Consider the following 57,671-nt stretch of genomic DNA (forward strand, 5'->3'; position numbering starts at 1 on the left):
CATACTTCTCACCCTTCCGAGCCCCTGTAGCCCAACTCATGGTTCCAACACCATCTCGCTTGCCATCCTTCCAATTACCGGTATAGGTGCTTCCATCCGCATAGGTGTAGGTGCCCTCCCCATCCATCTTGCCATCCTTCCATTGGCCTGCATACTTCTCACCCTTTCTAACCCCTGTAGCCCAACTCATGGTTCCAATGCCGTCACGCTTGCCGTCCTTCCAATTACCGGTATAGGTGCTTCCATCCGCATAGGTATAAGTTCCCTCTCCATCCATCCTACCATCCTTCCATTGGCCTGCATACTTCTCACCCTTCCTATCCCCTGTAGCCCAGGTCATGGTTCCAACGCCGTCACGCTTGCCATCCTTCCAATTACCGGTATAGGTGCTTCCATCCGCATAGGTGTAGGTACCCTCCCCATCCATCTTGCCATCTTTCCATTGGCCTACATATCTCTCACCCTTCCTATCCCCTGTAGCCCAAGTCAAGGTTCCAACACCATCACGCTTGCCACCCTTCCAATTACCGGTATAGGTGCTTCCATCCGCGTAGGTGTAGGTGCCCTCCCCTTCAATTATATCATCCGTCCATTCTCCCGTATATTTATCACCCTTCTTATCTCCACTAGCCCAGGTCATCACCCCCTGTCCATGTCTCTTGCCATCCTTCCATTGACCAGTATATTCGCTCTTATCTGGATAAATATATGTCCCATAACCATTATCACAATCCCCATTCACACATCCATACTTTTGTACTTCATCCTTTGCTTTTAGTCTTGTTTTACTAATATCGCCACTTTTTTTAGTAGCTGGCTGATCCCCTTTGGTATCAAATCCTTTACAGCTAATTTGTGGAATTGACAAAATAAGCAGGGATATTACAGATGCACCAAGCCATCCTTGGATTCTTTTCTTTCCAGAGCGAAAGGAATCAGGAAATAATTCGTATAAGGTTAATATTAAATAATTTCGAGGAGGAGATATAATTCTTTTAATAATATTTATTAACATTTTTTTCTCCATAAAATAAGAGATATTCAATTATGTACGATGAGGAGTGTAGAATGTCAATGTAAAATAGATGACTAAATAATAAAAGTAGAATTCAGTTAGAATGGAAAAATCATAATATCCAATTAAAATGAGATTATCAGTTTTGTGGCGTATTCAAGAAACTGATTGGATGAGTCTCCCAATCGAAATGGAAAATACTCGACATTGATTAAAAACTTTAGTATCATTTTGATCATAATAATAATCAAATGTACTGAATAAACCGATTTTACTCCATCCCTATAATTGTAAATATCGAGAATAAAATTACGAGAAATATAAGATTACTAAATAATAGGGATTTCAATAATTAGGGAGAATGATGTAAAAATTGAGAATAGTTTTTTATTTGACAAAAAGGCAACATTAAAATAAGAGTGAACAAACTAAAAAGATGTTAACATTTTCACTCACTGAAAATATGATGATTCTTATCCATATGTATCCATAATTTACTGAGGTGAATAGTTTATTTAGGTTCATTGAAGTATGCAATACATTGTTAGCAGTATGCACAGTATTTTTATTGAATTAGGAAAGTAAAATGAGTAATATACAAACAACATTTTCATTAAAAGCTAGTCAAATTGAAAAGAAGTGGTATCTTGTAAATGCTGAAGGAAAGGTCTTGGGTAGGCTTGCTACTGAAATAGCGAGAGTACTTAGGGGAAAGCATAAACCCTTATTTACACCCCACCTAGATACGGGTGACAATATTATAGTAATAAATGCTGAAAAGGTAATTTTAACAGGAAGCAAATCTGAAGATAAATCTTACTTCAGGCATTCTGGTTATCCTGGTGGAGAAAAATTTGTTAATATAAAAAAGATAATGAATGAACAACCAGAGTTTGCTATTGAGCACGCAGTAAAGGGCATGTTACCTAAAAATAGAATAGGGCGAAGCATATTCAAAAATCTTAAGGTTTACAAGGGATCGGATCATCCTCATGAAGCTCAAAAACCTGAAGAGATTAATTTATAATACTAATAATTGTCCAATATACAGGGCCTATGAAAAGAAGGGATAGACCCTAGAACTTTAATGATGGTAGAGCCGATAAGAAATTTATCCTTTACCTATAGACAAGACGATTTAAAAATCCTATTAGGAGTTAATGAAGTGACTGAGAAAATGTATTATGCAACTGGAAGAAGAAAATCAGCTGTTGCGAGAGTATGGCTAAAACCTGGATCAGGGGAAATTATTATCAATAAAAAGCCGGTATCAAAATATTTTAGACGACAAACCCTTGGATTAATAGTCAGGCAACCCCTTGAGACACTTGGGAAGGTTGAATCTTACGATATCATATCAAGTGTAGTTGGAGGTGGGTGGTCTGGTCAAGCAGGCGCTGTTAAGCTTGGAATAGCAAGATGTCTCGTTCAAGCAGAGGAGAAGAACAGAAAAATACTCCGAGATGCAGGTTTTCTTACACGAGACTCCAGAATGGTAGAGAGGAAAAAATACGGAAGGAAGAAAGCCAGGAAAAGCTTTCAATTCTCAAAACGTTGAGATTCTTTTCAAATATTTAGATTAAAAGAGAGGTTTTTCCATCTGTTGGATTATCCTCTTTTTTTATATAACCGAATCCCTAAACCTAAAACGAAATTCAAGCGGTTGAAGCCTTTATAAATATTTATAAGATTAAGAAAAAGCTCAACCATTGTAGAGATCATCAAAATTAATCTTTCGACAATCCATTGAAATCAAGAACACAGGGTGTGAAATCGGATATCTTGATATGTAAATTGTTGCGATAACCCTCTGGATCACCTCCTAATTGAAATGGGGCGCTCTGTTCTATTTCTATTATTATATCCCTTACTAAAAAGTCATAAAGCTTTCTATGTTCCCATTTCCCAAGCCATATAGACCTTAATTGTGAAAGCATTTTAAGCGCATTTACATTGGTTATTCGTAAGTTCATATAACCGGATTTAGCCCTGGCAAAAGGCATTACCTTCAACTTATATCCAAAATCACTGGTAGTTCCGAAAATAACTGTATCCACTGACCCCTGGTAAATAACGTCTCCTCTTTTCAAAGGGATTTCCCTTATCCCTTTGGAATAGCTCGCAGAATAAACAGGCGAATTTGAATCATTGATTATTCGAACATTGAGTTTAAATCCCTTAAACAAAATATGTGGAATTGATTTGAAAAGTGTTGCTGCGAAGTAACCAGCTAAAGTGTTGCTAATCTTCCATAAAATGCCTTTGGTAAAACGATTCTTTAGTTTAAGATAGTCATTGAGGATCAAAGCATCTATACCAAAACCACCGAAATGGAACATTCTTCCCTCTGCCTCTATCATGTTAAATGTTTCATAAGTTAGCTCCTCGAAAGCTAAGGGTTGTATCTTCCAGATTGGTTTAACACCCTTAGGCACACCCAATAAACCGGCCCATGCATTGCCTGTCCCGAGTTTTAAGATGCCAAACTTTGGCATCTCATAATCTCCCCCAGCTTTGTTACACGCTTCAACCTTTAAGTGTATCTGTTCAATTATACGCATTGCTGTTCCATCCCCTCCGCCGCACAGAATAAGGGAGTATCCCTTCTCTATAATCTCATCCAAGCACTGGTCTGACTGCTCAATTGTATGTGTTACATAAATATCATCCACATCCACATGCCTATGAAAGAGTTCCAGAACGCTGTCATTAACCTTGCGTGCATTCATATTTAATATAACCGCAAAAGTTTTAATATTTGACCTCCATGAAGCGATAAAAAATTATAAATAGGGATAATAATAGAATTGTTATGATTCTGTCAAACTGAAATATTAAATCTTTGAATTACTTATATTATTTTCTAATAATTATCATAATGCAAAAAGATATAAAAAATCACTCCTGTTATAGGTATAATGCTTTATAGATGAATAGATCAAGATAATAAGAAATACATTAATAGGTCATAGAATAGCTAAGGGCTATCCTGGGAATAAATTATAATATAGAATTCAATTGAAGAAAGATATTTCTTTAGCCTACAAAAAACTAATTGTAGGTTGACACAAAAACCTGTATCAGAAAACATGCTCATGATGATTAGAACTGTATAGTATAAAGAATAGACAAATACTGACGAATTTGCATCCTCTCCGGTCTGTTTAATTTAATCCTCATTTAATCATAAATTAGTTATAAGTGAAATACAGTATTATAATTACATGTCGACCAAGGAGTCTTATTAATTAACTATGAACAGAAAAAAATTATATTCAAAACATACAATGTTAAAAGATCTCCTTATCATAATGAAAAAGATCGCACTATCATCAATTAACATATTCCTCATAACAGCAATTGGGATTGCGGATGAAGGGTCTGGACGAACTTTTATCACTGCTGATGAGATAAAGAAGATGAATGTACGGAACTTTTATGATCTATTAAATCAGGTTCCAGGCATTGTTGCAGATGTATCCACTGTATCGATACGCGGCTCAAAGAAGGTGAAGGTACTTCTTGATGGTCGCTCCATAAATGATCCAGTCTCTGATGATGTTAAGTGGAGTCAAGTCTCTATAAACAACGTGGAAAGGGTTGAGATTTACAAAGGCGGGGGTAGTGTTGAGTATGGTGGAGACTCCAGCGGTGGGGTTATATTGATCACTACAAAAAAGACAAAAAAATGGAGTGGGAATATTGAATCCTATGGTGGAAATCTATGTACTCAGTGTTACAGTACGGATTTACAGACAAATATCAATAACTTTATCGCAGGCGTTTCAGTTGGATATCACCGTACAGATGGCTTTCGTACAAATGATGATAGAGAAAAAAAGAGAGCAGGGATTAAGCTATCCTATGAATTGCAAAAGGATATTAAATTTTCTCCTTCATTTGATTATTATAATGAGAAAAGAGGTCTGGCTGGGGTTGTTGGACAACCTACACCTGAATACCGTAAGTATTATGAAACCAATTCAGGCACTTTGATTTCAAAAATTAAAAAGATAAAGAGCAGAACATGTATTATTGATGTTGTGGAAAAGAACAAAAATCCCGATGTTCCAATTGAAGTAAGGTTGCATCCAATAACTTTTGATCAAGAAATTACTTCACAGTTCGCCATTAATGAACTTGGTAAACTGAGCATGGGTACTGGCATTCAGTATGCAGAGGTTGATGTAACGAAAGGTCTACCAGATGGAGAGGAAGAAGAGATGCATATAGATAGGAAATCCTGGATTTTTGCAACATATGATTATCAGTTCAAGGATTTTCCTCTATCTTTATATTCAGGGGTAAGGGGCATCTATTATTCCAGATTCCCAAATGCTATCAATCCTGAGATTCAACTTAGGTATGGAAGGGAGAAGAATGGTATCATTGTTGGATTCAACATGACAGATAATTCTCCAACCTTTAAACAGAGATATAATCAAACAACTGTAACCATGCCAAATCCGGATCTTAATAAGGAAAGGGCAATAAACAATAGTATAACCCTATTCTCCCATCAAATAGAATCCATAACTGTAAATATAGCTCCATTTTATAATATTGTATATAAAATTATTGTTTTAAACTCTTTTTATGATGGTGGGCAAAGATTTTTAAAATATGAAAACGTAGACAAGGCTATACTGAATGGAGTTGACACCTCCATAGACTGGAGACCTGCACAAACCTTTTGTCTTAATCTATGTTATATCTATCTTAGAGCAAAAGATGATAGTACCAATAATAACCTGCCTGGAAAATCGAGGCATGAAGTAAAAATAAAATCTATAATACAGCCCTTTAATATTGTATCAATTGCCATTACAAGCTCCTATATCTCAAAGCAATACAGCAATATTAGCAATAGTAAATCAGTTGCTGGTTATTATCTTACTACATGCAGGACTGACCTCAAACTAAATAACCTTAAGGCCTTTGCTGAGGTAAAAAACATTTTTGATGAAGAGTATATATTATACTATGGTTATCCAGAATCGCCTAGAACATGGATCGCTGGACTACAATATGAATTCTGAATCAACTTAATGTAATAATATTAAATAACAGAAACCTCATATTCTAAAGGTACTAATCCACATTATCCTATTGATATAACTCATTTGATTAAACTCATCACTGTATCACCGCTAAGGTTCGATATGCTGGAAATGGAGCTGTAATCTATTTCAGAAAGGGCAGTTTCAATATTCCTTCTAATAGCCTCAACCTCTGAATCAGCTAAATTTGAGGCAAGTATATTCTCCACCTCTATCTGCAACCTCTTTAGTTTGGAAATATCTAAATCTATTAGATCATCTATTTCATTTATCTTTAGATTTAGATCGCCTTCCAAATCGCTATCCTCTACAAATTTATACAAAACCTTTTCATCTTCAAACCTTACACCATTTAGAATACCATTCTGATTGTCGAATCCTTCAGCCCTGTCCTCCTTTAGCTGAAAGATGCCATCCTTTATGATCTGATTGCGCGTGAGTGATGATTGGATTGCCTTCAACTCATCCTGCATTAAAATAAGCCTGGAATTTATCTTTTTTCTAATCTCTATAGAGTCTGACTTTAACTCCTTACCCTTTTTCCCGACAGATTGTTCATCCGTCTGTATCTTACTATTCATCCTCTTGGCAGTGCTAATGATCCCATCTACAGATACCTTCATCTAGACACCATCCATTGCGTAAATTTTTAAAATAATGAAAAAAATTATCCCATCTCAATTTTAAGCTATCCATTTTAATGAACACCTGCACAAAGGAGACTCAAGCTCTTGTAAGAACAGAATATAAGAATCCCTTGTTAATATGCAAAATCACATTATCAAGCTATCTATAAATGCAATATAAAAATATTAACATGCAAAATATGGTAAAACTATAGATATCCCCAAATTAATAAATAAAATTGTCTACCGTCTCATTTACATGCTTAAGAAACACCAATTTTTTTTTAACATACAGAAATATACAGTTTTGTCAATCAATTATTTACAAGAGACATAATTTTATTCAACCCTCTCGATTATCAATCATACAGTCATTATTATACTGCGTCCTTTGCGATCTTATCCATTTTCATAGAGATAATTCTGGACACCCCGGGTTCTTCCATTGTTACGCCGTAGATTGACTCACCAATACTAATGGTCTTTTTATTATGAGTAATAATAATAAACTGCGTTCTCTTTGCAAATTTTTTAAGCAACTTAATAAACCTGCCAATATTCTCTTCATCCAATGGAGCATCAATCTCATCAAGAAAATAAAAGGGAGAAGGCCTCACCATATATGTTGCAAAGAGAAGAGCTATTGCCGTTAACGCCCTCTCGCCACCGGATAAAAGATTTATATTCTTAAGCCTCTTCCCTGGTGGGCGTGCCATTATGTCTATTCCACTCTCAAGTATGTTGCTTCTATCCGTCAATTCTATTGTGGCATCCCCACCCTCGAAAAGTTGTTTAAAAACAATAGTAAAATTCTTCCTGATCTCTTCAAAGGTTTGCTCTATCATCTGAACAGAAGTGTCAACTAAATCTCTTATAACGGATAGTATACCATCTCTGGCCTTTTCAATATCCTCTTTTTGACCTTGATAATAATTAAACCTCTCTTTCAGATTATTATATTCTTCAACAGCAAGATTATTTATTGGGCCCAGTTCCTGCACCCTCTTTTTAAGTTCCTGAATAGTAGCTTGAAAATGATCGTAATCCGTCTTCTCAATGTCACTTGGTTCAGGTAAATCTGAAGTCTTTTTTTCATACTCTGTCCATAAATATTCCTCAATAGATTTAATCCGAAAATCGATTTCAATAAGGTTTTTTTCCCTTTCGCTAATTTTTTCAACCACCTGCTTCTGATATTCAATATCCCTCCTATAGGCATCCGCCCTCTTTTGTGTTACTATGTTTATCTCCTCTCTCTTGGCAGTATTCTCGTGCATGTTCTTTTTGAGTGACTCACTCTTCTTATTGAATTCGAATAAAAGAGACTCCCATTCCTTAATCTCACCAGCCAACTTTTCTGCGATATTTTCAGATTGGGATATATCATCCATAAAATTCTCTATCTGTTTTTCAATATCAATTATCTGCATGTCAAGTGACTTAAGATGTTTCTCAATCCAATTCTTCTCATTTTCATTTATTGACAACTCCTTCTCCAATCTAGAAATTCCCCTATTCACATTCTCAAGTTCATTTTGTTCTCTTTGGATATACAATTCCAAGGCATCTATCTCAGAGCGTAAATTATCAATCAAAGACATCTTATCTCTGATGTTTCTATCTAAATCTTCTTTTTTTGCATGGATACCAGTTTTATCAAAGAGAATAGACCTAAAGCCATCCTCATATCTCTCAAACTTCAATATATCAACCTTTAGTGATTCTATATCAATATGACTCAAATCCTCAAGAGCCACCTCCACCCTGCCTGCCGGCAGGTTGATTAAAGCATCTTGAATTTTACTATCAATATTATTCAATCTATCATTTATTCGACCCCTTACCTCCTGTCTTTTCACTTCAGAAAGCATAAGCTCCGCCTTTCGTTTTTCAATAGCATCAATGAGCCTCTTTATCACCTCCTCAAGGTTATCCCTTAACCCTTTTAGCCCCAGCTCCTCGGACTCTATTCTACCCTTATTCTCTTCAATGTTATTCCTTGACTTCTGTATTGAATCCAACTTCAACTTTTGTATTCCCAAGAGTTCATCCAACTTACAGTTATCAGTTTTAAGCCTATTCGCTAACTCCCTGCCAGCATTCTCTGTTTCACCCCTCTCTTCTCTTAATCTATAAAGATTTTTAATCCGTTCGTCTGTCTTCTTTTTTATACTATCCCTTCGATTATGTTGCTCTTTTATTAGTCTATAATTCTTCTCTGTTTTGTTAATAATATCCTCTACCTTTATACGATATGTATGGAGTTCCTTATCCAACTCAAATAGTTGCAATTGAATATCATTTTTAAGCTTCTCATCCCTCTCATTCTCAGCAGAAATCAATGACACCTTCGCTGAAATACTCTCCCGCTCCTGTCGAAGCCTTTCAATCCCGCTTTGCAATTTTATCTTTTTTTTACTTAAAAGTATATATTTATGAATATGCAATTTGATGTCATTATCCTTTATGCCTTCTTTCAATGAAAGGTAAGTATTCAATTTTTCCGCTTGTTTAGCCTTTAAATCCCTCTCTCTTTCAATTTCCTTAATAATGTCATTAATCCTTTCGAGATTGCTCTCTGTATCATTTAATTTCTTTAGCGATTCCTTCTTCTGAAACTTAAACCGAGAAATTCCTGCAGCTTCTTCAAAAAGGAACCTGCGATCCTCTGGCTTATTGGATAGAATTAAATCAATCTTGCCCTGCTCCATTACAGAATAAGCGGATTTACCAATTCCTGTATCTAGGAAGAGTGTTTCTATCTCCTTTAATCTGACTTGCGATTTATTTATATAATACTCCGATTCTCCATCACGGAATACACGTCGACTAACTGTTACTGAATCGGAAGCAATATCCAGCAATCTACTTGAATTATCTAATGTGATAGAAATCTCAGCCAATGAAACAGGCTTTCTCTGTTCAGTACCGCTGAATATTACATCCTCCATCTTTTCTCCGCGTATACTCCTAGCCTGCTTCTCCCCAAGAACCCATCTTACACCATCCATGGTGTTAGATTTTCCGCATCCATTGGGGCCTACAATTACAGTAATCCCTGGCTCGAAAACAATTCGCACCTTATCGGCAAAGGATTTAAATCCGAACATCTCTAAAGATTTTAGAAACATGTAAACAACCTAGATAAATTATAATTTTACGTCAATGAATGCGCTGCGAATAAGCGACATAATATTATTGACTTGGCACTACAAATCTAACACCAATTGCCACATCGATGTAACTAAAAGAAAAGTTATTCAGTGATGAAACAACTTTACTTGGCAAAAATACTATATCTTTATCAATCATTTATTAAAACAATTACTCAAAATCAAATTCAAAGTGCAACAAAAACAGCGTTGAACGAAAAACTAACATATCAGCATCAACAAGTCAATAGAATATATTTATCAATATTACTTTACCTAGTGAATGAATAGAGACACCATCAGAATACTACCTAAAACTAAATCAGCTAAGCATAAGCTCTATAAAATAAGATAGTGAATATTGGTTTCAAGGAGTAATAAAATGTATGGAAGTAACAAATGTATGGAATAATCTATAATATTTTTTTTATTATTAGTCAACTACTACAAACTAAAGGTGGTAGTAGTTGACTAATCTATAAATGGAACAGCTTATTTCTTTAGTAAAGCTGCAGCAGTAACCCCAATCTCTGCGGCATTATCCACAACTGTTATTCCAGCATCTCGAAGAGCTTCCATCTTTTCTGCAGCAGTACCCTTGCCTCCTGATATTATGGCTCCGGCATGTCCCATCCTCTTCCCCTTTGGAGCTGTTTGACCTGCTATGAAGGCTACAACAGGCATTGATATATTCTTTTGTATAAAATCAGCTGCCTCGATTTCTAGAGTGCCGCCGATCTCGCCAATCATTACAACAGCTTCTGTTGCCGGATCCTCTTGAAAGAAAGAAAACAGTTCAATAAAACCTAACCCAATAATAGGGTCACCACCTATTCCGATAGCTGTTGTAATTCCAAGGCCTGATTTAACAACCTGGTTAACCGCCTCATAGGTAAGTGTGCCGGATTTGCTGATTAGCCCTACATTACCCTTCTTAAAAATAAAACCAGGAATAATGCCTACCTTAGCTTCGTCAGAGGTGAGTATTCCAGGACAATTTGGTCCGATTATTCTTGCGCCCCTTTTCGTTGCATAAGGTTTTGCCATTACCATATCTTTTACAGGAATTCCTTCAGTAATGCATACAATCAATTCAATCCCAGCATCAGCAGCTTCCATAATTGCCTCTGCGGCAAAGAATGGGGGAACAAAGATTAGAGAAACATTAGCGCCTGTTTGAAGCACAGCCTCTTCAACACTATCAAACACAGGCCGTTCAAGATGAGTCTGCCCTCCCTTTCCAGGAGTCACACCACCAACAACGTTTGTCCCATAGTCTATACATTGTTGTGCATGAAATGTCCCTTCCTTTCCAGTAAATCCCTGTACAATAACCTTACTATCTCTGTTTACTAATATTCCCATTACTTCACCTCCTTCACCGCATCAACAGCCTTTTTAGCCCCATCAGCTAAATCGCCAGCTGCAATAATATTTTCAATGTCACTATTCTCTAAAATCTCTTTGGCAACATCACAATTTGTGCCATCTAACCTGACAACAATAGGCACCTCAACCTTTGTCATTTTTGTTGCTTCTATAATTCCATTTGCTACCCTATCGCATCGAACAATTCCGCCGAATATGTTTACAAATATTGCCTTAACATTTTGGTCTGCTAATATAATCTCAAACCCCTTTGCCACTGTTTCCGGGCTAGCTGTGCCTCCGACATCAAGGAAATTAGCAGGTTCTCCGCCATAAAACTTTATTATATCCATAGTTGACATGGCTAAGCCCGCTCCATTAACCATACAACCTACATTGCCATCAAGTTTTACATAACTTAAATTGTGCTTGCCAGCTTCAGTTTCACTGGGTTCCTCTTCATCCAAATCCCTTAACTCTTCAATGTCCTTATTCCTGTCCAAGGCATTATCATCAAATCCCATCTTTGCATCTAAAGCGAGAAATTTTCCTTCATCAGTTTTTATTAGCGGATTGATCTCCACCATATTCGCATCTTTATTCATATAGGCCTTATACAAGGCCTTTGCAAATCTGATGAATTCCTTTGTCTCATCCTTCGAAAGCCCCAAACCCTTTGCTAATTTTCTTCCATGATAACCAAGAAATCCTGTGGACGGATCAATGGCAGCCTGTACAATTTTTTCAGGAGTTTTTGATGCAACCTCTTCAATCTCCACACCACCTTCAGAAGAAGCCATAATTACATGCATCTCCTTGGACCTATCCAGGACCATCCCAAGATAGTACTCAGCTTGAATATTTGCACCCTCTTCAATATAAATCTTCTTTACTTCTTTACCCTCCGGACCGGTCTGATGGGTTATAAGCGTCTTCCCTAATATTTCATTAGCGAACTCCTTAACCTCATTAATGCTCTTTGCAAGTTTCACACCACCGGCTTTACCTCTGCCACCAGCGTGAATCTGAGCTTTTACGACCCACACCTTACCACCAAGCTTTTTTGCATTCTCAACAGCCTCTTCAGGTGTAAACGCCACATGCCCTCTTGGAGTAGGGACATTATAGTCTCTTAAAATTTCCTTTGCTTGATATTCGTGAATATTCATATCCTCCTCTCTTCTTATCTCAATATTTATAACTAGACTGATCCTACAACTTCTATAATTTAATCTGGAATTTCAGCTTCACGCTCATCTTCCTGTCAACTTAGATCAATCTAAATCCACTAATTTAATAATAAAACATCCTTCACTTACTATTTTTATAATACACTAACCCCTTATCGGAAACTCAAATCAAAAATAATCCTATTTATAAATTTAGTATTAGAATTTACAGAAGCATTAAGCACAGGTCTCTTCAGTAAAATTTCCCCATTTCAAGTAACCTGTAAACCGCTTTTAAGATGCCTGACTATTGTTAAATTATTAACTCTATGGTTATATATAAAATTCGGAGCGAAGATAAATCGGAAATTCCAAATGTCAAGAGAAAATGATATAATTATTAGCAAAAAAGGGAACCCAACTTTATCCATTCCCAGAACGACATTTCATCAATCAATAGCAAATACAGAAATATTAATTTTTATTGACAGATTCAACATTAACAATTCATGTTGGTAAAATAATTCGTAATTCAAGTTATTATTTTTTTATAATTATAATAATATATCTACTCTTTCAAGGTATCGAATATTGAAATGTTTATTAGTGTCAATCATTTCAATAAAGATATTTTCTCATTCATTACACAAATAATATTATTTTGAGACAATGATTCAAGACTTATTTTGATTGTTGCTAGCTTAATCCAAAAGAGCATGATGAAGGGATTCAAATGAGAATTATGAGTTCAAAGGAGTAAGTTGACCGTACATATTTGATTATAGTAAGACCCTTGAATCTCAAACAACTTTCTCGACAGAGTCGCCTATCTCGCTAAGAATTTAAGGAGTTATACCATGAGTACTTCAAGTTTTATTCTACTACTATTAATTTTTATATCTGTAGGTTGGTTTGGATACAGGGTTACTCAACTCTTATGGGTGCTGCGCCTTGGTCAACCAGAGGATAGATTTGACAACATTGCCCAAAGGATAATGAATGTAGTAATATTTGTGCTTGGCCAAAGGCGTGTAGTTAAAGAGATATCCGGTTGGGGACATTTCTTTATATTTTGGGGTTTTGTTGTAATTCAAATCGGCGCGTTGGAACTTTTTGCTCAGGGTTTCTTTAGAGATTTCAAATACGACAAAATAGCAGAAGAACTAATCGGAACTCCTATTATTGGAGAGATACTTTATCTAATTATAGATATAATCTGTTTCATCGTTCTCATTGCCTTAATGATAGGGCTTGTACGAAGATATATGCTTAAACCTGTAAGACTGGAGGCAAAGGATCCACATGCGAAGGTTGATGCAACAGTAATAATCATATTAATATCACTAATTATTCTTACACTCTTCGGTATTAACGGAGCTGAGCTCTCTGAGAAACTTGCAGAAGATAATTTCAGCGCAATTGACAGATTTAATATGATACAGATTGCGGGACTAAGGCTCGATCTATTCATGCCTATATCCTCATTGTTTTCATATTTATTCTCTGGGGCTAGCCATACAACAGCCGAATCTATTAGAGACGTATTCTGGTGGATACATATCATTATAATATTAGGTTTTTTAGTTTATATTCCTTACTCAAAGCATCTACATCTTCTGGGCGCTATTCCTAATGTATTCTTTAAATCATCAAAACCAGTTGGAGAACTCGCTCAACTCGACATAGACGATGAAGAGGCTGAAACATTCGGAGCCTATAGAATTGAAGATTTTACATGGAAGCAGATGCTTGATCTTTATGCATGCACTGAATGCGGAAGATGCCAGGAGAACTGTCCCGCATATCTAACAGATAAACCCCTAAGCCCAAAAGAGCTTATTCATGATCTAAAGCTTAATCTATTAAAACGAGGATTGATGCTTATTGAAGATGAAAAAGAGAGGGAAACGGATGAGGCCAAAGAATATTTAGAAAAGCCATTAGTGGATGGCATATTGGAAGAAGAGGCCATCTGGGCATGCACAAATTGTATGAATTGTCAGGAACATTGCCCGGTTTTCATTGAGCATGTACAGAAAATTATTGATATAAGGAGATATCAGGTTCTGACAGAGGGGAAAATGGCCACAGAATTACAGACCACCTTTACAAATATGGAAAACAACTACAATCCCTACGGATTCGCCTTTGCTGCTAGGGCTGATTGGGTTACTGAAGACCTAGGACTAAAAACACTCTCCGAAGATTCAGAAGTTGATTATCTATACTTTGTGGGTTGCGCTGCTTCATACGATAAAAGGAATCAGGATATTGCAAGGCTACTTGTGAAAATACTGAAAAAGGCTGGATTGAAGGTGGGGATTTTAGGTTCTGAAGAAGCATGCTGCGGTGATTCAGCATTGAGAGCCGGGAATGAGTATCTCTTCCAGACTTTAGTTACACAGAATATAGAGACATTGAATTCATACAACGTTAAAAAAATTATAACAACATGCCCACACGGATTTAATGTTATCAAGAATGAATATCCCAAGTATGGGGGTAACTATGAGGTATATCATCATATAGATTTACTGGCCAATCTCATAGAGGAGGGCAAATTAACCTTAACCAATCCAGTAAACGAAAAGGTCGCTTATCATGATTCATGCTTCCTCGGTAGATATAACGAAATATATTTAGCGCCAAGAAAGATATTACAAGCTATACCCGGTATAGAATTAGTAGAGATGAGTAAAAATCATAATAAGAGCATATGTTGCGGGGCTGGCGGAAGCAGGATGTGGATAGAAGAAAAAATTGGGAAAAGGATTAATCAATACCGAACCGAAGATTTCAAAAATTCAGGGGCTAACGTAGTAGCAACGGCTTGCCCATTCTGTATGACAATGCTTTCAGATGGAATAGTGGAGATCGGACTCGATGAGAATACATACTCTGCTTACGATATACTAGAGCTTGTAGACAAAGCTCTTGCCTAGAATTGCTGGTTGTGAATACAAAGATAAGATTAAATAATATAAGCCAATATATAAATTTAACTTATAAAGGGGGAAGAATATCAATAAATGAACATTCCTGAATTCTATGATATTCCTCCTACTGACATATCCCGAGAATTTTTTTTCAACATTGGCGGCACAAATGGTTTTATGAGATGGGGTATATACTTATACCTCATCGTTGCTATTATCTATCTTTCTTTTACTCTCATTAAAAGGGTGAGAATATGGAGAAAAGGAAATGATGAGTTAAGGACTGATTTTCCCGAAAAGAGGATTGTCGCTATATTTAAATATGTTTTCCTTCAAGTTAAGACCTTCAGGGAGGCATATGCAGGCACAATGCATGGATGTATCTTTTTTGGTTTTTTGGGATTGTTCATTGTAATGTCACTTATTGGTCTTCAACATTATTTCACGGATCTGCTTTTCAATACAAAATTCATCTACGGTAACATATATTTAATATGGTCACTTATAGGAGATTTCTTCGGCTTGATTATCATTACTGGTATTGTAATGGCATTCAGGAGAAGATATATATTAAAACCCAATCGGCTAGACACAAAGCCAATTGATACATTTACCCTGATCCTCATTTTACTCATAGTTATTACGGGTTTCTTTAGTGAAGCCATGAGGATAGCAATTAGCGGCTTCCCTGAATTTGAAGTTTGGTCTCCCTGCGGTTATATACTTTCCCTTGCCTTTTCATTTTCAGACACACCGACAATTGAAGTAGCTCATTATATTAACTGGTGGATTCACACAATATCGGCTTTTGGATTCATCGGATTATTGGCATCTGGGAAATTGGGACACATACTAATTTCTTCCCTAAATGTATATTATCAAAATTTAAATACTGAAAATCCAGACACTAAATACACTTTCCATATTATCCACCCTGCAAAGGTTGAGGATGATGATACCATTGGCGTTTCCAGGGTAGAGGAGTTTACCTGGAAGCAGCTTATGGATTGTGACGCATGTATGAGATGCGGCAGATGTCAGGACAGGTGTCCTGCTTACATAACCGAGAAACCATTATCACCAAAAAATATGATAAATGATATTAAGAATAACATGGATATTAGAATACCAAAACTGATAACAGCAGAAGATCCGACAAAAGTTGAATCACAAGCTCTAATAGGTGGCTCTGTTTTAGAAGATGTGATTTGGTCCTGTACAAATTGTGCTGCATGTCAGGAGGTCTGTCCAGTTCAGATTGAACATATGAATAAGATAACAGACATGAGACGGCATCTGGTTCTCAAAGAGAGAAAGATTTCAAGAGAACTTCAGACAGCCTTTAATAATATAGAAGAAAATTCCAATCCCTTTGGAATTTCATTTGCATCAAGGGGTGACTGGATTACTGAAGAACTGGGTATTAAAGCCCTTTCCAAGGATCCGGATGTTGACTTTCTATATTTTGTTGGATGCTCAGCATCTTATGATAAGAGGAACCAGAAGGTAGCCTCTGCGTTGGTGAAAACATTGAAGATGGCTGGTTACAAAATTGGCATTCTTGGGTCTGAAGAAGCATGCTGTGGGGATTCTGCTATGAGAACAGGGAATGAATATCTATTCCATACACTTGCAGCGCAGAATCTTGAAACCTTTAATAACTATGGAGTAAAAAAGATCATTACCACATGTCCTCATGGATACAACATCCTAAAAAAAGAATATCCAGAATTTGCCAAGGTTGGCGTTGATTCATATAATAATCCCTTGGAGTGCAATTATGAGGTCTATCATCATACAGAGATTATTGCTGATCTATTACGTAAGGGACAGATCAAAATAACTAATGCCCTAATCGGAAAGATTACATATCACGATTCCTGCTTTCTCGGAAGATATAATAAGATATATAATTACCCAAGGGATATTATCAGGGCAATACCTGGCACCGAGTTCATTGAGATGAACTGGCATCATAAGACAAGTTTTTGCTGTGGTGCAGGAGGTGGACTCATGTGGCTTGATGAAAATTTGGGAAGCAGGATTAATCAATTCAGAACAAAAGATGCACATGATACAGGTGCTACGAAAATAGGGACAGCTTGTCCATTCTGCTTGACAAAGATAACTGATGGTATTACTGAGCTTGATATTCAGAATATGGAAACCTGTGATATAGTGGAACTTGTATATAACTTAATGGAAAAATAAAATAATAAGGAGTATTGATATATGGAAGTTAATTTATTCTACATTGCACCAATAGGTTCACTTGTTGCCCTCCTTTTTGCATGGTTCTTCTACAAGAACATGATGAAGGCGGATGAAGGCAACGAGACAATGATAGAGATTGCGGGTCATGTAAGAGAGGGGGCTTTGGCTTATCTTATAAGGCAGTATAAGGTTGTAACGATTGTATTTATCGTTCTTCTTATAATCCTATCGCTTTTGGCCTTTTTGGGTGTTCAAAATCCATTTGTGCCTGTTGCTTTTCTAACAGGCGGCTTTTTTTCTGGACTATGCGGCTATCTTGGGATGAGAACAGCTACAAATGCCTCATCCAGGACAGCCTATGGAGCTTCTCAATCGCTGAATAGAGGATTGAGGGTGGCTTTCAGATCTGGCGCTGTGATGGGCTTGGTTGTAGTTGGATTCGGTCTCATCGATATTTCTATCTGGTATCTGGTTCTCAATTATCTATATGACAATAATGTCTGGGGGCTCAGTCAATCTCTAATTGAAAAGGTTGGCATTGCAGGTGGAGTATATAATGAAGGTCTGATTGCTTCTCCTGATTTTAAGCATGCAAAGCTTGTTGAGATCACTACTACTATGATTACCTTTGGAATGGGTGCATCAACCCAGGCACTCTTTGCAAGGGTCGGAGGCGGCATATTTACAAAGGCTGCTGATGTAGGAGCTGACCTTGTTGGCAAGGTTGAGGCAGGAATTCCAGAGGATGATCCCAGAAATCCTGCTACTATAGCTGATAATGTTGGCGATAATGTTGGCGATGTTGCGGGTATGGGTGCTGACCTCTATGAATCATACTGTGGTTCAATTCTTGCAACCGCTGCTCTTGGTGCGGCATTACCAATTTCATCCGGTTATGGTGGATTAAAGGCTGTGATCGCACCCATGATCGTCGCAGGTCTCGGTATTATCTTTTCAATCCTCGGCATTTTCGCTGTCAAGACGAAAGAAGAGGCATCAATGAAGAATCTACTCAAGTCTTTGAATCTGGGTGTATGGGGCAGTTCAGTTCTTATACTTATAGCATTAGCTGTAATGGTGCAAATAGGACTAATAAACTGGGGAATATTTGGCGCTGTTATTGCCGGACTCATTGCTGGACTTATTATTGGTCAATCAACAGAGTACTATACCTCAGATGAATATAAACCAACACAGGGGATAGCAGATCAAGCCAGGATGGGATCCGCTACAACAATTATTGAAGGTATTGCAACTGGAATGTATTCAACCGGGATACCTGTTATTACAATAGTAATTGGTATTCTAGTTGCTTTTGGTTTATCCGGAGGATTCACAAATATTTCACAAGGTCTTTATGGTATTGGATTTGCTGCAGTGGGGATGCTCTCAACGTTAGGGATTACACTGGCAACGGATGCATATGGTCCCATCGCAGACAATGCCGGCGGCAATGCAGAGATGAGTGGATTGGATCCAAAAGTAAGAGAACGTACAGATGCCCTAGATATGCTTGGCAATACAACCGCTGCAACAGGAAAGGGATTCGCTATCGGTTCCGCAGCGTTAACAGCCATGGCACTGCTCTCAGCCTATCTTGAAGAGGTGAAACTCTGGCTTGGGAAACTGGCTGGAAGCGAGTTTTTCCAGGTGGGTACGATTAAGTTCTATAATATATTGCCTGATGGCGTCACCCTTGGGCCAAATGATGTAATCGCTCATAGCGCTAAAATGGCTGACTTTGTTAGGGCATATGATATTACACTCATGAATCCGAAGGTACTTTGTGGACTATTTCTTGGCGCCATGATGGCATTTGTATTCAGTGCTATGACCATGAAGGCTGTTGGTAGGGCCGCTGGATCAATGATCGAGGAAGTAAGAAGGCAATTCAGGGAAAAGCCCGGCATTCTTGATAAAACAGAGAAACCTGATTATGCCCAGTGCGTAGCCATCTCTACAGCCGGAGCTCAGAAAGAAATGATTGTACCATCCCTTTTGGCGATTATAGCACCTGTTCTTACAGGTTTATTTCTTGGTGTTTCCGGTGTTATGGGTCTTCTAGCTGGTGGTTTGACCGCTGGTTTCTCTCTGGCATGTATGCTAAATAATGCTGGAGGAGCCTGGGACAATGGCAAAAAATATATCGAAAAAGGACACTATGGCGGCAAAGGCTCAGAGGCTCATAAGGCAGGAGTTGTTGGGGATACAGTTGGCGATCCATTCAAAGACACTTCAGGTCCTTCACTAAATATCCTTATCAAACTAATGACCATGGTCTCAGTTGTATTTGCTGGTGTCGTGATCAAATTCTCACCTGAAATAGGTAAGATACTGGGCTTCTGAATATAGCTTGTACTATCTATATTTTAATTTACTCCTTTCCTTAGTCTTGATAGGGAAAGGAGTAAATTAGATACAATGTAATTTACTCGTCTAATCACTTCTTAGTTATCTTCACAATAACCCGATCAGCCCCTATATTGTATCTTTTAAGATATGTAAAGATATGACTTGTTATCCCATTGGGTATAGAAACAACTTCAAGAATTGAAATATCATTCTCCATGCAAAAATCCTTGAAATCATTCAATGAAAGAAAATGAATATTAGGAGTGTTATACCACTTATTTGTCATTTTTTGAGAAAGAGGCAGACATCCCTTGATCGATAAGACAACTCTCTGCTTCCAGTTGGCAAAATTGATAAATGAGACAATACCCATCCTTGCCACCCTGAGCATTTCTGTTAATACAAGATGCGGCTTATGTACCTCCTGAAGTGTACGGGATAGGATCGCGTAATCATAAAAATTATCAGGGATCATGCCAAGACCTTCATCAAGGTCAACCTGAAATACTGACACACCCTTTCTGTTGCATTCGATTATATTCTTAACATCTATATCAATGCCATGCACTGATACACTATCCCTTATTAGCATCTTTTGTAGAAATGATCCATCTCCACAACCTAAATCAAGAAGCTTGCTTGAAGGCTTTATCATTCGTGCAATGATCTCAAAATCCTTGATATGAGCTTCATCAAAAATTTGATCTTTCTTATTACTAGAATAAGGATCCTCAAAAAAGGAATATATTAAGCTATTTAGATCACTATTACTAATCAGAAATGAATCGTGCCCAAATTGAGATGCCAAATTACAATAGGTCACATCTTTACCAGATATAAGCAGGTTTTCAGCCAACTCCTTTGATTGCTCTGCTGGATAAAGCCAGTCTGAGGAGACAGAAATGATAAAAAATTTAGACTCCAATTTTCTGAATACCTCATCAAGCGACCCACCCCTTTCTGTAAGGGAGAAGGAGTCCATGGCCGCAGTAATATAGAGGAAGGAATTTGCATCAAAACGTTCTACAAAACTTCTACCCTGATAGTCTAGATAACTTTCAACCTGAAAATCCGTATTAAAGGGACTCCTTTCTCTATCTTCACGCCTCTCTCTACCGAACTTTACATCCATTGATTCCTTGGAAAGATAGGTTATATGACCAATCATACGTGCAAGTGATAATCCCTTATTTGGAATATCTCTACCATAATAATAACCATCATTCCATAAGGGATCAGCCATGATAATATTGCGAGCAACAATATCAAAAGAGAGAGCCTGGGCTGATAGGCTCTCAGTAGCGGCTATGCATACAGCCTTTTCAATAAAGTCTGGATAGCGCACACACCACTCGAGAACCTGAAGACCTCCTGCTGACCCCCCTATCACTCCATAGAGCCTCCTTATACTAAGTAAATCAAGCAACTTCTTTTGGAGTTCAACCATATCCCCAATCGTGATTTCAGGAAAGTTCGTAGCATAAATCTCTCCTGTCGCTGGATTTATGGATGATGGACCAGTTGTACCCTTGCATCCGCCCAAAATATTTGAACAGATAACATGAAACCTCTCAGTATCAATTCCTTTGCCAGGTCCGATCATATTATCCCACCAACCCACACTCTTTTCATCATTGGTATGATAACCAGCAGCATGAGCATCCCCTGATAGGGCATGACATACCAGAATGACATTATCACCCTTTTCAGATAATTTTCCATATCGCTCAAAGGCAACCTCCACCCTGGAGAGCGTACCTCCCCTCTCGAGTTTAAAATCCCCATCTGGAAGAGGAATACCCATAATCTCTGTGTGAACGATTCCAATAGATCTTTTGTTCATTATTTTATCTTCTCAAGCGCCTGCTTGAAATCATTTATAATGTCTCTAATAGACTCAATCCCTACAGATACCCTGATTAATTCAGGGGTCACACCAGCAGCCCACTGGGCTTCCACACTCATCTGTTGATGACTCGTTGAAGCGGGATGCAATACCAAGGTCTTAGCATCGCCCACATTTGCCAAATGGCTTGCAAGCTTAACTGAATCAATAAATTTTACCGCAGCCTCAATCCCACCCTTTATACCGAAGCCTAAAACCGATCCAAATCCTCCCTTTAGGTACTTCTTTGCCTTATTATACGCCGGATGCTCAGGTAAACCCGTATAGTTTACCCATTCTACTCTATCATTGGATTTTAAAAATTGGGCCAATTCCATCGCATTCTTACAGTGCTTTGTGATACGCAAGGGAAGCGTCTCCAATCCCTGTAGAAACAGGAAAGAATTAAATGGACTGGGACACATCCCGATATTACGCATCCCCTGCACTCGCGCCTTAATGATAAAAGCAATGTTGCCCATATCTGGATAATCTGAAAACCTATTCCAATATGAGAGTCCCTCATAGCTTTCATCAAGCTCAGTAAACTCAGGAAACCTTCCATTACCCCAGTCAAATTTACCTCCATCTATAATTATCCCTCCAATTGAGGTGCCATGTCCTCCTATCCATTTTGTGCATGAATGAATAACAATATCTGCTCCATGTTGAATAGGCTTGCAGAGTATAGGAGCAAATGTATTATCTATGATGACAGGAATCCCATAACTATGCGCTACCTCAGCTACACCCTCTATATCTGCCACATCACCGCTTGGATTTCCAATGGTTTCAAGAAACACAGCTTTGGTATTATCACATATTGCCTTCTCTACCTCCTCAGGAGTAGGCTCATTAAGAAATGTTGTTTCAATACCAATTCTTGGCAATGTATACCTAAAGCAGGTTTCAGTGCCACCATATAATGATGCTGAAGATACGATATGATCCCCGCATCTTGCAATGGTATGAATAGCAAGAAATATTGCAGCCATACCACTTGAGGTTCCAAGAGCGGCAGTTCCTCCTTCAATTACTGAAATTCTTGATTCCCATACTTCGGTTGTGGGATTCATCAATCGTGTATAGATATTCCCGAACTTTTGCATACTAAACAAATCAGCAGCATCCTGACTATCCTCAAAAACAAAGCTTGTTGTCTGGTATATCGGAACTGCCCGCGAACGTGTTGATGGATCAGGCTTTTGACCAGCATGAATAGCCTTTGTTTCAATTCCATAATCCTTTTGATGCATGATATTTTCCTTCTATATTTTTTTCCTTATCCCTGAGAGTCTGCCAATAGTTAACAATTATCCATTGAACAATGATATAAGTCTTGAAATGTAGATTCTCTTAGTTCACTGGGTTGAAGAAAATAGTACATTCATCTCTCTTTTAGAATGTTTATATTGGGATATGATGGTGATAATGAAAAGTACTAAATGAAATAACAACGTAATTATATCAAAATAATAATATTATTTGTATACCCCATCTCGAAATACCATCAATGTAATTAAAATAGTGGCAAATTATCCATATCACCAAAATATGTCAATGATAATATCAACCAGTAAGATTTTCCTCTACATCTAATCTTTCTACAATCGAGCAAATTTTATCAAGAAAGAGGATAATGAGTTGAATGCAATTAGCCATTTTTACATCTTTGTCTGATTATAGCTTGACATTAAAATATTTACCTCTTCAATAAGAGGTCAATTATAATAGAAAGGGGAGGTAAGAGATATGAAAAAGCAAATTATGGTTTTATTCATGATCATTGCTATTTGCTCCATAATGACAGGTTGTATCTATCATCACATTAAATCGCCCTTTGTTTTAAATAAAGGCACAAATTATCAACTAACCACTGATGACTTCAAAATCATCGGTAGTGTAGAAGAAAAAGGCACAATAAGAAATATTCTCTTTCTTTTTCAATGGGGTGGTGACGGTTTTAAAATACTTGAAGAGAAAGCAAAGGAGATGGGAGGGGATGATATTATTAATTATACTTTTGACGTTGAAAACTTCGGGATATGGATTATCTACAACTCCTTTACTTGGAATGCAAGGGGAACTGTTATTAAATACAGGGATAAAGCGGTAAAATAATCTCCTCTTCATCTGAATATTCATTAGGGCCTACTCACCAAGATAGAGATCCTCCCAGTAACTATTCAGGATATTTAATGTTGAGCCCTCCCACTCCAGAACTCCCCTCTTTTTTAAACGAAGAATAAGTCTGGAAAATGTTTCAGGGATGGTTCCTATTACAGAGGCTATATCCTTTTTGGACAGCTTAATATCATAGGAGTCCTTTTTTCCGTAACGATCGACAAGAAACATAAAAAAGCGTTCCTCAACATCATAAGAGGTTAGATAAAGGATTCTGTTAGTAAGATAGCGCATTCTCTTCATTAATATTGCAATAAACTCATTACGGAAGTCAGATTGGTCTAATAAGACGTAAAATGAAAAACGCTGGATGGCAAAGAGAGAAGCATCTGTAACAGCCACTGCGCTAACAGGATAGCAATTATTTTCAAAGAGTATCGTTTCAGCGAATACTTCATTAGGCTTCACGAGTCTAATGGTTATTTCCCTCCCATCTGGCGCGGCTTTATAAAGCTTCACACTCCCTTCAGCAAGAATATAAAAGGTAGAACCGACATCCTCTTCTAAGAAGAGTATCTCATTACGGGAGATTGAAATAATTGAGCCCTGTTTGGCTATTTCTCCTCTGGCAGAAAGGCTGATATCTCTGAAGAATTCGGTTTTTTTCAAAAGATCATCTATGTCCATAACATGACAGTGTTACTATTTTAGGTTAGAAATTGCAATAAGGATTTTTTAATGCTAATTGACATAGGTCAATGAGTCTTTGACGGATAGGTTGTATAAATTGCATAAGAAAAATTCAAATGATTAAGTTAATATTTAGGAGGTTAAAATGAGCATGTTTTGTTATCAATGCCAGGAAACAGCTAAGAATAGAGGCTGTTCAGTTAAAGGAGCCTGTGGGAAAACGGATGAAACTGCCAATCTGCAGGATTTGCTGATCTTTGTCTTAAAGGGAATATCAATCTTTGGAGAGGAAGCCAAGAAACAGGGTATAGAGGACCCAAAGTTAGGATTATTTATTTCTCAGGCCCTCTTTACTACTATTACGAATGTAAATTTTGATAGTGATAGAATAATTTCACTTATTCAAGAAGGTCTAAAAATAAAGGAAATATTGAAAAAAGAATATGAAAAAGCTCTACCAAGGGATTTGCATGAATCAGCGCTCTGGTTTTCAGACGATTTCGCTGAATTTCACAGGAAGGCAGCAGAGGTTGGTATTCATTCTACTGAGAATGAAGATGTACGCTCACTCAGGGAACTATTGATTTATGGATTAAAGGGAATCGCTGCTTATGCTCATCACGCTGAGGTTTTAGGTTATCGCAATCAGGATATCTATGATTTTCAGATAGATGGTCTAGCATCCACTACTAAAGATCTAACACAGGAAGAGATGGTGAATCTTGTGCTAAAAGCCGGTAAAATTGCTGTTGAGACAATGACATTGCTTGATGAAGCTAACACTCGGACTTATGGCAATCCTGAAATAACTGAGGTGGATATTGGCGTAAAAGATAATCCTGGGATACTAATCAGTGGTCATGATCTGAAGGACTTGGAAGAGCTTTTGGAACAGACCAAAGGGACGGGTGTGGATGTATATACTCATGGCGAGATGCTACCAGCGAATTATTATCCAGCCTTTAAAAGATATAAGAATCTCATCGGCAACTACGGGGGATCGTGGTGGAGGCAGAAGGAGGAGTTTGAATCCTTCAATGGGCCAATTCTATTTACAACTAACTGCCTAGTGCCGCCAAGGGACTCCTATAAGGATCGAGTGTTCACAACCGATGTGGTTGGCTACCCGGGGATAAAGCATATACCAGATAGAACAGATGAAGGGAGTAAGGATTTTTCGGAGATTATTGAGATGGCAAAAAAATGTCGTCCCCCTGTGGAAATCGAGTCTGGGAAGATAGTAGGGGGATTTGCTCACGATCAGATTATTACGCTTGCAGATAAAGTAATAGATGCCATTAAATCGGGCGCTATCAAGCGCTTTGTTGTTATGGCCGGTTGTGATGGGCGTCATAAAGAGAGAGATTATTTTACTGAAGTTGCACAAGGGCTTCCTGAGGATGCAGTAATACTAACAGCAGGCTGCGCTAAGTATAGATACAACAAACTCAATCTTGGCGAAATAGATGGCATCCCTAGGGTGCTGGATGCGGGTCAGTGCAATGATTCTTACTCCCTTGCTGTAGTAGCCCTGAAATTGAAGGAAATATTCCAACTGGAAGACATAAATGAGCTTCCAATATCATACGACATCGCATGGTATGAGCAGAAGGCTGTTGCTGTTCTCCTGGCGCTCCTTTACCTTGGCATTAAGGGGATTCGCCTGGGGCCTAGCCTTCCAGCATTTTTATCGACAAATGTTGTCAAGGTGCTTATAGAAAATTTTGATATCAAACCAATTGGCAGAGTAAAAGCAGATATAAACAGCATTATGGCAGGGAAGTGACATAGGTAAAGAAACAACCGTTTACTGGTTCTGAATTAGTGGAATGTATGAGCAAAGACAGACTAGCCCAAATTTCTAACCGGTGAACGGTTGAATAAAGATCCTTGAATTTCCGGTGTATATTATCCAAGCATAGATATCATTTGATGATCTATAACTCATCCAATTGTGTATACTCAAAATGATTGACAAGGGACATAAATATAATTATGAATTGAATTGATCATCATCGAAATGCACATCAAAATATTATTTATAGAATTAGGGGATCGGCTATGGAAATCACACAACCCGATGTCAAGCTCCTTGCAGTAACACAGGATGGAGAGAAGTTAATTGAGGAGGCAGGACGGACCTGTTATCTATCTATAGACAGGATTACAGAGAATAGCGAGAAACAATTTATTAGAAACTGTATTAAAAGCGGCCATCATTCTATTTTAGAACATGCAAGCGCAACATTCAGGATAAAGGGGGCTTCCAGAGCCTTTACTCATCAACTTGTCAGGCATAGGCTGGCAAGCTTTTCACAACAGTCTCAAAGATACGTAAATGAATCAGAATTCAATTATATCCTTCCGCCAAATATCCTTAAAAACAGCAAGGCCCATGGCATTTTCAAGGATTTTATTGAAAGCTCTAGAAGGGTATACAAGGAACTCCGTGAAATGGGAATAAAGAAGGAGGACGCCAGGTTTGTCCTTCCCAATGCTCTAGAAAGCCAGATTATTTTTACCGCAAATTTTCGGGAATTACGCCATATCTTTTCACTTAGGCTTAAAAAAAATGCCCAGTGGGAAATCAGGAGGGTTTGTGTTGAAATGCTGAAAATCATGCAAGGTGTGGCTCCATCTGTTTTTGAGGATTATATATTGGATGAAAGCAACTGTACAGCAAGATCAAAATTAGAGCAGACAAACGGTGTTGAGGGTAAGGAATAGAAATTACTCCTGATCATTTTTTATGTAGAGTGTCTGAGTTGGGAATGGAATGGCGATATTCGATTCATTCAATGCCTTATAGATCGCCTTTGTGGCCTCCATCTTCTTAAATAGCTTATTATTGTAATCGGGTATCCAGAACTTAGCCTGGAAATTTAGCGAAAAATCACCCATTTCTATAAACAAACACTGTGGAGCTGGATCATCAGATAAATCTTCAATTCCCTTCAATGCATTCAAAACAACCTCCTCTACTCTATCGACATCCGCTCCATAGGCCACACTAAAATTAACAACTATTCTAAAAGCGGGATCTGGCAGGACAAAATTTTTAAACTTCGTATTAGAGAGATCGCCATTGGGGATGATTATCATCTCATTATCAAAGGTTAATAGCTTTGTATTCCTTAATCCCACCTCTTGAATTATACCCGTATCATCATCAATTGTCACCATATCACCCGCTGCAATTGAATGATCAAGGGCAAGAAAAATTCCTCCAATAAAATCTGCAAGACTATCCCTCACTGCAAAACCGACGGCTATACCCATTATCCCAATGGATGCTATAAAGGGACCAACATCAATATCAAACTTTGACAAAATTATAATCGTACCTATTATAACAACTGAAATCTTAATTAAACTCACAAAAAGCGGCATCAAATCCCTATTAACCCGGGGATTTATTTTATCCGCAACATCCTTCCCCATAAAAAGCGCCAAACCCTCTATAACTAATATTATTTCATAAATAACTAATGCAATTATGAAAGCAACTATTATAGCGTTTAGTGTACTATATATATTGGGAGAGATATCCAATAAAATAAGTGATAACCTTATACCAATTAGTATAATAATCCACTTTAATGTTCTTCTAAACTTTCGAATTATACTCTCATCAATCGATCCATTTGCCAATTCAATTATCCTCGGGAAAAACCGCTTTATAAGTAAAGAAGTCAGCTTGGAGAGAAAATAAAAAAAGAAAATCATTAAAATAGCAAAAATCCATTTATTGCGTATAAATCTGCCAATCATAGACTCTTTAATTCTATCAAGATATTTCTTGGAACGGGTCTTCTCCCTCTTCTCTAAATTCAAGCTGTACTTAGATAAAACATTTTTCACCAACCAATCTGTGCTACTTTGCGAAAATTTATCCAGGGTGTTAAGCAAATACTCATTCATCTCCCCATCAAAGGCATAATCTCTATCAACATTCTCAACACCAAAAACTGCGACCTTATACTCGATCCTCATACTAGTCCCATGAATAATATACCTGCCATAAAGACCGATATCAGCATTGATATCCTCAAAAAATCTCAAGGCCACATGCTTATCATACAACATCTCCGGGGTCATTCCTCTACGCTTGATCTCCCTATCCAGCAATCTTGAATCTAAAACTTTAAATCCAATATAATCGGATATATGCCCAGAGATCAGCTCTGGAATATATGTTGAAATATACTTGAGATCTGAATCAGAATAATTATAAAATGGGAGTATAACAATGATCTTATCGTTATTACTATCCTGTTCTTGGGTAGTATTTATAGCGTTTGTGTCAACAGCGAATGTGAAGGATAAATTCCCCAGCAACAGGGAAATAAATATTATTATACGAAAATAGATCATATCCCTATCTCTTCCCCAATCCTTAAGTGAATATATCTTTCCTTAAATGCGTCTTTGAACCTATCGATGCTCCAATCAGAGCTGTCATGTGGAGAGAGGGAGACTAATCTCACATCCTCTCTTTTGATTACCTCTATTGCTCTAGCTACATCCTTCTCATTTACTCCCCTAAATGGAGTCCGATCTGAACCGACAATACCCTGTAGATTCAAGGGGCCAATCATAATCCTTCCGCCATTAACTGGCAGGTGAAGCCCTCCTATAATAGCATAAATCGGCTCTGTGAAGAGCATCCTGGTTCTTTCAATTATCCTTTCAATAGTCTGATGGCCACATCCAATAATGAGGACCACCCCCTTCCCTTTCACATTTATAGCCAAACTCTGCTCCTCAATATACCCCGCCATAAACAAAAATCTTTGAATAATCCCAATGCTTGCAATGCCCGGCATTATTATTCTCGGTTCTCTTATCTCCTCTACAAGTGGATCGGGATTCCACCTCGACGGATTAAGTCTACCTGGAGCATAGACAGGGATACTCCCAATATCAACACTACCCTGAGATAAGCTGAATGTCTTCTCCCTCTGTTCCCTCATCCCACCAACGTGATCTAGATGGATGTGGCTAATAAAGATCATGTCAATATCACTAATATTTTTGCCAAGCACCCTCATATTATGAAGAAGGGCTGAAGGATGCTCCCTACGAGCATTGTATCCCACATCCATCATTATTGATGTATCATCGGCCTTGATAAGATATGAAACACCTGCCTCTGTCTTAAGCTCCCTATTGGAGGAATAATAATCAATCACTGGTAGAATTGATAATGACTTAACAAAACCAGGAGATGGAAAGGATTCATAACGCTTCCCATCCAGCTCAATAGATACCCTCCTCCTTCCGATCATTAATTGGATAACCTTTAGAAATAAAAACAAAATAATACAGGCAAGTAAAACCAATAGGACAATTAATATAGTGTATAGTAAACTAACCATTCAAATGCCTCCCGGAAATCAATTGACTGGGATTATTAGGAAGTTGGTTGAGCATGTTGGAGAAATCATAAACAAGAATAATTGAGAGATTGATTAAGCAACACCGACAGAACCCTTATTATAATTATTCTTTATTTTATATTTAATCATGTTCTTGCCGTCCTGCTTTGCAGAATACATGAGGGTGTCTGCCTCTTTTATCATCTCATCAATACCCTTTGGTGGGCACTTAAAAGTTACCACACCAAAACTGAAGGTCACTGACCAACCACCTTCCTTTACAATCTCCATAAGATTTGCCTGAAGCTTGAGTGCTACTTCACGCGCTGATTTAGATCCAGTTTCAGGTAACAGTATAATAAATTCATCGCCCCCTAATCGCGCTACTACATCAATTGCTCGGGTATTACTACTTAAAGTGTTGGCCACTGAATAGAGGAGCGCATCGCCCTTGCTATGTCCTAATGTATCATTAACATTCTTAAAATCATCAATATCCATATATGCAACTGAGAAGGGCCGCTTAAGCCTGTTCGACCTAAGAATCTCCATGTTTGCGGATTTCAGAAAGGATCGCCTATTAGCTATCCCGGTTAATGAATCAGTCATGGCAAGCTCTCGCTGTCGATCTAATGAACTCTTCAATTTCGACAAGCCAAGGGTAATGATTAAAAAAACGATCAACCTGAATGTTTGATTCAAAGAAGGCACCAAGGCATTGGAAAAAGAACTTATCATTATAAAATCAGCTAAAAGCCAGGACATGGCGCTAATAATTGAAATAAAGATCCCTGCCGATTTCCCAATATACCATGTAGCAATATAAATTGGAAAAATGTAAAAGAGGGTCAATTCCCATTCTGGTCCAGTGAGTAAACGTACAATCCCTACCAATACGCTCAATACAAAGAGTACTGAAATCATGAGGTATTTGGAATATCTAGTTAAGTAATTGTTTAAATCTATCATAAATACTAATTCTTAATTATACCTATTAATATGTAACAGGATCAATATAGAATCAATAATGACTTTACTCTAAACCCCAACTAAAGGACATCGAAATACATCGTGTATATTTTTTTGTAAGTTTATTCTCTACCCTCTTATCCATTTATAAAAAATAGAAGAGAGACTATAATAAGCGGCTAATGGGAAAGATACTATTAAGGAAAAGAGGATTATATAGAAAAAACTGATAACATGCCTAACAATAGCAAGATAATTAAGTATCTCAAAACCATATTTCTTGAAAGCAGCAATTGGATCTGGTTCAGGAACCATCTTCTCAGCAAAATCAGTCAACAAAGAGGTTGTGCTAGCTATATCTAAAAATTTTGGATAAGCAGCATTTATCTTCCACTGAACAGCCTTTGTAACGCCAACAGAATACCTTGTAAAATAATAGACAATAATAAAGCCTAAAATGAGAAGAATAAAGGAGACAAAGAGGTACAGAGCCGTATAAAACCACTTCTCTTTAAAAAATTTAGTGAAATCCTTTCCTATTTCAATTAAGCTCTTGCCTTCGCCAATCATCAAGGGTGTTATAAGAATTACGCTGAGTGAAATTATTAAACAAATAAAATTTATAGAAAACAAGGGAATTGTCAACAATAATACTATCACAGAGCCAATATATGGGATATGACCGAATAAGGAAAATCCAACTTCAAGTAACACTATACCAAAAAGAAATAGAACGACAATCAGGGAAATAACTAATATATAATGTGATCTTCTTGAGATATCCTTGAATATCCCCATAATAGAAGAGCCCTCTAAATTTATATTTAATCTGTGTACACCAGCCAGACCCAAAAGAAGAGAGCTAAACAGCATAAATAATCCAATATTCTGCAGAATATATGAGTAGACACTATTCTTTGGTGTTTGACTCGCTATAATAAACAAAAGAAAAATAATAAAAAAACCAAACACCACTGACATCCATGTTATCATGAAACTCTTCTTAAAATTGTTAGGATTGAACATGCTGCTCATCTCTGCTTTTAATTCCATATAACTCTCCCCAAAAATATTTATTGTCCCTATCTTATATATATGTCGATTTTTTAAGAAAAAATATCAAGCAATAAAAACAACAAATCGACAAATCCTGAATTTCCTTGGTTTAGGATGGTATGAAAGGCTCACTCTCTGACAATAAGCACTCACAAGAGATAAAATTTATCATCATGAATGAGAGCATTAAAACACTATAAACAACATTAACCAAATTAATTCATCAATGAATATTTGTGGAGTAAAGAATTATAAAATTGTAAAATTTCTATACACTTTCGAAAAAAATACTGATCTCTCCCTCATTTACTCCAGCGTCTCATCTCGAATAAAAAAAGATGAAAGGTATACTGAGAATAGCCCTACTGTAATTCCTACAGCAATCCCCAACAGAATATCGGTTGGATAATGTTTAACCAGAATGATCCTTGAGAGACAAATGAGAAGGGAGTTAATTAAGAGTATACCAAAAAATCTCCTAACTAAGAAAAAGTAGACAATAAAAAATGCTGAGATATTCGATGCATGATTCGATGGCATTGAATAATCCTTAGCTCTCTTTGAGATTGATCTTTGAGTTATGTTTAATTCTACCTTAGGTCTATCCCTGCCAATCATAGGTTTCAATACCCTGTAACAAAAGATATCAGAGAAAGACACTGATAATGCAACAACAATAAAAAATCGTAAAGATCCCTTTTTAAGTTTATAAACCGCATATGAAATAAAGATACTTGAAGTTAACAATATATAAAACTTGCCAGATATAAACTCAAAGATATTAAATAAAAAAGTATCCCTTAAATTCCAGAAAAAAATTGCTATTTCCTGTTCCAATACCAAATTTTCCTACCCCATGCTTGAAAGTATATTCCCGACCTTCACTAAAAAACCCAATATACTATGCAAAGAAATATATAATTGCTTCGCAAGCCTAACAAATTCAGACTCCCAAGTCAATGTAAATAATATTAATTCTTAACACTACCAATTCTTCATTCAATTTAAAAACTAATCTGTATATAAAAATTTTTATTTAAAAATCATTCCCTTGTTGAATATTCCTAAAAGTCTCATTTTATTAGGCTGAAAATTTCAGAATAAATCTATGTAATTCTTTATATTCTAATTCATTAAAATTAGTGTTGACTAAATTTATTATGCAGACTTAATATATTAAGAAATAACGAATTATTCAATAATACTAAAGGATATCCCTGTCTCACCCCTCCTTTAGGATTTAGTAAGAAAGATGAGAACGCATATACATTTATAACAAAGAGAACTGTAGAGATATGAGGTTAAAATGACGAAAAACAACAAAAACAGCATATATTTTGAAAATACAGAACTCTCTTCCCATATGGAAGACTATTTAGAGATAATAGCAACCATCTCTAGAAAGAAAAAAGTTGTAAGAGTTAAGGATATTGCAAGAGGACTGAACATTAAGATGCCCAGCGTAACCTCAGCATTAAACAAGCTTATGCAAAAGGGCCTAGTCAACTATGAGAAGTATGGTTTCATAGAACTTACCGAAGAGGGTGAAAAACTAGCCGAAAGGGTTTATAGCCGCCACAGACTCCTGATCGATTTCTTCAATATTATGTTAAGAATAGATAGAGAGAAGGCTGATGAAGAGGCCTGCCGAATAGAACATCATCTATCTCCATTGGCATGCAAGCAAATATACAAGCTTTTAGAATTTTATAAGTCTGAAAAGGACTCAAATCAAAAATGGACAGTTGAGCTGAGAAAAAACCTCGATGAGAGACTCCTCAGTGATCTGAAAGAGGGAGACACTTCAACTATAGTTAACATTAAAGGCAGTGGAACAGTAAAAAAAAGACTCCACGAAATGGGATTCAGGAAGGGTGAGCAGTTAAAGATCATACAGTATGCACCCCTTAAGGATCCCATTAAGATAGCTATTAAAGACTTTTATATCTCACTAAGAATCGATGAAGCTAAACTATTGGTAGTTAAACCACTTTTTTTAAAGGATTAGATTAATGGGAAACAAGAATATTGTTGTAGGATTATTGGGGAATCCCAACAGCGGCAAAACTACTATTTTTAATGCTCTAACAGGTGCAAGACAAAAGGTTGCTAACTGGAGTGGAGTAACCGTTGAGAAGAGGGAGGGAGTTCTGCATCATAATGGATATACAATTAAAGTGGTTGATCTACCTGGCACATACAGTCTTACCTCCTACAGCATTGAGGAGATAATAACCAGGGATTTTATTATCAATGAGCATCATGATGCAATAATAAATATAGTTGATGCAGGTAATATAGAGCGAAATATGTATCTCACAACACAGCTTATTGAGATGGGCACAAGGGTAGTTGTTGCGCTGAATATGTATGATGAAGCCATATCAAAAGGACTAGATATTGATGCGGACAAGCTGGGAACACTCTTAGGAATGCCGATCATTAAGACTGTTGGAACACGATCAACCGGGATTGAAGAACTAAAAGATGCCGTAATACGAGTTGCTGAAAGGAAAAGCTTAAAGACTAGACACATTCATGTTAATTATGGATCGGATGTTGAAAAGGAGATACAAAACATACAACAGACGATATGGAGGGTAAAGAAGATAGGGGAGACATATTCCACCCGCTGGCTCGCAATAAGACTTTTGGAAAGGGACAATGATGTCCAAAGAAAGCTTGCAGATTATCCAAATTATGAAGATATATTAGACCAGGCTGAGAAGAGCAGCAAAGGGTTAGAGGATAAATTTAAAGACGAAATCGAAACTATATTCACAGAGCTGAGATATGGTTTCATCTCTGGCGCTATTAAGGAATCAGTACAGGAATCGCACGTTAAACGAACAGATATATCTGAGGCTATTGATAGGATAATAATAAACAAATACCTCGCCTTCCCCATCCTAATAATATTTATGTGTGCCCTTTTTCAGCTCACCTTCACACTGGGCGAATATCCTATGAGACTTATCGAAAAAGGGATAAACATTATCAGCGCGACAATTGGGGAATACCTTCCTAATGGCCAACTGAAAAGGATGATAATCGATGGTATCATTGGAGGAGTTGGTGGGGTTATTGTGTTCCTTCCCAACATCCTTATCCTCTTTATGGGAATCAGTTTTATGGAAGACACCGGGTATATGGCAAGAGCAGCCTTTAAAATGGATAAGATTATGCATAAACTGGGGCTACACGGCAAATCATTCATCTCACTTGTCATGGGATTCGGCTGCAATGTGCCGGCTATTCTGGCGACTCGATCATTGGAGAACAAGCAGGACAGAATTCTTACAATATTGATAAATCCCTTTATGAGTTGCTCAGCAAGGCTGCCAGTCTATATTCTATTTGCTGGCACATTTTTTAGAGAACACGCCGGGATTATCATTATTTCTCTGTATCTAATAGGAATTACCCTCTCTTTTTTATCAGCAAAGCTATTTAAATTCCTATTTTTTAAGGGTGAATCCACTCCCTTTGTAATGGAATTGCCACCCTACAGAATGCCAACACTCAAGACAACCCTCCTACATATGTGGGATAGGGGATCGATTTATCTCAGAAAAGTAGGCGGCATAATACTTATATTTTCCATTATCATCTGGATATTGAGTGAATATCCAAAATCACCTGATATTGAAAAAAAATACAATAACAAGCTATCCCATATAGACAGGATATTCTCTCTGGATATTCAAAAAGCTATGGATTCCCTCAGCCTAAATTCCAAAGAATTAGATTCAATAAAAGAAGAACATAGACTTGCCAGAAAAATCCTGATTCGAGAAAAAAAAATTGAGGAAATGAAATACACATTTATTGGCAGATTTGGTGATATAGTCTTCCCTTTTATCAAACCACTCGGGTTCAACTGGCAGATGGGAATTTCTCTCTCAACTGGATTTGTAGCAAAGGAGATAGTAGTTAGCACTATGGGAGTACTCTACCATGCCCCTGATACAGATGCTGATGAAAACAAATATATGTCTTTAGGTGACATACTCAAGAGGGAGGAATTTGGGATTACCCCATTGATTGCCTACACATTTTTATTATTTGTACTACTCTATATACCATGTCTTGGAACTGTTGTTGTTATAGATAGAGAGGCAGGTTGGCCTTGGGCCTTATTTTCATTATTTTACCAGATCATTTTGGCATGGGTTGTATGTTTTATATTTTATAATACAGGTCTTTTACTCGAATTTTGAAATAATGAATACAATTACTGAATTATGTTTTGCTTTTAGTCAAAAGATATTTCACCATTCCTTTTCTTATGACCTCGAAATAGAAATTGAAAGACATTGTTTCAGAAATACATCCATATAAATGAAAGGATGTTTATGCATCTAACAGTACAGCGTATTTAACATCTCTACAAAAGTGGGAAGGTCTATAAAGACTACACTAAAATGAGAAAAAAGAGATTTCTGCTACCAATGGAATGATATAAGATTGACATTGTTATTTCTAAAATCAAGATGAGCCGAATTACATTTAAAAACTTGCTTGAAAATCTAATTTAAAACATTATAGATGACATATTACACTACAATTACCAGAATATTGAAATGGCAAAGACATATAAACAAATTGAAGATCACATAGTGAATAGCATCATTGGTGAAGGATCTGAATTCAGGGGAGAATTCACTATAAATGGACTCTTAAGAATAGACGGAAAATTCAAGGGCACCATTGAAACCGATGGTAAGGTATTGATTGGGCAAACAGGTGAGGCGATAACAGATATAAAAGCACGGATTGTGATTGTAGGAGGCATTGTCAGGGGGAATATCTTTGCTACTGAAAGGGTTATTATGTTGTCATCAGGGCAAATAAAGGGAAACATAATAACGCCAAGTATCATTATGGAAGAGGGAGTCGTCTTTGATGGCAACTGCACAATAAATGAAAGGATTGATGACATATGATTAATATTACATCAACAAACCCCAAAAAGAATGAGAATACGAAGATAAAAACCAAAAAGCATTCCCAGCAGATAAAACATAAGGAAGCAACATTCAAATCGGCCTTACAGAGTACATTCTCATCTAATTTTCAGGGTACCATTGAAGATCTTCTAAATGATCTGAGAGAAGAAGAAAAGCGCTTTATAGATAATCAATCGCTAAACAACCTAGAGAGATATAAAGGAATAGTACAACAGATCCTGAAAAAAATCCTTGATAAGGGCTTTGATACTAAGACCCTGAGGAGTTGTAAAAGGGATAGAGCTGATTTCATTATAGTTCAGGAGATCAATTCACAATTAATCCAAATATCATCAGCTATAACTCATCGGACAAACAGCGCCTTCAACCTGTTAAAGAAAATTGAAGAGGTACGTGGACTTATATTTGATCTCTTATATTGATCTTTCATGATGCAGAGTATGAGAAATCGACAATCCATAATGTGACAATTATTGTGATAACTCAATAAAAACCGTCATAAGCAAAGGCACTGATATAACCAAATATAATGAATACCACTGGGATAATAGGGCATCAGAGTCAAATTAATAGGTTAGATTTAATTCTGAAAAGTCGAAATATCCCCAACACGATTTTATTCAGCGGACCTCCCAGCATTGGCAAAAGGACAATTGCACTTCGATTCCTAAATGCCCTCTTCTGCGAAAGCAACAATCCACCATGTTTAAATTGCTCAGCTTGCAATCAGATTGCCAAGGGAATTCTACCCGATCTTATAGCGATATCTCCAAATGATAAGGGAATAATACCAATTGGAGATAGAAATAAGAGAGAAGCTGGAAGCATCAGATGGCTTATTGAGAGGACATCCAGAAAATCATTCTTTAACAAAACCGGAGTTCTTATAGATAGGGTTGATAGAGCCACTGAGGAGGGACAGAATGCGCTCCTAAAAAGTATTGAGGAGCCCGGGGACTCCCTTTTTATTATACTGATCACCTCAAATAGGACGAAACTACTCCCTACAATATTATCAAGGTGTTTCGAGATTCGGTATTCACACCTTTCAAAGGAAGAAATATTGAAAATAATAGAATGTGAGGATTTACCTCAGCATGATCTTGATTTTATTGCTGATATCTCAGGTGGATCAGTAGAAATCGCTCTATTGCTTTTAAACAAGGATATCCGATTTGAAATATTAAAGATCTGCAATGAAATTTCATCATTCCTTAACGAGAAGACCATTCTTAATTTAAACTTTGAGATAATGAAGAAGAATATCAGCATCGATCTTTTATTGAAGATAATAACAAACATCTACAGACATAACCTATTATCTTTAATCTCTGACAATAAAAATGACCCCAACATTGATGGGATTTATATTAAGGATGATCAAAAGTTATTTGCTTTGCTTAAAATACTACTTGTCTTGGGAAGGGGCGCTATCTATAATTTGAAACCCGAAATTGCGTTAAAGGGCATGCTGCATGCACTATATAATAATTCTTTTGAAGACATGTCAATGTTGAAGGTCCCTAATCTTGTTTTAGGAGGATAAAGCCTATGTTTGTCACTGGTGTAAGGCTGAGAAATTGTTATCAAATATGCTATGTGGAGACAGAGAATTCAACTGTAAAAATAGGATGTAATTACATTATAGAGACTGAACATGGAATTGATATTGGAAGAATCTGCAAATGTCCATGTCATATAAAAGACAATGATATTGAAAAGAATGGCAGACTAATCCGAGAATCAACTCATGATGATAATATGATTCTACCTGATATTCAAAACATTGAGGGGAAGGCCTTTCATCTCTGCAAAGAGAAGGCAAGGCAAAGGCAATTAGATATGAAACTGATATCAGTAAAATGCCTTTTTGATAAGACCAAGATCATTTTCTATTTTGTTTCTGAGAACAGGGTTGATTTCAGGGAGCTTGTGAAGGATTTAGCTGCTGTTTGCAAAACAAGAATTGAGATGAGACAAATAGGAGTAAGGGATGAAGCAAGACTGATTGGAGGATTCGGCCCCTGTGGAAGAGAATTCTGTTGTGTTCATCTGCAGGAAGGATTTGCCCCGGTTTCAATAAAAATGGCAAAGGAACAGAATATAAACCTCAATTCACAAAAGATTTCTGGGATGTGCGGTCGACTTTTATGTTGCCTTGGCTATGAATATGATGTCTACAAAGAACTTAATCAGGATATACCCCCTCAAGGCACAAGGGTTATGCTAGGTGATAAATTCTATGTAATAGAGTTTATTGATACATTAAAGAGACATGTTGGAATAAGATATGAGAACTCCTTTATTGAAATTTCCATCGATGACATTGTGTATAAAGGCAATAAATACCATATTAATCCAGATGTAATACAGAGCGACTCTAATATACAAGATGGAGTCGATTCATAAAATGATGACAACTATCTATTGTATAAATTCACCAAAGAGGTCTTAAATGAATAAATGTTTCTATATTACTACTCCAATATATTATGTCAACGCTGAACCCCATATTGGACATGCTTATTCCACTATTTTGGCAGATTTTCTTAATAGATTCTATCAAATGTTGGACTACACTTCGTATTTTTTAACTGGTACTGATGAACATGGCACCAAGATATTGGAGGCAGCCATACACAATAATTGCAGCGCTCAAGAATATGCGGACAGGATCAGCCAACTCTTTAGGCAGACATGGACTGATATGGATATCAGGTTTGATGATTTTATCAGAACAACAGAGGAGAGACACAAAAGGGTTGTACACCTGATACTACAGAGGATCTATGATAACGGAGATATCTATTTTGGGAGTTATGGTGGGGATTATTGTGTCGGTTGTGAAAGATTTATTGCTGCAAAGGATATTATTGATGGGAAGTGCCCTGAACACAATAAGGAGTTAGAGTACATTGAAGAGAATAATTACTTTTTCAAAATGAGCAGATATCAGGACTGGCTTGTTAATCATATAAAAAATACACCTGGTTTCATTAGACCTGAGAGGTATAAGAATGAGGTTTTATCTATTATAGAGGGAGATATTCTTGAGGATCTATGTATCTCCAGACCCAGATCACGCCTTGAATGGGGCATTCCCCTTCCATTTGATGATAATTATGTAACCTATGTGTGGTCTGACGCGCTGATAAACTATATAAGCGCGATTGGATATCCTGATGATGATAGATTCAGGAAATACTGGCCAGTTTCACAACATATAATTGCTAAGGATATCCTCAAACCTCATGGTATATTCTGGCCTACAATGCTTAAAGCAGCGGGTATTGAGCCATACAAACATCTCAATGTGCATGGTTACTGGAATATGGATGAGGCCAAGATGTCGAAAAGCCTTGGCAATGTGGTGAATCCAAAGGAATTAATAAAAAAATATGGAAATGATCAGATAAGGTATTTCTTCTTAAGGGAAATGACCTTTGGATTGGATGCCAAATTTTCTGAAGAGGCGATTATTAATAGAATCAACTATGATCTGGCCAACGACCTGGGCAACCTGATAAAAAGAACATTTAATATGATAGAAAAATATTTTAATAACCGAATACCTCCCTTTTGTCCCCAATATCCTATGGGCAGGATTCAATTGTCAGAAAATCTGAAGAGTTCAATGAAGGAATATATTAAGAATGTTGAAAAATTTCAATTTAGCATTGGGCTTGAGAGGCTCTGGGAGTTTGTCAGATCCTTAAACAAATATATTGATGAGAATAAGCCGTGGGAATTGGCCAAGGATGAGAAGAGATCTGCCCTCTCTTCAACACTCCGAAACTTGCTAGAATCTATTCACAGCATCTCTATATTGCTATCGCCTGTATGTATAAACATCTCCCCAAAGATTATCGACGCCCTGAATGCAAAAAATGCTAATAGAGACATAAATGAAATTATATCATTGAACCTACTTGAAGATAACCAGGAGATAAAGGATATTGGTGTCCTCTTCCCCCGACATATTAAAGAAAAAAAAGAGAATGTTTCAGATGTTAATGAAGGCCTAATTGATATAAGCGATTTTGAAAAAGTTGACATCAGAGTGGCAAAGATTCTCGAGGCCTCTAAAATCGAGGGATCAGATAATCTGCTTCAGCTAAAGGTTGATTCAGGCCATGACACAAGAACAATAATTGCAGGTATAGCAAAATTTTACTTGCCAGAAAATCTTATTGACAAAAAAATACTACTCGTCGCTAATCTGAAGGTCGCTACCATCTTTAAACGCAAATCCTATGGTATGCTTTTAGCGGCCAGGAATAAAAAGGATAAAAAACCGATACTAATAGAAATTGATGAAAAAATCCCTGTTGGTGCGAGATTATCATAGATTCAATTACTTTCTTTAAAAAATTTCCTTCTTAATACAGCAACAGAGTAGAGGGAGCAATAAAATGAAAATAGGACTTATATCCGACACACACAACAACATAGACATAACTAAAAGGGCTGTTGAAGTCTTTAAAGAAAGAAACGTTGATATGGTAATTCATGGGGGTGATCTGACCTCTCCAAGGATGATAGACCTTTTCAAGGAGTTGAGTTGTATATTTATTCTTGGCAATGGAGATTTTGAAGTTGAATTGATAAACAAAAAATCCAGGAATCTTGGATTTGCCGCAGCTCAATACTCTTGTGATCTTAAACTAGATAATAAACGATTATTTGCGATGCATGGAAATGATGCCAAAACAATTAAAGACGTTATTCGATCAGGCGAATATGATTATATAATTAAAGGTCATACGCATTGTTATGAAAATTACATATCCAACAATACAAGGGTAATTAATCCTGGCTCATTACAGGATGGAAAAGAAAATTTCATTGCTATTCTAAACACTGGGGATGATGAGGTAGATAAGATTAGAATCGAGGTTTAACATCTATCTAAAATCTCCATTATCCTATCAAAATCATCCAGCGAATAATAACTTATCTCTATTCGTCCTCCCTCGCCAATGTGTTTTATCTCCACCTTAGTCCCAAGAATAGAAATAAGTCTATCCTCCAAAATTTTAATATGCGGGTCCTTAGATATTGATTTCCTGTTAGATCTATTCTTCTCACCCTTTTCATTCTCCACTATTCTTTCAACATCCCTTACGGATAACTTGTTTCTAATTATCTCATTGCAGAGTGGGATCTGTCTCTTTGCAGATACAGATAGTAAAACCTTTGCATGACCAATACTGATTTTTCCATCTGAGATAGCCTGTTGAATCTCATCTGGGAGGTTCAACAACCTCAGGATATTCGCAATCGTAGCCCTTTCCTTTCCCACCCTTGTGGCTATATCCTGCTGTTTCAAATTAAACCTATCAATTAAGACTCTGTAAGCTCTTGCCTCCTCAATGGGATCTAAATCCTTCCTCTGTATATTCTCAATCAAGGCAATAGTAAGGTTTTTCTCCTCCTCAGCATGGATAATAATTGATCTAATCTTATCTAAACACGCCAGCTTAGCGGCTCTGAGTCTTCTCTCTCCAGCAACAACATAGTAATCCTCTTCATTCTTCCTGACTATAATTGGTTGTATAATTCCAAAAGACTCTATGGATTCAGCCAAACCCCTTATCTCATCCTCATCAAAGTATGTTCTGGGTTGATCAGGATTAGGTTTAATTATATCAATAGGAATATCTACAATTCTATCCCCTTCATGGAGTATATTCTCCTCAAATTCATCAACGATCGTGGTTGAACTGGATATTATCGCTCCGAGTCCCTTTCCCAAAACCCTTTTAGCCATTTCTTAATACCTCTTCAGCAAGTCTCTCATAACTTTGACTACCTACGCTCTTTCTATCATAATGACCTATCGGTTTACCGAATGATGGGGCTTCAGAGAGTTTAACATTCCTCGGAACAATTGTATTCAAAACCTTATCTCTGAAATGCTTCCTAACATCTGAGACAACCTGTTGTGAAAGATTGGTTCGCGAATCATACATAGTAAGGATTACGCCTTCTAACCTAAGCTTTTTATTCAAATTCTCCTGCACAATTGCAATAACCTTCAATAACTGACCCAATCCCTCAAGGGCATAGTATTCACACTGCAAAGGGATAAGAACTGAATCAGCTGCGACAAGACTGTTGATTGTTAAGATACCTAAAGAGGGCGGACAATCTATAAAAAAGATATCAAAGTCATGCTTTATCCTACTTATTGCCCTTTTTAAAATGAACTCACGATTCTTTTCATTTAAAAGTTCAATCTGTGCTCCTGAAAGATCTATATTTGAGGGAATAATATAGAGATTTTCTATTCCACTCTTTACTATGGCATCTTCTATTTGAACCTGCCCTATCAATACATCATAAATAGTGGTATCTAACTCTTTGGTGTTAATTCCAAGCCCATAACCAGCATTTGCTTGAGGATCGATGTCAATAATCAATACCCTCTGACCCTTCTCAGCCAGAAAGGCTGAAAGATTTATTGATGTCGTCGTCTTCCCCACACCACCCTTTTGATTTGAAACAGATATTACCCTACCCATTTATTATCCTTGTTGAAGTCAATTACACCTATCCTGATTTAATCATCATCAATACAGCTCATATATGGGAAAATTTCTTCCAGTATACCCCTTCTTTTACGGAAAAAAGGGACCCAATAGGATTGGACCTCTCCCCAAATAGGCAAATTGACATCCGTCTCTTATACCTTTGGTTATGTATTAAATGCTATTAACACAATATAAGATAGGATTGCAACTATTTTTGTCTTATTCTTCCGTGAAATTTTCTAGGAGCAACCATCTTCTCAATCCTATAAATAATAAATATAACTACACAGACAAGAAGTGCTAAAAGCCCCTTTTGGTAATATGGTAGGAATCGTGAACCCCTAGCTGATAGAATTCCATAAGCTCCGGATTCAATTTTGGTGGAGGGGTATACCTTCAGGATGTGATAACCTTCTAATTCAGCATCTATATTCAAATAGAATTCCCCTTCAGAGGGATCTAAAGAAATTATTAACCTATCATCCATATCAAAAAGATCAACCTGGAAGAGACCCGCCCTGGAGTCAAAATAGATAGTGTTCTTTCCCCTTGATAAATAAATTCTGTAGGTCCTACTGCTCTCCCATCCCCTAACGGAATCGACAATTGAACTGCTGACATCCTGTTCCCATTTGTCAGCTATATCTATTAAGTTACTAAGTATATGCCTGTATGAAATTCTGTAGATCATATACCTCAACAACTCTCTATTGTATCCCTTATTATGATAACTGGTATACAGGGCCTCTCCCTCTCCCCTCTTAAGGATTGAGATGATTGGACCAAATTTAATACCCTTTGGTGTCTCAAAGGAGCCTTCAGCAACAACCTCCGCCTCTTTAACAGACTTAACTGCAATCCATCCCTGATGAAACATATAAAGGGCTAATTTTTCATTCCTGCAAAAGCAATATAACTCATCCTTTAGCTCAAGGGTTACCCTACCAGCCATTCCCATATTCGGAAAGTCATCGAAAAATTCAAAGGGTTTTAAAGAACCCTGAAGAAATTCATATGAATAACCAGAGAAATACCCCACCCCCCCATCATGAATAAAAGATTTAATATTATTACAAATTTTTTCTCTATTTACTTCAGAAATGTCGTTTTTCAATAAAACTGCCTGAACCTTAGTCCCTCTTGAAAGAATATTCACGTTAGTCTCGATTGGCTTATACATCCCACAGGGAAAAAAAATTGCCCTATATTTATTATATATCTCCTCATTCTCAAGATCATGACATTTTATCAAATGATATGGAATTCCATATCTTCTTAAAGCCCTCTCAACCCTATCAAATTTACCTTTAACTACCGCAATCCCTTTGATATCATTTGTAGCAAAAAGTTTATTTAGGGGAAAAAATAACAGAAGGTGGGAAATAATAATTAAATAATGTAACAATTTCACGATCGGTTATATATTAATCTCCTTTATCTTTCTTAAAATCTCTCTCCTCTCATCAAGCCTTGATAAGATGCCTTCATCAATACATTCATTGGCAAGCTGATATGAAAAAGCGATTATGTGAATAATGATGCCTCCCTTCAAAGAATTGCTAAGCACGCTCTTTCCTATAAGTTGATCCGAGAGCAGGCGCATATCCTTTAATCCTATTACACGACAATCAGAAAAAGGGATAGGTCGATCCCCCTCAACCCCTTCCCTCTCCGCTACTTTTACATCCATTGGCGTTCGTATAAGATCAGTATTTGATATTTCACTACCCTTCTCTTTCCATCGTCTGTGTATATCATATAACCTCTGCAACTCAGCTCCAATATTAAAGAAGAGATCCCCTATAAGCAATATTAACCTTTCAACCTGAGCCATTGAAGGGATTTTCCCCTTTAGAATTTTTAAAACCTCTTCCCTGCCTACTGCCATCCTGGGATTATTGCTTCTAAATAAGTGCATCTCCCCTAAAAGTTCAGAAAGCCGCTTCATCTCATTTGAAAAATATTGAGCATTAAAGATCATTCCTTCATGATGATTCTGATCCTTATCCTCGAAAGTAATAATTGATCCATTAAAAAAGGGGACAAAGGAATTATTAAAAAAATTTATACATTCATCAAGAAAGGTAAGAAAATCCCTCTCATAAACAACACTATAATCCTTCTGTTTCCTATTATCAATTTTCCACTGATCCTCAAAGGCCCGATAAAGAATATTCTGACCCTCAATTTTTAATTTAATGAGTGAATGAAGTTCATTATAGGGGATCAACTCCTCCTTAAGCTTTCCAATATGCCTTTCCTTTCTGGATTCCTCATCTTTACCAACTGTCTTTAAAAAATCAATACTATAATCCCAAACCTCACCATTTATTTGCGGTGCGGTAATATTAAAATAGTCTGTAATATCTTTGATTTCAACATCCTTCAGGAAGATAAGCGCCTCAATCAATATAATCAATAACTCAGATAAAGAGCTAATCCCATATCTTAAACGAAGCTGATTTGATAAAACACTCTCTGAATCAATTCTTGTGGGTAAAAAAGATCGTAAAATCATCATATACTCATAAATCTTCTTCTCCTTATCAAGATTTCTCTTCTCCTTTTCCCTCTTCAAACTCTCAGAATCAGTTTGATCAATCTTCTCCTTCAATAAATCATCTGACAATCTCAATTTATTCTCAACAAGCAGAATAATCTGTTCCTTTGTCTCGATATCTATCGTTAAAAAAGAAAAAAAATGTACGATATAACTCTTTAACTCCAATTCAAATGAGCGCCTATCCATCCACTTCAATTCATCAAAACTGTACTTGACAATAGGGGTTTCCATCATCCATCTTCTAAATATCCGCAAATAATTAAAATGTGTAGCATCCTCGATTGATTTGTCCTTGAGAATCTCCATTAAAATAGCAGGCAATCTGGATAATATCATTTCCTGATAAGATATAATCCACCGAATTATCTTTAACAATCTTCTGTTGGGGATTAATCTCCTCTTTATCCCAATACCCAATCTATTATTTGTACGAATAAGATACCTCTTCCTAAATATTTTGAGTTTTTTATACCTCCAATAAATATCCTTGATAAATTGATTAGTATCTAAGGGATCAGATTTATTCACGTCAGAAGAAGCAGTATCCTGTCTATATTCACCCCTTGGGGATTTAGTATCCATTCTATCACTACCCTTACTACTCTTTGATTTATCATCACAAGACTTAATAAGATCTACAATGGCGCTATATCTCTCACCCGAGGGTATCGTCGTGTTCTTGATTAAAGACCGTACTATCTCCATTTTATCAGATGGGATATCCTTACTCGCAAGAAGAGCCTTTGCCCTCCTCTCTATCTTCTCATTTTCCTTATCACTTAACATATTTATATCCATAATTATGAATATTCAGGCACCATCTTATTATACCCTCAAAAGCCCATAGTGTAGGTATTACAGAACACTTAAAGAGCCTGAATCATACTATAGGGTTCTTTTCATCCCTTTTATGTGGAAATTGTATCCAAATTTGAAACTTTAATCCCTAAAGGTGGTCATATGCAGCCCAAAGGTACCGACTAAAATCAATTTATTATAACAAATACCATGACTATGTCCATTAGTTTTTACTATACGCACAACAGAATTATGTCAGTTTACAATTTCTCAATTACACATCCTTTTAATTAAAAAAAGATAGAACTTAACCATAGTGCTGATAATCCAATAATAACAGGCATTATATCAAGGGAATAATCAATAAAAGATAAAATGAGTTGACTAGGTTATACCACTGATCTTCTAATATAATTAAGTCTAATCAACATTAACAGGAGAGAATATGCCTGAGGTTGGGATAATTCTTGGTAGCGATTCTGATTTGCCAAAGATAAAAAGGAGCTTTGAGTTGCTGGATGAATTTAGTGTTAGTTACGAAATCACTATCTCATCTGCGCATAGAACACCGGATAGAACTAAAAAATGGGTTGAATCTGCAGAGGAACGAGGTATTAGGGTAATAATCGCTGCTGCTGGAGGTGCAGCTCACCTACCTGGCGTTGTCGCAGCTCATACGATCCTCCCAGTAATTGGCATTCCAATAGAGACGAAGATAGCAGGCGGTATGGATTCAATCCTATCAATACTCCAAATGCCTTCAGGCATACCGGTTGCTACTATGCCATCTGGCAAGGCGGGGGGAGAGAATGCTGCACTATTAGCCATAAGCATTCTTGCGTTGATCAATGATCAATACAACTCAAAACTAATAGAATTTAGGAGACGGATGAAGCAAAGGATTAACGATAAAAATGACAGATTGAACTCAATCGGCTATAGAGAATATCTCAGGGACACAGAGGGGGGAAATGAACGAAAATAGGATTGAGAATATTTCCACAGATAGAGTTCTCATCCTCGATTTTGGCTCACAGTATACACAGCTAATAGCGAGAAGGATCAGGGAATTGGGAGTATATGCTGAGATAGTACCCTATCTACATTCAACTGATTTAATCAAAGATGATAAGCCGGGTGCTATTATTCTTTCAGGAGGGCCATCCTCCCTCTATGAAAGGGATGCCCCACAGATAAAAGATGATATATTCAGGATAGATATACCAATACTGGGAATATGTTATGGATTTTATACAATTGTTAATGCCTTCAATGGAGGGATAGAGTCATCAAATCATAAAGAATATGGCAGAACCACCATCAAAATTCAGGGGAAATCCGCTCTGTTCAATGGGCTGAATAAAAATGAGATCGTCTGGATGAGTCATGGCGACAGGGTTGTAGCCATTCCGAAAGAATTTAATGTTATTGCACAATCAGATAATTCCATGATCGCAGCCATTGAGAATAATAAAAAACGAATATATGGAGTTCAATTCCATCCAGAGGTTTTTCATACAGTTCATGGTACAGAGATAATAAAAAACTTCATTCTCACCATATGCGGATTACGCCCTTCCTGGTCGATGAAATCATTTATCTCATCATCCATTAAATCGATAAAGGAAAGGGTAAAGGATGGAAGTGTGTTGTTAGGTCTCTCTGGAGGGGTTGACTCATCAGTGACTGCAATATTACTACAGAAAGCAATTGGGGACAAGCTCACTTGCGTCTTTGTAAATAACGGACTACTTCGTAAAGATGAGCAGAAAATTGTAATCAATAGATTCCAGAAGCACCTTAAATTAAATTTAATATGTGTTGATGCGTCAAAAAGATTCCTATCTAAGCTAAAGGGAGTAGAAGACCCTGAAAAGAAGAGGAGAATAATAGGTAGGGAGTTCGTAAAGGTATTTATTAAGGAGGCAAAAAAGATCGGGAAATTCGACTTTCTGGCTCAAGGGACCCTCTATCCTGATGTAATCGAGTCGGTTTCAACAAAGGGACCTTCGGATACAATTAAAAGCCATCATAATAGGGCACCTGATATACTTAAACTTATTAAAAATGGAAAGGTAATTGAACCCCTGAAGGATCTCTTTAAGGATGAGGTGAGAATTCTCGGGAAAGAGCTTAAGATGCCAGATGAGCTAATATATAGACAACCCTTTCCAGGACCTGGCCTTGCTATTCGAATTATAGGAGAGGTTAATCAAAGAAGAATATCAATACTACAGGAGGCTGATGATATACTGGTTGAAGAGATAAAGGGGGCGGATCTCTATGATAAACTATGGCAATCCTTTGCCGTCCTGTTGCCTGTAAGGTCTGTTGGAGTTATGGGGGATAGGAGAACATATGACAACGTAATTGCCCTAAGATGTGTCACATCCGTTGATGCAATGACCGCTGACTGGGCATTCCTTCCTGAAGAATTGCTTCAGAGGATATCTAATAGAATTATAAATGAGGTACACGGGATAAACAGGGTGGTTTACGATATCTCTTCAAAACCCCCAAGCACAATCGAGTGGGAATAATGGATGTTGCGATATTAAATTCCCATTCAAGGATGGGATTGCATCAATACTTGTGGGATCTTCTATCTATACTTAATCTCCCTCTGAATTTCTCTCTCTCCCTCTCTCTTCTGAATGGACTTCCTCTTATCATATTTTGTCTTCCCCTTACCCAAACCAAGTAAAATCTTCACTTTACCATTCTTAAAATACAATTTTATTGGAACCAATGAATACCCCTTCTCTCTAAGCTTTCCTGTTAACCTCTTTATCTCCTGTTTATGGAGCAATAGCTTTCTTTCTCGAATAGGATCATGGTTAAACCTATTGCCAGACTCATATTGAGAGATATTCATCCCAACTATGTAAGCCTCACCCTTGTCAATCCGTGCATAGGCCTGTTTGATGCTGACCTTCCTCTTCCTCATGGATTTCACTTCGGTCCCTAAAAGCACAATTCCTGCCTCAAATGTATCTATTATCTCATATTCAAATCTTGCACTCTTGTTATTTGCTATTTCTATAATCTTATCCTGCATATTGATCTCTAATCTTAATAATGTATACTGCATCTATGCTGTTACTATCAGTTTACAATTCTATTCCACTTCTTGTGTAAACCATATTATTTAGAATCTGCTAGTTTTATGCATCTTTTTTTTCAATTAAGCTTGAAATCTAAAGTATCGAAAATATATTATAGCAATAATATTTCTCTATAATTGAACATTATGCTTTATTTAGCATAATGTTAATATTTTTCAAACCATCAACTTTAAATACACTTTTAGACCCTCCTATGAAAGAGGGTATCTCAACCATCGCTTATTTGAGTATATACGATAAAAACTATAAAATTTGGTTACATGTTGCTACAAATAGAGATTAGCATAATAATAATTGCAATTATAATAAATTTATACTTTTCCTTTACTAATATAATTAACAGATACAGGTTTACAGTAAACAGACTCTTTGCACTGATCTCTTTTCTTGGAGCGATTCTATCTTCGTCCTTTCTCTATATTATTCTCTTTCCTGATTCTGAAAACCTATCCATAGCTGGCAAATCATCCCTGGGTACGCTTTTATTAGTCTGTATTCTGGTCTTCTGTTTAAGTGAGATCTATCCTCGATGGGAAAAAAAAACTTCCGATTGGTTCATCATCCTATCTTTAATCCCTGGCATTGTTGTCTGTCTTCTCACAGTATTCACTGATCTGATTATAGTTGAAATTGGTTATGATGAAAGCTTAAGATATACGCTTGGAATCCTGTTCCCAATCCTTCCTGCCACATTTGGTGTATATTTTATTGGTTCCTATTCTATCCTTCTATATAAATATAAATACCTTGAGAATGAATCATTCAAATATCAGTTATTTCATTTTCTTATGGGGATCAATGTTGGAGCTTTATGCTTTCTTATTCTCACAGTAATATTTCCTCTCTTTTTGAATGTAACTATATTCAGGAATATTGGGATATCACTCTCTAGCATACTATTATTGATAGTGAGTAATTATGCTGTTTCCGATGATAGGTTACTGGATTTTAAACAATTTTACCTGAAATTAGTATATTGGCTGATACTATTGGTAATTATTCTATTCCCAATCTATTCTGGATTGGAATATTATAATTGGCTAATTATAAGTAAATATTCAATACCTCCATTAGGGATTGCAATACTCCTATCTCTCTTCCCTTTTTTATTATTCAGATATATAAGCCCACAGGTTGAAAAGCTGTTGCAAAAAAGGTATAAATCCCTTGAAAGAGCCTTTAATGAATCTCTGGAGGAGATAACAAATATCACAAATCCGAATGATAAGAGAGAGGATTGGGATACAATTTTAAAAAATACCATTAACTCCATCCAGACAAAATTGAAAATTGCAGACGCCTCTCTATATCTATATAATGTTGAGGAGTATAAATTCTCATTGAGTTACGGTTTTGGAGATGCAATCAAAATATATGAAATAAATGAAGATAGTGATTTAGCATTATGTCTAAAAGAGCATAAGATCCTAATTGAAAAATCAATGCTCTTTACAGATGAAACATTGAGTAAATATAAAGAATCTCTTCTAAATATCTTCAATGAAAAAAGCATTCAGATAGCCCTGCCATTATTCAATCATGAAAAAACTCTTATAGCAATCTTATTACTCGGGAGACTACAAAACAGGAAGCCCTATCTAACGGATTTTCTATCCCTATTAGAAACATATAGAATTCAACTCAGCATATCACTGGCAAATTCCATTATTCAAAATGAAATGAAGGTGACACAGATTATAAAACATGATAAGACTGTTGTGACTACTATTAAGAAAAAAATAATTCCAAAGAGATTAAAACAAATAGATGGCATTAGAATCAGTTCCTTTTTTTTAGACAACTCTGAATATGGTGGAGATTATTTTGACTCAGTGAGAATCGCTGCAGATAAATTAGGAATTTTTATGACCAACACCTCAGACACGGGTGTTGATTCTGGGATACTCGCCCTTGAGATCTATTCAGTCCTGCAGACCCAAATGACAAAATACAGCTCACCTGAAAGGTTATTAAACAATATAAACAGGGTAGTATCCTCCTCAAGATTCTCTGATAAATATGCCCAAGCCTCTTATCTGGTTTATTCTTCATCCTCAAATGAATTGAAATTCTCAAATGCAGCCTATAATCCTCTAATCCTACTTGATGTTGATGAGATGAACTTTCAGGAACTCGATGTAGATGGCATCCCTCTAGGGATTGATCTCAACTTTTCATACAGATCCAAGAATTTCAGGGTGAGGCCCAATACAATTGGTGTATCCTATTCCAATGGGATCCTTGCAGCAATAAATAAAAATGGCGAAAATTATTCAATTGAAAGATTAAAAAAAATTATCACCAATAATATTAATGATACCCCTACCATGCTTATAAGAAATATATATTCAGATTTTAGTAATTTTGTTAAAGGAACTGAGTTGCTAAATGACGCAAGCCTAATAATATTTAGAATAGGATAATAACATTTCCTCATCAATCATAACCGCATATGGCAAACAAACAACATTATAATGATTGAACATATATGATGGATTTTAGTGAAACCACAAAAGAACTAATCGCGACTTTAAAAAAATATAATAGCTTGCTTGTTTGTATAAAAGGCTCACCCGATCCGGATGCTATTGCATCATCACTTGCATTAAAAATAATAAGCGACAAACATGGAATTAAAACAGATATCATTGCGTTTACAGAGACCTCCCTGCCACAGAATAAAGCAATAATTGATGAGTTTCATATACCAATACATTTTGAAAAATCAATCTCACATATCCTAAATCACGATGCTTATGCAGTATTAGATCATCAATCTGCATATATTAAGGATATACCATCAACAATCCCCTGCGCAATCCATATCGATCATCATGAAATCGTCAATGATTCAGTAAATGTTGATTTTAAAATCATAATGGAGGAAGTCGGCTCAGTCAGTACAATTATGGCACTATTTTTACATGAGTTAGAGATTGAACTCGATGAATGCCAACTAAAAGCTGTATCAACCGCACTCCTCTATGGAATACAGACAGACACTGATAACCTAAAACATGCAAATGAACTTGATTATGAGGCTATTAAATATCTTTCTCGAAATTCAGATAGTGAAATCATCAATCGTATTACTGGCATTCCCCTTACAAGAAAGATGATCGAATTCCTTGGCGATGCCATCAAGAACAAGTACATCTATAAGGATTGGCTTATTACAGGAATAGGATTTATCGATGAATCCTACAGGGATAATATTGCAATAATTGCAGATTTTCTACTCAACCGGGAGGATGTAACAACCGTAATCGTTTTTGCAGGTATTAGAAAGAATAAAAAAAGGGGATTAACTCTAGATGCTTCAATCAGAACAGAGGATGAAAATATCGATTTAAATGAACTGATAAAAAAAATCTCCTCAGAGGGTGGAGCGAGAAGATATAAGGGTGCCTATCAAATAGATATGGACTATTTCACTAATTGTCCAGATCAAAACCTTCTTTGGACAATAATTAACAATACTACTATTGAGGTGTTTAAAAAACAGAGAGATATCATTTATCTTATAGAATTAAAGGGTTTCTTTAATAAATATAAAAATAGAATCAAAAAATTTATATATGGCAAATAAGGGCAGATTTGAAATATTCATTCTCTCCTCAAAATAGTAGGGTGAGACTGAATCCAATCTCATAGGAGCGTATCTCCCTATTTATACCATTAGTGTCTCTATTCCTGAATCTCTCCAGTGCCCAACGCGCTGAAAGCCCCCCTTGAATATTCTTATGAAGATCCATTGTCAGTTTCCCGATTATCAGATGCTGGTCGTATGGCTCAGGAGAAACAGTATCCGAATAATCATATCTATTGAGTAAAAGAGAATATTCCAAACTTATGATTGGCAATGATTCAAGTTCATATAAATTGGAGAATAGATTATATATCAATTGAACATCGGTTTCATATAAAATTGAAAAATTATATCCCCGCTCCCTCTCCTTGAATGAATCTATTATTTGCATATTAGTCACATAGATATCATCACTTTTCGACCTCTTTGATTCGTCTGTAGAAATATACTCCCTTCTTTTTCTTAGCCTGTAATCCATTCCAATGTTTAAGCTCAGACTTGTTCTGTCCCATTTAAATATTATTCCCATGTTTGGGGAATGGGTATCCTCTTCAATATTTGAAGTTATGATCATATTCCTACTAAAATCATACCCGGCATTCACACTTGCTGAATGATATGGCATCCCTATTACATTGGGCCTAAAAAACCAAAAATTGAAAATCTGCATAAGATCAATAATTATGTTTAGGTTATCGCTCACTGTGACTACCTGCTGAGGGGTTCCGTATATATTTTGTCGTTCGCTAACCTGATTTAAGCCCATTCCAAAATTCAGAACAATCCACCGGAAATCAAGAGTAGAGCTTACACCAATGTTATCAATCAATCTCAGATTGTTATTATAGTCTATGGCTGATGATCCATTGGTATAATTTATCTCCCTGTTAAACTTTCTGTATGCATAATCTCTACCATTTGCAAAGTTTCCTCGCCCCATAAAAGGATACCATGGGGGGAAGTCAAAAGGATTCATACAAATGTCAGCAAATCCATTGTATACCCTCCTTATACCATAATCCTCATCAAGGGAGGATGTCCCCTCCCCCTCGTATGGAACATCTATCTCTTGAAAGAATATAGATCGTGAATAACTAATATTTAAATTTCGAAAAAACTCCATCCCTTTTATCTTGTTGAAAGCGAAGGGCAAATCGAGTCGATTAGAGACTAGCGTGTTTGCATCTTTGGATCTAATATATTTATCTGATATTATCCTCTCACTATCATCGTAATCACTAAAATTATCCTCAATGTAGTTGAAGACCAATCTCAACTCTGGTGAGATCAGGGTTAGCTTCCTTAAACCAAAACTTAGTCCTATCTCTTTATCCCTTCCAACGAATTTAAAGTCCTTATTGTATACAAAGGGGAGATGAAATCCACCATCAACCTCCGACAAAATCTCCATATCATTCTCATCCATCCTCCCCTTCAATTCAACGATCTCATGTGTGCTACTATTAACAGATGGTTTGAAGAATAAAAATGAGTTTTGATAATCTGCGCGAATTTGAGCCCCACCCTTTTGCCTCTTCTCCACCTCGTTGAGTGAGATGAACTGCTCAAGCTCTCCCAGCCCCTTCTCAACAGAATTTCGTCCTATGTCTTCCTCCTGAAAAAATGCATCCATAACAATTGTAGTTGTTATGTTTCCCCAGAGTTTACTATTGATCCTATTTTGTAAAACCAAGGTTGGTGTGTAAACCTGGTTCTGGGTGTGTGCGTTGATCCTGAAATCCGATATATATCTCTCTTTCAGATTATCATATATATCCTGTTTGTATATCAACTTTATACTGGGGAAGATGTATTTATCAGATACAAAATCAGACTCAAATAAGAGACTCTTCTTCTCTGTCTCTCCTCTACTCTCTTCATGCACCTCTTCATTGAAGCTATCAGTTATTGAATCCTCAACTGAAAAATTTAATTGAACCCTCCAGTTTGGCAGAATGTTAATAGATGAAAAGACCTCATTGCTCTTCTCCCTAATATCATCCATTGTCTTCCCTATGGTGTTGAAGTTGTACCCATGCCCCTTTCCTATATACTTGATAATAAAATCTGATAACACCGGTGTGCCGATATCGGATATATACAATGGTCTCTTAAAGGAAATCTTCCCCTCATACCAGTAAGCGCTATCCCGCAGCATTTCTGGTTCACTGACATACATGTCGTTTACCCAGAATTTTCCGCTATTTACGCCACTAATCCCAATTTCAATAAATGAGATCCTTTTCATATCTGGATTACCGGCAATATTACTAATCTCGACATCACCATTAGATCCGCTCTTAAGCTTCAATCTTATCTCCCTCCATATGCCAATATAATCCATTGAAAATCCATACTCATAATAATCATCCTCTGATGATCCGATCTTTAGGGTTATTGAATCACCAATTGAAAACTCCCTGAAGTTAAACCATATATTCATTGTCTTGTAAAATCTGATGTCCATCGGACGTAAGAACTTTCTGGAAGCAGAACCCGTTGAATTGTCATACTCAATCTGGAGCGCTGTCTCCCTCTCTTTTGATAATTCTACATCATTTTTATCCCCATATAGAGATTCATAATTATTATTAACCAAAGATATATATGACTCAGCCCTATAATCGGCATCATTTAAAGTATCAACCTTAGTAATACGAAGAGATCCACTGTCGTCCCTCCAACTCGAAGATACAAATCGAATGCTGTTAATATAAATAGTACCCTTTACCGCGCTATTCCTCAAAAGATAGAGCCTTAATGACTCCACCTGTTTAAGGATTTCGATCTGACTGTCATCGATTCTATCTCTATCCAGATAAATTCTAATATTTTCCCAATCAGTATTGGATCCATCAATGGATATTGCAGAGGATGGAGTTGTGAATACCCCTGGGAGGGTGATTACATGTTCATCTTTATCAAGTATCCCATTCCTATTGAGGTCTTCACTATTGAGCGCGCCATCTCCCATGGTTATCTGACTAAGCTTAGGGCCTGTGCCAATTATCGTTTGAACATTTCCATCAAATTGATACCCGATATCCTCCTCTATCCCAGCGGAGGGATCATAATCGAGAAATCCATTATTATTGACATCCTCAGTATCGAGCAGATCATCATCATCGGAATCCTCGTTTATCCTTCCGATGTCAATGCAGAAATCAACTTCACCACTAACACCCTCTGCGCGATACCATATCTCTACATATTGCAATCCTGAAAAATCAACAGCCATAGCAGAGGGCATTGGGGTTACAATTGGAATGCAATCACCAGTAGAGAAATCGAAATTCAAAACCAGGGACCTCTGCGTTTCAAGCGGTTGGATTGAATCAGGTATATGTCCAATCGCTACATTATAAGGACCTGGTTTTATTGAATATGAGACGCTATAGGGGATAAAGTCAATCCCCCTTAGTGTATCAGGATGAAATGGATCTCTATAGTAGTAATAATACAAAATTCCCCTATTGTCTTGAGCTAAACCGATAGGCATCGATGAAAGCCACCAGTCCTTCTCGGATAGAGAGAGGGGTACAATCTCATCAGTTGCCTCCATGCTATCGATTAGTGCTTTGCCAAAGGTATTGATTTTTTTGTAGCTTCTAGCATATTCCGCATAACAATCTATTTCCACTGGAACTGATTTGGGCTTTATGCCAGTAATATTATTTATGAATCTCTTTAATCTTGCTTCTCCAAGATGTAGTGACGTGTCTCCCTCAAAAACAAGGGTCTGTTCTGGCTCACTTCCGATATTAGGAATTACATCATCCCCGGATTCCCTTGTATAAAGGAGAGTACCCCCAACGTCAAGACTCCTATTTACCCTATAATCACCACGTATTCCGCCACTAAAGGACTTAGACTGTGAATTAAAGGGTAGATACTCGTATTTTACCTCGATCTCTGTCTTTGGGCCAATTAGCGGATTATTGGGATCAATGAATTCTAAAAAACCTGAAGTATAATCGAGTGAGTATAATGAGGGTGCTATTTCTAAGCCGTTTATTCGTATCCGAACACTCTCTGGAATTATATTAAAATGCTTTAACTGAAAGCTTCTGGCCTCCCTGTAATAATCAATTCTAATCTT

Annotated in this window: 41 protein-coding genes (1 of these 41 running past the window's edge); 21 read left to right on the top strand and 20 right to left on the bottom strand. The window is 36.8% G+C overall.

Features of this window, described 5'->3' with window-relative positions; translation table 11 throughout:
* Positions 1-1,015 (bottom strand): hypothetical protein (locus SVZ03_13890; GenBank protein ID MDY6935300.1); only part of this gene is annotated, 1,015 nt, incomplete at its 3' end.
* Positions 1,016-1,601: 586 nt separating this feature from the next.
* Here SVZ03_13890 and rplM point away from each other — a divergent pair.
* Both rplM and rpsI read left to right on the top strand, forming a co-directional pair.
* Positions 1,602-2,042, top strand: a complete 441-nt coding sequence (rplM, locus tag SVZ03_13895) for a 50S ribosomal protein L13 (GenBank protein ID MDY6935301.1) — start codon at positions 1,602-1,604, stop codon at positions 2,040-2,042.
* A 150-nt stretch (positions 2,043-2,192) separates the two neighbouring features.
* Positions 2,193-2,573: a 30S ribosomal protein S9 gene (gene rpsI, locus SVZ03_13900; protein MDY6935302.1), complete on the top strand. Its 381-nt coding sequence runs from the start codon at positions 2,193-2,195 to the stop codon at positions 2,571-2,573.
* A 169-nt stretch (positions 2,574-2,742) separates the two neighbouring features.
* On the opposite strand, the gene SVZ03_13905 is transcribed toward rpsI, so the two are convergent.
* The gene (locus tag SVZ03_13905) at positions 2,743-3,744 is read right to left on the bottom strand and encodes a diacylglycerol kinase family protein (GenBank protein ID MDY6935303.1); all 1,002 of its coding nucleotides are present in this window, start codon (positions 3,742-3,744) and stop codon (positions 2,743-2,745) included.
* A gap of 525 nt (positions 3,745-4,269) precedes the next feature.
* On the opposite strand from SVZ03_13905, the gene SVZ03_13910 reads away from it, so the two are divergent.
* Positions 4,270-6,054, top strand: a complete 1,785-nt coding sequence (locus tag SVZ03_13910) for a TonB-dependent receptor (GenBank protein MDY6935304.1) — start codon at positions 4,270-4,272, stop codon at positions 6,052-6,054.
* An 80-nt stretch (positions 6,055-6,134) separates the two neighbouring features.
* Here SVZ03_13910 and SVZ03_13915 read toward each other — a convergent pair whose 3' ends face one another.
* The 4 genes from SVZ03_13915 to sucC form a co-directional block, all read right to left on the bottom strand.
* Positions 6,135-6,698: a hypothetical protein gene (locus SVZ03_13915; GenBank protein MDY6935305.1), complete on the bottom strand. Its 564-nt coding sequence runs from the start codon at positions 6,696-6,698 to the stop codon at positions 6,135-6,137.
* Positions 6,699-7,078: 380 nt separating this feature from the next.
* Positions 7,079-9,832: an AAA family ATPase gene (locus tag SVZ03_13920; protein MDY6935306.1), complete on the bottom strand. Its 2,754-nt coding sequence runs from the start codon at positions 9,830-9,832 to the stop codon at positions 7,079-7,081.
* A gap of 513 nt (positions 9,833-10,345) precedes the next feature.
* The gene (sucD, locus tag SVZ03_13925; GenBank protein MDY6935307.1) at positions 10,346-11,218 is read right to left on the bottom strand and encodes a succinate--CoA ligase subunit alpha; all 873 of its coding nucleotides are present in this window, start codon (positions 11,216-11,218) and stop codon (positions 10,346-10,348) included.
* Positions 11,218-12,408, bottom strand: a complete 1,191-nt coding sequence (gene sucC / locus SVZ03_13930) for an ADP-forming succinate--CoA ligase subunit beta (protein MDY6935308.1) — start codon at positions 12,406-12,408, stop codon at positions 11,218-11,220. Before sucC ends, sucD begins: the two co-directional genes overlap by 1 nt.
* 839 nt (positions 12,409-13,247) lie before the next feature.
* Between sucC and SVZ03_13935 the strand changes: the two genes are divergently transcribed.
* The 3 genes from SVZ03_13935 (at position 13,248) to SVZ03_13945 (ending at position 19,886) form a co-directional block, all read left to right on the top strand.
* Positions 13,248-15,332, top strand: a complete 2,085-nt coding sequence (locus SVZ03_13935) for a (Fe-S)-binding protein (protein ID MDY6935309.1) — start codon at positions 13,248-13,250, stop codon at positions 15,330-15,332.
* A gap of 87 nt (positions 15,333-15,419) precedes the next feature.
* Positions 15,420-17,537, top strand: a complete 2,118-nt coding sequence (locus tag SVZ03_13940) for a (Fe-S)-binding protein (GenBank protein ID MDY6935310.1) — start codon at positions 15,420-15,422, stop codon at positions 17,535-17,537.
* A 21-nt stretch (positions 17,538-17,558) separates the two neighbouring features.
* Positions 17,559-19,886: a sodium-translocating pyrophosphatase gene (locus SVZ03_13945; protein MDY6935311.1), complete on the top strand. Its 2,328-nt coding sequence runs from the start codon at positions 17,559-17,561 to the stop codon at positions 19,884-19,886.
* A 94-nt stretch (positions 19,887-19,980) separates the two neighbouring features.
* Here the strand turns inward: SVZ03_13945 and SVZ03_13950 are convergent, their stop codons facing one another.
* Both SVZ03_13950 and SVZ03_13955 read right to left on the bottom strand, forming a co-directional pair.
* Positions 19,981-21,735 carry a homoserine O-acetyltransferase gene (locus tag SVZ03_13950; protein ID MDY6935312.1) on the bottom strand — a complete coding sequence of 585 codons (1,755 nt, stop codon included), beginning with the start codon at positions 21,733-21,735 and terminating at the stop codon, positions 19,981-19,983.
* Positions 21,735-23,033 carry an O-acetylhomoserine aminocarboxypropyltransferase/cysteine synthase family protein gene (locus SVZ03_13955; protein MDY6935313.1) on the bottom strand — a complete coding sequence of 433 codons (1,299 nt, stop codon included), beginning with the start codon at positions 23,031-23,033 and terminating at the stop codon, positions 21,735-21,737. The genes SVZ03_13950 and SVZ03_13955 overlap by 1 nt, the downstream gene beginning before the upstream one ends.
* 496 nt (positions 23,034-23,529) lie before the next feature.
* On the opposite strand from SVZ03_13955, the gene SVZ03_13960 reads away from it, so the two are divergent.
* The gene (locus SVZ03_13960; protein ID MDY6935314.1) at positions 23,530-23,898 is read left to right on the top strand and encodes a hypothetical protein; all 369 of its coding nucleotides are present in this window, start codon (positions 23,530-23,532) and stop codon (positions 23,896-23,898) included.
* Between the two features lie 30 nt (positions 23,899-23,928).
* On the opposite strand, the gene SVZ03_13965 is transcribed toward SVZ03_13960, so the two are convergent.
* Positions 23,929-24,570 carry a Crp/Fnr family transcriptional regulator gene (locus SVZ03_13965; GenBank protein MDY6935315.1) on the bottom strand — a complete coding sequence of 214 codons (642 nt, stop codon included), beginning with the start codon at positions 24,568-24,570 and terminating at the stop codon, positions 23,929-23,931.
* Positions 24,571-24,742: 172 nt separating this feature from the next.
* Here SVZ03_13965 and hcp point away from each other — a divergent pair, with 172 nt between their 5' ends.
* Positions 24,743-26,377, top strand: a complete 1,635-nt coding sequence (gene hcp, locus SVZ03_13970; protein MDY6935316.1) for a hydroxylamine reductase — start codon at positions 24,743-24,745, stop codon at positions 26,375-26,377.
* Between the two features lie 275 nt (positions 26,378-26,652).
* The gene (gene thyX, locus SVZ03_13975) at positions 26,653-27,318 is read left to right on the top strand and encodes an FAD-dependent thymidylate synthase (protein MDY6935317.1); all 666 of its coding nucleotides are present in this window, start codon (positions 26,653-26,655) and stop codon (positions 27,316-27,318) included.
* Positions 27,319-27,321: 3 nt separating this feature from the next.
* Here the strand turns inward: thyX and SVZ03_13980 are convergent, their stop codons facing one another.
* From SVZ03_13980 to SVZ03_14000, 5 genes are all read right to left on the bottom strand, one after another.
* A complete protein-coding gene (locus SVZ03_13980) occupies positions 27,322-28,965 on the bottom strand; it encodes a mechanosensitive ion channel family protein (GenBank protein ID MDY6935318.1) in 1,644 nt (547 codons plus the stop codon).
* Positions 28,962-29,969: an MBL fold metallo-hydrolase gene (locus SVZ03_13985; GenBank protein MDY6935319.1), complete on the bottom strand. Its 1,008-nt coding sequence runs from the start codon at positions 29,967-29,969 to the stop codon at positions 28,962-28,964. The genes SVZ03_13980 and SVZ03_13985 overlap by 4 nt, the downstream gene beginning before the upstream one ends.
* A gap of 93 nt (positions 29,970-30,062) precedes the next feature.
* Positions 30,063-30,938 carry a GGDEF domain-containing protein gene (locus tag SVZ03_13990; protein ID MDY6935320.1) on the bottom strand — a complete coding sequence of 292 codons (876 nt, stop codon included), beginning with the start codon at positions 30,936-30,938 and terminating at the stop codon, positions 30,063-30,065.
* 129 nt (positions 30,939-31,067) lie between these two features.
* Complete coding sequence (locus SVZ03_13995; GenBank protein MDY6935321.1) at positions 31,068-31,991, bottom strand: hypothetical protein; 924 nt, start codon at positions 31,989-31,991, stop codon at positions 31,068-31,070.
* A gap of 309 nt (positions 31,992-32,300) precedes the next feature.
* Positions 32,301-32,831: a phosphatase PAP2 family protein gene (locus tag SVZ03_14000; protein ID MDY6935322.1), complete on the bottom strand. Its 531-nt coding sequence runs from the start codon at positions 32,829-32,831 to the stop codon at positions 32,301-32,303.
* 469 nt (positions 32,832-33,300) lie between these two features.
* Between SVZ03_14000 and SVZ03_14005 the strand changes: the two genes are divergently transcribed.
* The 8 genes from SVZ03_14005 to SVZ03_14040 all read left to right on the top strand — a co-directional run bounded on the left by SVZ03_14005 (position 33,301) and on the right by SVZ03_14040 (position 41,865).
* Positions 33,301-34,002, top strand: a complete 702-nt coding sequence (locus SVZ03_14005) for a metal-dependent transcriptional regulator (protein MDY6935323.1) — start codon at positions 33,301-33,303, stop codon at positions 34,000-34,002.
* Positions 34,003-34,006: 4 nt separating this feature from the next.
* Positions 34,007-36,214, top strand: coding sequence for a ferrous iron transport protein B (feoB, locus tag SVZ03_14010; GenBank protein ID MDY6935324.1), 2,208 nt, complete (start codon positions 34,007-34,009; stop codon positions 36,212-36,214).
* 363 nt (positions 36,215-36,577) lie between these two features.
* Positions 36,578-36,940, top strand: a complete 363-nt coding sequence (locus tag SVZ03_14015) for a polymer-forming cytoskeletal protein (protein MDY6935325.1) — start codon at positions 36,578-36,580, stop codon at positions 36,938-36,940.
* A complete protein-coding gene (locus SVZ03_14020; protein ID MDY6935326.1) occupies positions 36,937-37,386 on the top strand; it encodes a DUF327 family protein in 450 nt (149 codons plus the stop codon). Before SVZ03_14015 ends, SVZ03_14020 begins: the two co-directional genes overlap by 4 nt.
* A gap of 107 nt (positions 37,387-37,493) precedes the next feature.
* Positions 37,494-38,510, top strand: coding sequence for an AAA family ATPase (locus SVZ03_14025; GenBank protein MDY6935327.1), 1,017 nt, complete (start codon positions 37,494-37,496; stop codon positions 38,508-38,510).
* Between the two features lie 5 nt (positions 38,511-38,515).
* Positions 38,516-39,373 carry a regulatory iron-sulfur-containing complex subunit RicT gene (gene ricT / locus SVZ03_14030; protein MDY6935328.1) on the top strand — a complete coding sequence of 286 codons (858 nt, stop codon included), beginning with the start codon at positions 38,516-38,518 and terminating at the stop codon, positions 39,371-39,373.
* Between the two features lie 46 nt (positions 39,374-39,419).
* The gene (gene metG, locus SVZ03_14035; GenBank protein MDY6935329.1) at positions 39,420-41,312 is read left to right on the top strand and encodes a methionine--tRNA ligase; all 1,893 of its coding nucleotides are present in this window, start codon (positions 39,420-39,422) and stop codon (positions 41,310-41,312) included.
* Positions 41,313-41,376: 64 nt separating this feature from the next.
* A complete protein-coding gene (locus SVZ03_14040) occupies positions 41,377-41,865 on the top strand; it encodes a YfcE family phosphodiesterase (protein ID MDY6935330.1) in 489 nt (162 codons plus the stop codon).
* Here the strand turns inward: SVZ03_14040 and SVZ03_14045 are convergent.
* The 4 genes from SVZ03_14045 to SVZ03_14060 form a co-directional block, all read right to left on the bottom strand.
* Complete coding sequence (locus SVZ03_14045) at positions 41,862-42,734, bottom strand: ParB/RepB/Spo0J family partition protein (GenBank protein ID MDY6935331.1); 873 nt, start codon at positions 42,732-42,734, stop codon at positions 41,862-41,864. The two genes, SVZ03_14040 and SVZ03_14045, sit on opposite strands and share 4 nt — an antisense overlap.
* On the bottom strand, positions 42,727-43,488 hold the full coding sequence (locus SVZ03_14050) for an AAA family ATPase (GenBank protein MDY6935332.1): 762 nt from the start codon (positions 43,486-43,488) through the stop codon (positions 42,727-42,729). Before SVZ03_14050 ends, SVZ03_14045 begins: the two co-directional genes overlap by 8 nt.
* Before the next feature lie 217 nt (positions 43,489-43,705).
* Positions 43,706-44,749 (bottom strand): hypothetical protein, encoded by a 1,044-nt coding sequence (locus SVZ03_14055; protein ID MDY6935333.1) that lies wholly within the window; start codon positions 44,747-44,749, stop codon positions 43,706-43,708.
* 165 nt (positions 44,750-44,914) lie between these two features.
* Positions 44,915-46,846, bottom strand: coding sequence for a hypothetical protein (locus SVZ03_14060; GenBank protein MDY6935334.1), 1,932 nt, complete (start codon positions 46,844-46,846; stop codon positions 44,915-44,917).
* 457 nt (positions 46,847-47,303) lie between these two features.
* Between SVZ03_14060 and purE the strand changes: the two genes are divergently transcribed.
* On the top strand, positions 47,304-47,843 hold the full coding sequence (gene purE, locus SVZ03_14065) for a 5-(carboxyamino)imidazole ribonucleotide mutase (protein MDY6935335.1): 540 nt from the start codon (positions 47,304-47,306) through the stop codon (positions 47,841-47,843).
* 1 nt (position 47,844) lies between these two features.
* Entirely contained in the window at positions 47,845-49,398 is a 1,554-nt protein-coding gene (gene guaA, locus SVZ03_14070; protein ID MDY6935336.1) for a glutamine-hydrolyzing GMP synthase, read from the top strand.
* 62 nt (positions 49,399-49,460) lie between these two features.
* Here the strand turns inward: guaA and smpB are convergent, their stop codons facing one another.
* Positions 49,461-49,916 carry an SsrA-binding protein SmpB gene (gene smpB / locus SVZ03_14075; protein ID MDY6935337.1) on the bottom strand — a complete coding sequence of 152 codons (456 nt, stop codon included), beginning with the start codon at positions 49,914-49,916 and terminating at the stop codon, positions 49,461-49,463.
* A gap of 327 nt (positions 49,917-50,243) precedes the next feature.
* Here smpB and SVZ03_14080 point away from each other — a divergent pair, with 327 nt between their 5' ends.
* Together SVZ03_14080 and SVZ03_14085 are read left to right on the top strand one after the other, a co-directional pair.
* Positions 50,244-52,406 (top strand): SpoIIE family protein phosphatase, encoded by a 2,163-nt coding sequence (locus tag SVZ03_14080; protein ID MDY6935338.1) that lies wholly within the window; start codon positions 50,244-50,246, stop codon positions 52,404-52,406.
* A 65-nt stretch (positions 52,407-52,471) separates the two neighbouring features.
* Positions 52,472-53,572, top strand: a complete 1,101-nt coding sequence (locus SVZ03_14085; protein MDY6935339.1) for a hypothetical protein — start codon at positions 52,472-52,474, stop codon at positions 53,570-53,572.
* A gap of 28 nt (positions 53,573-53,600) precedes the next feature.
* Here SVZ03_14085 and SVZ03_14090 read toward each other — a convergent pair whose 3' ends face one another.
* Positions 53,601-57,671: the 3' portion of a hypothetical protein gene (locus tag SVZ03_14090; protein MDY6935340.1), read on the bottom strand. 1,485 nt of this gene lie beyond the right edge of the window; the window shows 4,071 of its 5,556 coding nt (coding positions 1,486-5,556); its start codon lies beyond the right edge, outside the window — the gene reads right to left on this strand; it ends in the stop codon at positions 53,601-53,603.

The organism is Spirochaetota bacterium (assembly GCA_034190085.1).
Lineage (GTDB): Bacteria > Spirochaetota > UBA4802 > UBA4802 > JAFGDQ01 > JAXHTS01.

Excerpts from the sequence above, each read along its gene's own strand:
- SVZ03_13995 (MDY6935321.1), bottom strand. The coding sequence starts at position 31,991 with ATGGAATTAAAAGCAGAGATGAGCAGCATGTTCAATCCTAACAATTTT.
- purE (MDY6935335.1), top strand. The coding sequence starts at position 47,304 with ATGCCTGAGGTTGGGATAATTCTTGGTAGCGATTCTGATTTGCCAAAG.
- SVZ03_13920 (MDY6935306.1), bottom strand. The coding sequence starts at position 9,832 with ATGTTTCTAAAATCTTTAGAGATGTTCGGATTTAAATCCTTTGCCGAT.
- metG (MDY6935329.1), top strand. The coding sequence starts at position 39,420 with ATGAATAAATGTTTCTATATTACTACTCCAATATATTATGTCAACGCT.
- sucD (MDY6935307.1), bottom strand. The coding sequence starts at position 11,218 with ATGGGAATATTAGTAAACAGAGATAGTAAGGTTATTGTACAGGGATTT.
- SVZ03_14005 (MDY6935323.1), top strand. The coding sequence starts at position 33,301 with ATGACGAAAAACAACAAAAACAGCATATATTTTGAAAATACAGAACTC.
- SVZ03_13905 (MDY6935303.1), bottom strand. The coding sequence starts at position 3,744 with ATGAATGCACGCAAGGTTAATGACAGCGTTCTGGAACTCTTTCATAGG.
- SVZ03_13910 (MDY6935304.1), top strand. The coding sequence starts at position 4,270 with ATGAACAGAAAAAAATTATATTCAAAACATACAATGTTAAAAGATCTC.
- SVZ03_13980 (MDY6935318.1), bottom strand. The coding sequence starts at position 28,965 with ATGATCTATTTTCGTATAATAATATTTATTTCCCTGTTGCTGGGGAAT.
- SVZ03_13945 (MDY6935311.1), top strand. The coding sequence starts at position 17,559 with ATGGAAGTTAATTTATTCTACATTGCACCAATAGGTTCACTTGTTGCC.
- SVZ03_13985 (MDY6935319.1), bottom strand. The coding sequence starts at position 29,969 with ATGGTTAGTTTACTATACACTATATTAATTGTCCTATTGGTTTTACTT.
- SVZ03_14015 (MDY6935325.1), top strand. The coding sequence starts at position 36,578 with ATGGCAAAGACATATAAACAAATTGAAGATCACATAGTGAATAGCATC.
- SVZ03_13960 (MDY6935314.1), top strand. The coding sequence starts at position 23,530 with ATGAAAAAGCAAATTATGGTTTTATTCATGATCATTGCTATTTGCTCC.
- SVZ03_14050 (MDY6935332.1), bottom strand. The coding sequence starts at position 43,488 with ATGGGTAGGGTAATATCTGTTTCAAATCAAAAGGGTGGTGTGGGGAAG.
- smpB (MDY6935337.1), bottom strand. The coding sequence starts at position 49,916 with ATGCAGGATAAGATTATAGAAATAGCAAATAACAAGAGTGCAAGATTT.
- SVZ03_13955 (MDY6935313.1), bottom strand. The coding sequence starts at position 23,033 with ATGCATCAAAAGGATTATGGAATTGAAACAAAGGCTATTCATGCTGGT.
- SVZ03_13935 (MDY6935309.1), top strand. The coding sequence starts at position 13,248 with ATGAGTACTTCAAGTTTTATTCTACTACTATTAATTTTTATATCTGTA.
- SVZ03_14080 (MDY6935338.1), top strand. The coding sequence starts at position 50,244 with ATGTTGCTACAAATAGAGATTAGCATAATAATAATTGCAATTATAATA.
- SVZ03_13990 (MDY6935320.1), bottom strand. The coding sequence starts at position 30,938 with ATGATAGATTTAAACAATTACTTAACTAGATATTCCAAATACCTCATG.
- rplM (MDY6935301.1), top strand. The coding sequence starts at position 1,602 with ATGAGTAATATACAAACAACATTTTCATTAAAAGCTAGTCAAATTGAA.
- SVZ03_14045 (MDY6935331.1), bottom strand. The coding sequence starts at position 42,734 with ATGGCTAAAAGGGTTTTGGGAAAGGGACTCGGAGCGATAATATCCAGT.
- SVZ03_14020 (MDY6935326.1), top strand. The coding sequence starts at position 36,937 with ATGATTAATATTACATCAACAAACCCCAAAAAGAATGAGAATACGAAG.
- ricT (MDY6935328.1), top strand. The coding sequence starts at position 38,516 with ATGTTTGTCACTGGTGTAAGGCTGAGAAATTGTTATCAAATATGCTAT.
- SVZ03_13940 (MDY6935310.1), top strand. The coding sequence starts at position 15,420 with ATGAACATTCCTGAATTCTATGATATTCCTCCTACTGACATATCCCGA.
- thyX (MDY6935317.1), top strand. The coding sequence starts at position 26,653 with ATGGAAATCACACAACCCGATGTCAAGCTCCTTGCAGTAACACAGGAT.
- hcp (MDY6935316.1), top strand. The coding sequence starts at position 24,743 with ATGTTTTGTTATCAATGCCAGGAAACAGCTAAGAATAGAGGCTGTTCA.
- SVZ03_14025 (MDY6935327.1), top strand. The coding sequence starts at position 37,494 with ATGAATACCACTGGGATAATAGGGCATCAGAGTCAAATTAATAGGTTA.
- SVZ03_13950 (MDY6935312.1), bottom strand. The coding sequence starts at position 21,735 with ATGAACAAAAGATCTATTGGAATCGTTCACACAGAGATTATGGGTATT.
- rpsI (MDY6935302.1), top strand. The coding sequence starts at position 2,193 with ATGTATTATGCAACTGGAAGAAGAAAATCAGCTGTTGCGAGAGTATGG.
- feoB (MDY6935324.1), top strand. The coding sequence starts at position 34,007 with ATGGGAAACAAGAATATTGTTGTAGGATTATTGGGGAATCCCAACAGC.
- SVZ03_14040 (MDY6935330.1), top strand. The coding sequence starts at position 41,377 with ATGAAAATAGGACTTATATCCGACACACACAACAACATAGACATAACT.
- SVZ03_14085 (MDY6935339.1), top strand. The coding sequence starts at position 52,472 with ATGATGGATTTTAGTGAAACCACAAAAGAACTAATCGCGACTTTAAAA.
- SVZ03_14060 (MDY6935334.1), bottom strand. The coding sequence starts at position 46,846 with ATGTTAAGTGATAAGGAAAATGAGAAGATAGAGAGGAGGGCAAAGGCT.
- SVZ03_13915 (MDY6935305.1), bottom strand. The coding sequence starts at position 6,698 with ATGAAGGTATCTGTAGATGGGATCATTAGCACTGCCAAGAGGATGAAT.